This window comes from Mesonia mobilis DSM 19841 (genome assembly GCF_000423405.1).
GTDB classification, from domain to species: Bacteria; Bacteroidota; Bacteroidia; order Flavobacteriales; family Flavobacteriaceae; genus Mesonia; species Mesonia mobilis.
The window spans coordinates 1-57,671 of the sequence record NZ_AUHX01000013.1 but is presented as its reverse complement, the minus strand read 5'-3'; the positions used below and the strand labels follow the sequence as shown (position 1 = coordinate 57,671).

Annotated in this window: 50 protein-coding genes, 5 tRNA genes and 1 rRNA gene (1 of these 56 running past the window's edge); 40 read left to right on the top strand and 16 right to left on the bottom strand. The window is 34.9% G+C overall.

Annotation, left to right across the window (positions count from 1 at the left end; genetic code table 11):
• Together G551_RS0110445 and G551_RS15670 are read left to right on the top strand one after the other, a co-directional pair.
• Positions 1-61, top strand: the 3' portion of a protein-coding gene (locus G551_RS0110445; RefSeq protein WP_027885532.1) for a TonB-dependent receptor. 1,694 nt of this gene lie to the left of the window's left edge; the window shows 61 of its 1,755 coding nt (coding positions 1,695-1,755); its start codon lies off the left edge, out of view; its stop codon occupies positions 59-61.
• A 98-nt stretch (positions 62-159) separates the two neighbouring features.
• A complete protein-coding gene (locus tag G551_RS15670) occupies positions 160-1,827 on the top strand; it encodes an amidohydrolase (RefSeq protein WP_189394869.1) in 1,668 nt (555 codons plus the stop codon).
• A 49-nt stretch (positions 1,828-1,876) separates the two neighbouring features.
• On the opposite strand, the gene G551_RS0110435 is transcribed toward G551_RS15670, so the two are convergent.
• From G551_RS0110435 to G551_RS0110420, 4 genes are all read right to left on the bottom strand, one after another.
• Positions 1,877-2,284, bottom strand: a complete 408-nt coding sequence (locus G551_RS0110435) for a DUF4332 domain-containing protein (RefSeq protein WP_027885531.1) — start codon at positions 2,282-2,284, stop codon at positions 1,877-1,879.
• A gap of 37 nt (positions 2,285-2,321) precedes the next feature.
• Positions 2,322-3,872: a helicase HerA-like domain-containing protein gene (locus tag G551_RS0110430; RefSeq protein ID WP_051191365.1), complete on the bottom strand. Its 1,551-nt coding sequence runs from the start codon at positions 3,870-3,872 to the stop codon at positions 2,322-2,324.
• Positions 3,873-3,884: 12 nt separating this feature from the next.
• Positions 3,885-4,319 (bottom strand): DUF937 domain-containing protein, encoded by a 435-nt coding sequence (locus tag G551_RS0110425; protein ID WP_027885529.1) that lies wholly within the window; start codon positions 4,317-4,319, stop codon positions 3,885-3,887.
• A gap of 145 nt (positions 4,320-4,464) precedes the next feature.
• Positions 4,465-5,175: a class I SAM-dependent methyltransferase gene (locus G551_RS0110420; RefSeq protein ID WP_036243693.1), complete on the bottom strand. Its 711-nt coding sequence runs from the start codon at positions 5,173-5,175 to the stop codon at positions 4,465-4,467.
• A gap of 31 nt (positions 5,176-5,206) precedes the next feature.
• Here G551_RS0110420 and G551_RS0110415 point away from each other — a divergent pair, with 31 nt between their 5' ends.
• Positions 5,207-5,698, top strand: a complete 492-nt coding sequence (locus G551_RS0110415) for a YkgJ family cysteine cluster protein (protein WP_027885527.1) — start codon at positions 5,207-5,209, stop codon at positions 5,696-5,698.
• Between the two features lie 4 nt (positions 5,699-5,702).
• On the opposite strand, the gene G551_RS0110410 is transcribed toward G551_RS0110415, so the two are convergent.
• From G551_RS0110410 to G551_RS0110400, 3 genes are read right to left on the bottom strand one after another with little or no spacing between them, the layout of a single operon-like run.
• Positions 5,703-6,335, bottom strand: a complete 633-nt coding sequence (locus G551_RS0110410) for an outer membrane beta-barrel protein (RefSeq protein WP_027885526.1) — start codon at positions 6,333-6,335, stop codon at positions 5,703-5,705.
• The gene (locus G551_RS0110405; protein WP_027885525.1) at positions 6,319-6,981 is read right to left on the bottom strand and encodes a hypothetical protein; all 663 of its coding nucleotides are present in this window, start codon (positions 6,979-6,981) and stop codon (positions 6,319-6,321) included. Before G551_RS0110405 ends, G551_RS0110410 begins: the two co-directional genes overlap by 17 nt.
• A gap of 59 nt (positions 6,982-7,040) precedes the next feature.
• A complete protein-coding gene (locus G551_RS0110400; protein ID WP_027885524.1) occupies positions 7,041-8,261 on the bottom strand; it encodes an exo-beta-N-acetylmuramidase NamZ family protein in 1,221 nt (406 codons plus the stop codon).
• 5 nt (positions 8,262-8,266) lie between these two features.
• On the opposite strand from G551_RS0110400, the gene G551_RS0110395 reads away from it, so the two are divergent.
• From G551_RS0110395 to G551_RS0110265, 27 genes are all read left to right on the top strand, one after another.
• Entirely contained in the window at positions 8,267-9,505 is a 1,239-nt protein-coding gene (locus G551_RS0110395; RefSeq protein WP_027885523.1) for an ABC transporter permease, read from the top strand.
• Between the two features lie 230 nt (positions 9,506-9,735).
• Entirely contained in the window at positions 9,736-10,716 is a 981-nt protein-coding gene (locus tag G551_RS0110390; RefSeq protein WP_027885522.1) for a PLP-dependent cysteine synthase family protein, read from the top strand.
• 225 nt (positions 10,717-10,941) lie between these two features.
• Positions 10,942-11,637 carry an SGNH/GDSL hydrolase family protein gene (locus tag G551_RS0110385; RefSeq protein ID WP_027885521.1) on the top strand — a complete coding sequence of 232 codons (696 nt, stop codon included), beginning with the start codon at positions 10,942-10,944 and terminating at the stop codon, positions 11,635-11,637.
• Entirely contained in the window at positions 11,634-12,914 is a 1,281-nt protein-coding gene (locus tag G551_RS0110380; protein WP_027885520.1) for a DUF2851 family protein, read from the top strand. The genes G551_RS0110385 and G551_RS0110380 overlap by 4 nt, the downstream gene beginning before the upstream one ends.
• A 15-nt stretch (positions 12,915-12,929) precedes the next feature.
• Entirely contained in the window at positions 12,930-13,160 is a 231-nt protein-coding gene (locus G551_RS0110375) for a PspC family transcriptional regulator (RefSeq protein ID WP_027885519.1), read from the top strand.
• Positions 13,150-14,193 carry a potassium channel family protein gene (locus G551_RS0110370; RefSeq protein ID WP_229797280.1) on the top strand — a complete coding sequence of 348 codons (1,044 nt, stop codon included), beginning with the start codon at positions 13,150-13,152 and terminating at the stop codon, positions 14,191-14,193. Before G551_RS0110375 ends, G551_RS0110370 begins: the two co-directional genes overlap by 11 nt.
• 183 nt (positions 14,194-14,376) lie before the next feature.
• Positions 14,377-16,410, top strand: a complete 2,034-nt coding sequence (locus tag G551_RS0110365; RefSeq protein ID WP_373294423.1) for an amino acid carrier protein — start codon at positions 14,377-14,379, stop codon at positions 16,408-16,410.
• 12 nt (positions 16,411-16,422) lie between these two features.
• The gene (locus G551_RS0110360) at positions 16,423-17,298 is read left to right on the top strand and encodes a ComEA family DNA-binding protein (RefSeq protein WP_027885516.1); all 876 of its coding nucleotides are present in this window, start codon (positions 16,423-16,425) and stop codon (positions 17,296-17,298) included.
• A gap of 84 nt (positions 17,299-17,382) precedes the next feature.
• Positions 17,383-18,549 (top strand): acyl-CoA dehydrogenase family protein, encoded by a 1,167-nt coding sequence (locus G551_RS0110355; protein ID WP_027885515.1) that lies wholly within the window; start codon positions 17,383-17,385, stop codon positions 18,547-18,549.
• A gap of 86 nt (positions 18,550-18,635) precedes the next feature.
• Positions 18,636-18,830, top strand: a complete 195-nt coding sequence (gene rpsU / locus G551_RS0110350) for a 30S ribosomal protein S21 (protein ID WP_027885514.1) — start codon at positions 18,636-18,638, stop codon at positions 18,828-18,830.
• A gap of 73 nt (positions 18,831-18,903) precedes the next feature.
• The gene (locus tag G551_RS0110345) at positions 18,904-19,791 is read left to right on the top strand and encodes a tyrosine-type recombinase/integrase (protein ID WP_027885513.1); all 888 of its coding nucleotides are present in this window, start codon (positions 18,904-18,906) and stop codon (positions 19,789-19,791) included.
• Positions 19,792-19,822: 31 nt separating this feature from the next.
• Complete coding sequence (hpf, locus tag G551_RS0110340) at positions 19,823-20,125, top strand: ribosome hibernation-promoting factor, HPF/YfiA family (protein WP_027885512.1); 303 nt, start codon at positions 19,823-19,825, stop codon at positions 20,123-20,125.
• Positions 20,126-20,236: 111 nt separating this feature from the next.
• Positions 20,237-20,310: transfer RNA gene (locus G551_RS0110335), tRNA-Thr, on the top strand.
• 39 nt (positions 20,311-20,349) lie between these two features.
• Positions 20,350-20,432 (top strand) — tRNA-Tyr (locus tag G551_RS0110330).
• Between the two features lie 40 nt (positions 20,433-20,472).
• A tRNA-Gly gene (locus G551_RS0110325) sits at positions 20,473-20,545 on the top strand.
• 63 nt (positions 20,546-20,608) lie between these two features.
• Positions 20,609-20,680: transfer RNA gene (locus G551_RS0110320), tRNA-Thr, on the top strand.
• Positions 20,681-20,790: 110 nt separating this feature from the next.
• Positions 20,791-21,978: an elongation factor Tu gene (tuf, locus tag G551_RS0110315; protein WP_027885511.1), complete on the top strand. Its 1,188-nt coding sequence runs from the start codon at positions 20,791-20,793 to the stop codon at positions 21,976-21,978.
• A gap of 57 nt (positions 21,979-22,035) precedes the next feature.
• Positions 22,036-22,108 (top strand) — tRNA-Trp (locus tag G551_RS0110310).
• A gap of 71 nt (positions 22,109-22,179) precedes the next feature.
• On the top strand, positions 22,180-22,377 hold the full coding sequence (gene secE, locus G551_RS0110305; RefSeq protein ID WP_027885510.1) for a preprotein translocase subunit SecE: 198 nt from the start codon (positions 22,180-22,182) through the stop codon (positions 22,375-22,377).
• A gap of 12 nt (positions 22,378-22,389) precedes the next feature.
• Positions 22,390-22,941: a transcription termination/antitermination protein NusG gene (gene nusG / locus G551_RS0110300; protein ID WP_027885509.1), complete on the top strand. Its 552-nt coding sequence runs from the start codon at positions 22,390-22,392 to the stop codon at positions 22,939-22,941.
• 82 nt (positions 22,942-23,023) lie between these two features.
• Complete coding sequence (rplK, locus tag G551_RS0110295) at positions 23,024-23,461, top strand: 50S ribosomal protein L11 (protein WP_027885508.1); 438 nt, start codon at positions 23,024-23,026, stop codon at positions 23,459-23,461.
• A gap of 19 nt (positions 23,462-23,480) precedes the next feature.
• On the top strand, positions 23,481-24,179 hold the full coding sequence (rplA, locus tag G551_RS0110290) for a 50S ribosomal protein L1 (RefSeq protein ID WP_027885507.1): 699 nt from the start codon (positions 23,481-23,483) through the stop codon (positions 24,177-24,179).
• 10 nt (positions 24,180-24,189) lie between these two features.
• Positions 24,190-24,711, top strand: a complete 522-nt coding sequence (rplJ, locus tag G551_RS0110285; RefSeq protein WP_027885506.1) for a 50S ribosomal protein L10 — start codon at positions 24,190-24,192, stop codon at positions 24,709-24,711.
• A gap of 55 nt (positions 24,712-24,766) precedes the next feature.
• Positions 24,767-25,141: a 50S ribosomal protein L7/L12 gene (gene rplL, locus G551_RS0110280; protein WP_027885505.1), complete on the top strand. Its 375-nt coding sequence runs from the start codon at positions 24,767-24,769 to the stop codon at positions 25,139-25,141.
• A 169-nt stretch (positions 25,142-25,310) separates the two neighbouring features.
• Positions 25,311-29,123 carry a DNA-directed RNA polymerase subunit beta gene (gene rpoB, locus G551_RS0110275; RefSeq protein ID WP_027885504.1) on the top strand — a complete coding sequence of 1,271 codons (3,813 nt, stop codon included), beginning with the start codon at positions 25,311-25,313 and terminating at the stop codon, positions 29,121-29,123.
• Positions 29,124-29,201: 78 nt separating this feature from the next.
• Positions 29,202-33,503: a DNA-directed RNA polymerase subunit beta' gene (rpoC, locus tag G551_RS0110270; RefSeq protein ID WP_027885503.1), complete on the top strand. Its 4,302-nt coding sequence runs from the start codon at positions 29,202-29,204 to the stop codon at positions 33,501-33,503.
• A 53-nt stretch (positions 33,504-33,556) separates the two neighbouring features.
• Complete coding sequence (locus G551_RS0110265) at positions 33,557-33,877, top strand: DUF3467 domain-containing protein (protein WP_027885502.1); 321 nt, start codon at positions 33,557-33,559, stop codon at positions 33,875-33,877.
• Between the two features lie 74 nt (positions 33,878-33,951).
• On the opposite strand, the gene G551_RS0110260 is transcribed toward G551_RS0110265, so the two are convergent.
• Positions 33,952-35,538, bottom strand: a complete 1,587-nt coding sequence (locus G551_RS0110260) for a peptide chain release factor 3 (RefSeq protein WP_027885501.1) — start codon at positions 35,536-35,538, stop codon at positions 33,952-33,954.
• A gap of 231 nt (positions 35,539-35,769) precedes the next feature.
• Here G551_RS0110260 and G551_RS0110255 point away from each other — a divergent pair, with 231 nt between their 5' ends.
• From G551_RS0110255 to G551_RS0110220, 8 genes are read left to right on the top strand one after another with little or no spacing between them, the layout of a single operon-like run.
• Positions 35,770-44,298, top strand: a complete 8,529-nt coding sequence (locus G551_RS0110255) for a T9SS type B sorting domain-containing protein (RefSeq protein ID WP_027885500.1) — start codon at positions 35,770-35,772, stop codon at positions 44,296-44,298.
• A 14-nt stretch (positions 44,299-44,312) separates the two neighbouring features.
• A complete protein-coding gene (locus G551_RS0110250; RefSeq protein ID WP_308426723.1) occupies positions 44,313-45,248 on the top strand; it encodes a PorP/SprF family type IX secretion system membrane protein in 936 nt (311 codons plus the stop codon).
• A 12-nt stretch (positions 45,249-45,260) separates the two neighbouring features.
• Positions 45,261-47,603: an OmpA family protein gene (locus tag G551_RS0110245; RefSeq protein ID WP_027885498.1), complete on the top strand. Its 2,343-nt coding sequence runs from the start codon at positions 45,261-45,263 to the stop codon at positions 47,601-47,603.
• Between the two features lie 38 nt (positions 47,604-47,641).
• Positions 47,642-48,154 carry an isopentenyl-diphosphate Delta-isomerase gene (idi, locus tag G551_RS0110240; protein WP_027885497.1) on the top strand — a complete coding sequence of 171 codons (513 nt, stop codon included), beginning with the start codon at positions 47,642-47,644 and terminating at the stop codon, positions 48,152-48,154.
• Positions 48,154-48,564, top strand: a complete 411-nt coding sequence (locus tag G551_RS0110235; protein ID WP_027885496.1) for a 6-pyruvoyl trahydropterin synthase family protein — start codon at positions 48,154-48,156, stop codon at positions 48,562-48,564. Before idi ends, G551_RS0110235 begins: the two co-directional genes overlap by 1 nt.
• A gap of 3 nt (positions 48,565-48,567) precedes the next feature.
• The gene (locus tag G551_RS0110230) at positions 48,568-49,029 is read left to right on the top strand and encodes a peroxiredoxin (protein WP_027885495.1); all 462 of its coding nucleotides are present in this window, start codon (positions 48,568-48,570) and stop codon (positions 49,027-49,029) included.
• Positions 49,022-49,999: a type I phosphomannose isomerase catalytic subunit gene (locus G551_RS0110225; protein WP_036243688.1), complete on the top strand. Its 978-nt coding sequence runs from the start codon at positions 49,022-49,024 to the stop codon at positions 49,997-49,999. Before G551_RS0110230 ends, G551_RS0110225 begins: the two co-directional genes overlap by 8 nt.
• A 36-nt stretch (positions 50,000-50,035) precedes the next feature.
• On the top strand, positions 50,036-50,302 hold the full coding sequence (locus G551_RS0110220) for a hypothetical protein (RefSeq protein WP_027885493.1): 267 nt from the start codon (positions 50,036-50,038) through the stop codon (positions 50,300-50,302).
• A 61-nt stretch (positions 50,303-50,363) separates the two neighbouring features.
• Here G551_RS0110220 and G551_RS0110215 read toward each other — a convergent pair whose 3' ends face one another.
• The 4 genes from G551_RS0110215 to G551_RS0110200 are packed head-to-tail and all read right to left on the bottom strand — an operon-like array spanning position 50,364 to position 54,171.
• Entirely contained in the window at positions 50,364-51,098 is a 735-nt protein-coding gene (locus G551_RS0110215) for a DUF4369 domain-containing protein (protein WP_027885492.1), read from the bottom strand.
• 45 nt (positions 51,099-51,143) lie between these two features.
• The gene (locus G551_RS0110210; RefSeq protein ID WP_027885491.1) at positions 51,144-52,409 is read right to left on the bottom strand and encodes a DUF819 family protein; all 1,266 of its coding nucleotides are present in this window, start codon (positions 52,407-52,409) and stop codon (positions 51,144-51,146) included.
• A 14-nt stretch (positions 52,410-52,423) separates the two neighbouring features.
• Entirely contained in the window at positions 52,424-53,233 is an 810-nt protein-coding gene (locus G551_RS0110205) for a Cof-type HAD-IIB family hydrolase (RefSeq protein ID WP_027885490.1), read from the bottom strand.
• 11 nt (positions 53,234-53,244) lie between these two features.
• Positions 53,245-54,171 (bottom strand): alpha/beta hydrolase, encoded by a 927-nt coding sequence (locus G551_RS0110200; protein ID WP_027885489.1) that lies wholly within the window; start codon positions 54,169-54,171, stop codon positions 53,245-53,247.
• 150 nt (positions 54,172-54,321) lie between these two features.
• Between G551_RS0110200 and G551_RS0110195 the strand changes: the two genes are divergently transcribed.
• Entirely contained in the window at positions 54,322-55,107 is a 786-nt protein-coding gene (locus G551_RS0110195; protein ID WP_027885488.1) for a S1/P1 nuclease, read from the top strand.
• A 2-nt stretch (positions 55,108-55,109) separates the two neighbouring features.
• Here G551_RS0110195 and G551_RS0110190 read toward each other — a convergent pair whose 3' ends face one another.
• From G551_RS0110190 to G551_RS0110175, 4 genes are all read right to left on the bottom strand, one after another.
• On the bottom strand, positions 55,110-55,385 hold the full coding sequence (locus G551_RS0110190) for a TIGR03643 family protein (protein ID WP_027885487.1): 276 nt from the start codon (positions 55,383-55,385) through the stop codon (positions 55,110-55,112).
• Entirely contained in the window at positions 55,385-55,735 is a 351-nt protein-coding gene (locus tag G551_RS0110185) for a SpoIIAA family protein (RefSeq protein ID WP_027885486.1), read from the bottom strand. Before G551_RS0110185 ends, G551_RS0110190 begins: the two co-directional genes overlap by 1 nt.
• A 103-nt stretch (positions 55,736-55,838) precedes the next feature.
• A complete protein-coding gene (locus G551_RS0110180; protein ID WP_027885485.1) occupies positions 55,839-56,420 on the bottom strand; it encodes an alpha-ketoglutarate-dependent dioxygenase AlkB family protein in 582 nt (193 codons plus the stop codon).
• 1 nt (position 56,421) lies between these two features.
• The gene (locus tag G551_RS0110175) at positions 56,422-56,781 is read right to left on the bottom strand and encodes a DoxX family protein (RefSeq protein WP_027885484.1); all 360 of its coding nucleotides are present in this window, start codon (positions 56,779-56,781) and stop codon (positions 56,422-56,424) included.
• A gap of 748 nt (positions 56,782-57,529) precedes the next feature.
• Between G551_RS0110175 and G551_RS0110170 the strand changes: the two genes are divergently transcribed.
• Positions 57,530-57,671, top strand: a 16S ribosomal RNA gene (locus tag G551_RS0110170); the annotation flags it as partial.

Here is a 57,671-nt window from a genome sequence, read left to right as displayed (position 1 = left end):
GGGTTATTCTGTACAAAGCGTACAGGTAATGGGCGGCGCTAGTTACCAGTTTGATTGGTAGTAGTTTAATTAAAAAATAGTTAAATAGAATTTATAGATACCAAAAAGCGTTTATCATGTATAAACGCTTTTTACTTTTGTGATAAATTAAAGATGAAAATGAAAAAAATCCTATTCATATTAGCCTGTATACTTTTATGTTCTTGTGAAGAAAAACAAGAAGTAGATCTATTGGTGATGAATGCGAAGATTTATACGGTCAATAAAAATTTTGATATTGCTAAAAGCTTCATTGTAGATGACGGTAAAATCTTAGCGGTTGGGCAAGGAGAACAATTGGTATTGAAATACAAGCCTAAAGAAACTTTAGATGCTGAAGGGAAAACTATAATTCCCGGGTTAATCGATGCACACGCTCATTTTTATAATCTAGGTTTACAATTGCAATCGGCAGATTTAACAGGCACTAAAAGCTTTGATGAGGTTGTTGAAAGAATTGTCGCTTATCAAAAAGAAAATCAAACCGATTTTATTTTAGGTCGCGGTTGGGATCAAAACGATTGGGAGGTAAAAGAATTCCCAAGAAAAGATACTTTAGATCAACTATTCCCTGATACGCCGATTGCGATAACAAGAATCGATGGTCACGCGATGTTAGCCAATCAAAAAGCATTAGATCTTGCTAACATCAAAAAGAATACAAAAGTTAGCGGAGGCGAAATTGAAAAGATTAACGATACACTTACCGGGATATTAATCGATAACCCGATGACGAAGATCTGGCAAGTGATTCCGCAACCGACCAAAAAACAAGAAATAGAAGGTTTATTAGCAGCTGAAAAAGCTACCTTAAAATACGGATTAACCACAATCGATGATGCCGGGTTAAGCAAATCTTCAATTATGCTCATCGATAGTTTGCAAAAAGCAGGAAAATTAAAAACTAAGCTTTATGCAATGGTGAGAAACAATGAAGCCGATGTTGATTACTTTCTAAATGAAGGAATTTTAAAAACCGATCGTTTGCACGTTCGTTCTGTAAAGGCTTATGCCGACGGAGCTTTAGGTTCACGCGGTGCAGCTTTAAAAGAAGAATATTCAGATAAAGAAAATCATTTTGGAGCGATGGTCGTTGGGATTGGTGAGTTTAAAGAATTGGCAGGGAAAATTAGCAATTCAGAATTTCAATTAAATACCCATGCGATCGGCGATTCTGCAAATTATGTAGTTTTAAAAATTTACGATTCGATCTTAAAAAATGGTACCGATAAACGTTGGCGAGTAGAACACGCACAAATTTTAGAAGAAAAAGATTTTAGCTATTTCAAAGGAAATAAAAATATTATTCCGTCAATTCAACCAACACACGCAACAAGCGATATGTATTGGGCAGAAGATCGAATAGGAGATCGAATTCATAATGCTTACGCCTATAAAAAACTTTTAAATCGTGCCGGTTTAGTTGCTTTAGGTACCGATTTTCCGGTAGAAAAAGTGAGTCCGTTTCTAACTTTTTACGCTGCGGTAGTTCGAAAAGATGCTTCGGGATATCCTAAAACTGGTTTTCAAATTGAAAATGCGATGAATAGAGAAAATACTTTACGCGGAATGACGATTTGGGCGGCTTATTCAAATTTTGAAGAACATGAAAAAGGAAGTATCGAAGCCGGTAAAGCTGCCGATTTTGTAATTCTCGATCGCGATATTATGTTTATTCCCGATGAAGAAATCTTAAAAACCAAAGTTGAAGCCACTTATATAAATGGTGAAAAAGTATATAGCCAACAAAATATGCTTAAAAAAAATAAACCTAATAGTTTACATTAAAAAAGGTTGGCAAATTAATGCCAACCTTTTTTATATAGTAATTGTTAACTTAGTAAGTTACCATAGGTTCTGTATCTTTGGCAATATCAACAAATTCTTGCAGTTGTTTTACACTAGGTACTCTTCTAGTTAATTTTTTTTCTTCGTTAACGCTTGTCATTTTTTCGAATAAGTTCTCAGCGTTTCTATTTCTTAATTCTTTTACAGTATCTACTCCAGACGCCTTAAGTAATTCTGCAAACTCACCGCCAATACCTTTAATACGCATCATATCTGCCATATTTACAAAATCTAAAATTTTTCCTTCAGAAATACCAGATGCCTCAGCCACAGATTTACGACCAGATTTAGAAGCTGCTTTTTCTAATAAAGCTTCTGTAGTTGTTATTTCTGCTTTTCCTAATTTTTCTGCAGTTACAGGTCCAATACTTTCAATAGTTTCTATTTTGTAAGCCATAATCGTTTGATTTAATTATTAATAAATTTATTTTAAATTATTTTTTTATTCCTAAAACTCCAAGTAATCCACGAGTTAGTTCTCTAAATATAGTTCTTCCTACTTGTCTTACCATAGTGTTTTTACTCATTTCTTCAAAAAAGCTTTCTTCCTTTTTTGTAGTAGTTTTTTTTCTTTTTTGTCCGGCTTTTTTCATTTCCTGTTGTAGCCGTTCATTTTCGTGATTTTTCTGTTGAGCTTCTTTTATATTTTCTTTTAAAATTTCTGAAGCACTTTCAGAATTTAAATCTTGATTATACTTTGAATAAAGTATTGAGTTATCTAAACATTCTTTAATCTCTTTTTGAGAAAGAACATCCATTCTGCTTAGTGGTGGTCGCATTAAAGTATGTACTAATGGGGTAGGTATTCCTTTCTCATTTAACCCTGTAATAAAAGCTTCACCTAAACCTAACTCAGTTAATAATGAAGAAATATTATAGTAACTACTTTCAGGGAAGTTTTGAGCAAGCTGTTTAATTTGTTTTCTATCTTTAGCAGTAAAAGCTCTTAGCGCATGCTGAATTTTTAAACCTAGTTGACCTAATACATCTTCTGGAATATCTGATGGGTTTTGAGTAATAAAATAAATACCCACTCCTTTAGACCTTATAAGTTTTATGATAACTTCTATTTGGTCTAATAATGCAGTAGAGGCATTTTTAAAAATAAGATGAGCTTCGTCTATAAAAAATACAAGCTTTGGCTTTTCTAGATCTCCTACCTCTGGTAGAGTACTATATATTTCTGTAAGCAAACAGAGCATAAAAGTACTAAATAGCGAAGGTTTATCTTGCATATCCATCAAACGCATGACAGATACTCTACCTTCTTTATTTTTGTTCACGTGTAAAAAATCGTTAACATCAAAAGATGGTTCTCCAAAAAAATGATTTGCTCCTTGTTGTTCTAAAGCAATTATTTTTCTAATTATGGTATTAATAGATGCAGAAGATAAGTAGCCATATTCTTTTTTTACACTTTCTTTACCTTCATTTAAAACATATTTCAAGAAATCTTTAAGGTCTTCTATATTTATAAGAGGTAAATTATGGTCGTCACTATATTTAAACAAAACTGCCAAAATACCACTTTGAGTATTATTTAGGTCTAACATCTTAGAAAGTAGAATAGGACCAAACTCAGAAATAGTAGCTCTCATTTGGGTTCCATTTTTTCCTAAAAGAGATAAAAGCTCAACAGGAAAACCTTGGGGTTGATATTTTAGACCAATTGCGTTATTTCTAAATACGATATGTTTGTTGGATTGGCCGGGTTGAGCGAGACCACTTAAATCTCCTTTAATATCCATTACAACACTAGGCACACCGGCTAGACTTAATTGCTCTGTAAATACTTGTAAACTTTTTGTTTTGCCTGTTCCTGTAGCTCCAGAAATAAGCCCGTGACGATTAATAGTTTTAAGCGGAATTTTAATCTGTAAATTATTAATTGGAGCATTATTGAACATAGCACCGCCTAATACAATAGATTTTCCTTCGAAATCGTATGCCTTAGATATATCTTCTATAAAATGTTGCTGAAGCACGTGGAAGAATAATTAATTGAAAAAACCTCCTAATTTTTTAGCGACATTCGAACCTCCACCACCAAATAGATCTTTTAAAGGTGAAGCATCGTCATCCGGTGTTTCTTCATTTTTTTTGGAAATAAGGTTGATAAGTACTGGTACTACAATATTGGTTACTTTAGAAGCTTTATCTTTAGAAAAGCCTAATTTTTCAATTAATCCGTTTACGATACCTGTTGTGATAGAAGTTTGTAAACTATTTGCTGCTGTAGAATTGCTTTTACCGCTAAAAAGGTTCATTACATTTCCTAATCCGCCTTCTAACATTTCTGTACCAACTTTTTTGCCAGCTACAGATTTTACAACATCCATAACTCCGTCTATATTCGAGCTATCTACTCCAGCTTCAGATTGTAATTTTCCAGCAACTTGATCTTTTAATGAACCTAATAAAGAATCTAACATAATTTTCGAATTGTTTTTAGTAATTATATATCAATAACATCTCTGTTAAAGATAGATAAAAATAAAAACGAAGAAGCTATATTTCTTTAAAAAATAGTTAAGATGCTATTTTATATAGACGAAAAGAAGAATTATATAGTTGTGTTTATTGTAACTTTAGTTTTGCCAAATAATCAAAATGTTCACCTTCGGCAATCAATTCGCAAGTAAAACCATTGCTTTGAGCAGCAAGTTGTAACGAATTAAAATCGATATACAACCAATCGAATGAAGTAGAGGTTTCGCCTTTATAACTTATGGAATAACTTAATTCACCATAATATTGGTTCGGGTTTACCCAAATACCACCATCTTCATCTTCTTCAAAAAGATAACGAAGATCTGATGAGTCGATTAAAATTTTTCCGTCAGGTTTTAATAGCGTTTTGGCGTGTGTAAAAAAATGAGTGAGGTTTTTTAGTTTACCTACAATTCCGCTACCATTCATCAGCATCAAGATGGTATCGAATTTTTGATCTTTTAAGTTGAAAAAATCTTGAACTTCCGCAGTTTTTACTCCGCGTAATTGGCAAACCTCGATCGCTCCTTCAGAAACATCGATGGCTTTTACTTCTTTATTTTTCTGCTGAAGATATAACGAATGACTTCCGGCGCAAGCACCTACATCTAAAATTTTTCCGCTAGCCAACTGAAGTGCCTTTTGCTCTAATGGCGGCATTTCTTCATAACTACGGAAGAGATAATCGGTAGGGATTTCATCATCATCAAAATCTTCAGAATGAACAATAATGTTTTCGGGTTGGTTTTGATGATAGAAATCTAAAACAGCTTGGCCAAAAATATCGGGATTTTTCAAAATATAAATTGCTTATAGTTACCTTTGCACAATGGAAGAAATTTTTAAAAATCTACCAAAGCAGGCCAAAGATAAGCATAACGAAAACAAAAAGTTTTTTGCAAAGCTTAAAAAAAAGCCGCCGAAGCATTTAGATCTCTTAATGCAAGAATTGCACGACGAAGAGTTTGAACGAACCGATTGTTTAGATTGCGCCAATTGCTGCAAAACCACCGGACCCTTATTTACCAATAGAGATATTGAACGAATTGCTAAATTTTTAAAGCTAAAACCACAGCAATTTATCGATCAATATTTACGCGTTGATGAAGAGAACGATTATGTGCTACAGCAAGTGCCGTGTACATTTTTAGGTTACGATAATAAATGTATGATCTATGAGGTTCGGCCAAAGGCTTGCGCAGAATTTCCGCATACCGATCGTAGAAAATTTCAGCAAATCTCAAACCTTACGTTGAAAAATGTTGCTATTTGCCCCGCAGCTTTTAATATTGTTGAGGAAATGAAAAAGCGAATTAAATAACTTTTTACAGCACAAATTTTACACCTAAACCAAATCTTACAAAATGTCCAGATTTGAAATAACTTTCTAACTCTGCAGGCACGTCCATCTTTAAGTAATCATTTTGTAAAGTTACATTTCCGTATAAGGCAAACCATTTTACAAAATTGTAGCTTACTTCTCCATTTACCCAGAAAGTGGTGCCAGAATCTCTAAAGGAGTTCGAATTGATCGATTGTTTATAAGCAACGTGACCAACACCAATGCTTGGTGTGAGTCTTAATTTTTGTCGGCTAAAAAACTGGTATCCTGCAAAACCTCCTATAAAACTATTAAAAGTTTCATCATAATTACCCACTAAAGATTGATCGATTACATCGTGAGAAGAATTAGAAAAACGCGCTCCAAGCAGTATTGGAGTTTCAAAAAGGTTAAAAGAAAGTTCTAAGTTAAAGCCACCGGAACTTTTTAAATTATCACCAGTAAATGTGTCTCCCATAGGCTGAACAAAATCTCCTCCGATTTTAATATTTAAGTAATGGTCATCTTGAGCAAAATCAAATTTGTTTTCTGAAGATTCGTCTCCTTCTTGTCCTGAAACTAAATTCACGTTAATTAAAATGAAGGCTAAAAGCAATTGTTTAGTAAAAAATTTCATACTCAAAATTTTGTTGATTAGGAGTTACTTCAATCGTCGTTGCCGGCTCTTCATCTATTTGATAAGTAATTTGTAAAGGAATATCTCTCATCACTTTCAATTGAAGATCTAAATTTGAGTTGATTTCATTGGTAGTTCTGGATATATAATTTTGTTCATAACATTGAGAAGGATCTTCCTGTAAACCATTATTAAAATCATAAACGCAAGAAGTCGCTAAATAATTAATTTGAACATTAATGTGATCGCTTGTCGTTGAGTTTCTTGTAGTGGTAAGGGTAAAGTTAGAAGTTGGTCGTAAAGTAACTGCTCCTAGATCATAGATCTTTGGTCTGCCAATTTCATCTTCATCTCTAAAAATTTTAGCTGAAGTATAATTATTTTCAGCGTCTACATTAATAGCAATTAAAAAACTTTCGTCGTAAGATTCTGGAGCCACCATTTCGAAACTTCCATCGGAGTTGCTCGTTGTTTTTCCGAGCACATATTCTTCAACGCTAGTTGTAACTTCAATAGCCTGAATAGGATTAGCTTGTGGGTCAACAATTTCACCTTTAATAATTACTCGTTTGTCATTTTCGATATTCGGCTCGCAATCGGCCATTAAAAGTGAAATGAAACTGGCAACTAAAAATAATTTTCCCATAAAGTGATTGGTTTACTTTATAGATGAACCAAATGGGGAATAGTTGCGTTAAGAAACCGTTACCTGTATAAAAGATATTTTTTTCTAGTGTTTTGAAAATCTGTTAAACCAACTTGCCAAGTAGCTTTAATTGCTTGCTCGCTCATACCACTTTCAATTTGTTGCTGAAGTTTTTGCGTTCCTGCCAACTTCGGAAAGAAATTATTGAAAAATTCATCTTTATTTTTTGTGTTCTGGTAAGCTTTGATCAACCAACCTAAATTGATTTCTGAAAGTTTTTCTTCGGAAGTCAAATTCATCCCATAACAAAGTTGGCCTTCATTTTTTGGGTGTTTCGCTCCGTCATTCGGTATTGGCGTGTAACTGTAGTTAAATACTTCAGCATTTAAATCTGGCGAACCAAAAACCTGAAATTGATGAGTAGTTCCTCTTCCGGCATTTACATTGGTTCCTTCAAAAAAGCATAAACTCGGATATAAATTTATCGCTTGGTCGTTGGGTAAATTTGGCGAAGGTTTTATAGGTAGCGAATAGTTTTTTTCGTGATCATAGTTTTTCATCTTGATCACCATTAATTCACATTTCACTTTATTGGCTAACCAATTTTCTCCGTTAATCATTTGCGCATATTCGCCAATCGTCATTCCGTGAACAATAGGCATAGGATGCATTCCTACAAAACTTTGTTGGGAGCGTTCTAATATTGGTCCGTCAACATAACTCCCATTCGGGTTCGGTCGATCTAAAATTAATAGCGGAATATTATTTTCAGCACAAGCTTCCATCACGTAGTGCAAGGTTGAAATGTACGTGTAAAACCGAACGCCCACATCTTGAATATCGAAGATCATCATTTCGATATCTTTTAATTGTTCATCGGTTGGTTTTTTATTGCTTCCGTAGAGCGAAACTAAAGGTAAGCCCGTTTTGGTATCGATACCGTCTTTCACTTTTTCACCGGCATCGGCTTTACCGCGAAAACCATGTTCCGGAGAAAAAACTTTTTCAATCTTCATATTTCGAGAAAGTAACGAATCTACTAAATGCGTATAACCGTCACTTTTTTTGAATATTACTGAAGTTTGATTGCCAACGATCCCTATTTTTTTATCGGCGAGTAACGGCAGATATTTTTCGGTTTGATTAGCGCCAATGACTATTGAATTTTCTGAAGAAGCCTTAACCTCGGCAGTGTTTCGTTTTTTTGTTTGAGCTTCACAAGAAATCAATCCTAAAGCTAGAATAAAAAATGTATTTTTGAGCAATCGGTTAAAAAGCATCTCTTTTGAATTTTGAATATTTTATTTCTAAACGCTTAATAAGCGCAAAAGATTATAAAAGTAGTATTTCGGCACCAATAATTAAAATTGCAGTGACGGCAATTGCTGTGGGCGTAATTATGATGTTGATCGCCGTGGCTACCGGAGTTGGTTTAGAACAGAAGATTAGAGATAAAATTGCGGCGTTTAACGGACATATTATTATTAATAATTTAAATAATAACAACTCTCAAGAAACGCAGAAACCTATCTCGACCGATCAAGATTTTTATCCGGAATTTACGACTGTAGAAGGGATCGATCACATTCAAGGCGTTGCGACTAAATACGGAATTATACGTACCGAAACCGATTTTGAAGGCATTATCGTTAAAGGTGTAAGTACCGATTACCGTTGGGATTATTTGCAGGAATATTTAATTGAAGGGAAATTACCTACTTACGAAAAGCAAGGTTACAGCACGCAAATATTAATTTCAGAATATCTATCGAAGCGATTACAATTTACAATTGGCGATAAAGTGATTGTCTATTTTATGAATGAAGAAAATAGAGATCGCCCGCGTTTGGTAGCTTTTGAAGTTAGTGGGATTTTTAATTCAGGTTTCCAAGAGTTTGACGAAACTTTTTTAATTGCCGATCTTAACCAATTACGCCGACTTAATAAATGGGATGATAACGAAGTAGGAAATTTTGAAGTTTTTGTAGATGATTTTAGACAGATCGATCAAAAAGGCGGAGAAGTTTATGCGAACATCGACTCGTTTCTAGATGCAAAAACCATTCGGCAAGCCTTTCCTTCAATTTTCGAATGGGTTTCGTTATTCGATTTTAATATTGCGCTCATTATTGGGATAATGATCATTGTTTCCGGTATTAATATGATCACCGCTTTGCTGGTTTTAATATTAGAACGTACACAAATGATCGGGATGTTAAAAGCTGTAGGAAGTACCGATTGGAGCATCCGAAAGATATTTCTTTACAACGCTGCTTATTTAATTATCAAAGGTTTGATTTACGGAAATATTATTGGGCTCTGTATTTTAATGCTTCAGAAGTATTTCAAGATCATTCCGCTAAATCCGGAAACTTACTATGTAACCGAAGCTCCGGTGTATTTAAGTTGGGATTATATTTTACTTATTAATCTCGGTACGTTGGCACTTTGTATGGCAATGCTTTTAATACCATCTTATATTATCACCAAAATTACTCCGGCCAAGTCGATTAGGTTTGAGTAAGATTTAGTTTGCAGTTTGCAGTTTACAGTTTGCAGTTTACAGTGTTACCTTGCCTGAATAAGGTTGCCTTTTTTTTTAATAATACATTTTCTTTACTATTTAAGTTGTGGTGATCAATGAGTACATTATTTTTCTAACCACTAACCACTAACTTTTCATATACTTTTTAGGTTCAACTTCTATTTTAGCTTTGATTTTCTATATTTGCAGTTCGAAAAAATTGCAAGAAAATGGATTATAAAAATAATATATTAGAGACTATAGGAAACACGCCTTTAGTCAAGATCAATAAACTTGTGGAAGATATTCCGGCATTAGTTTTAGCAAAATACGAAACTTTTAATCCGGGCAACTCGGTAAAAGATCGTATGGCAGTGAAAATGCTAGAAGCTGCCGAAGAAAAAGGCTTCATAAAACCCGGCGGAACCATTGTTGAAGGAACTTCAGGAAATACAGGAATGGGCTTAGCTTTAGCGGCGATCGTAAAAGGTTATAAAATGGTCTGTACCTTAGCCGATAAGCAAAGTAAAGAGAAGATCGATATTTTAAGAGCAGTAGGTTGTGAGGTAATTGTTTGCCCGACAAACGTTTCTCCGGAGCATCCAGATTCTTATTATTCAACAGCAAAAAGAATAGCAGAAGAACGCCCTAATTCTTGGTATGTAAATCAATACGATAATTTAGCGAATTCACAAGCACACTACGAAAGTACAGGTCCTGAAATTTGGGAACAAACGGAAGGAAAAGTAACTCATTTTGTAGTTGGTGTGGGAACCGGAGGTACTATTTCTGGCGTTGGTAAATACTTAAAAGAACAAAACCCGAACGTGAAAATTTGGGGAGTAGATACGTACGGATCGGTTTTTAAAAAATACCATGAAACCGGTGAGTTTGATGAAAATGAAATCTATCCTTATGTAACCGAAGGAATTGGGGAAGATATTTTGCCAAAAAATGTCAACTTCGATATTATCGATGGCTTTACCAAAGTAACCGATAAAGATGCAGCAGTTTACACCAGAAGACTGGCAGAAGAAGAAGGAATGTTTTTGGGTAACTCTGCCGGAGCGGCGATCAAAGGACTTATTCAGTTGAAAGATGAATTTAAAGAAGATGATGTCGTGGTAGTACTTTTTCACGATCACGGAAGCCGTTACATTGGTAAGATCTATAACGACGAATGGATGAAAGCTAATGGTTTTATCGATTAAAAATTCATTTATATTATTAAGTAAAAGCTCATCAATCACGATGGGCTTTTTTTATGCTGAATTTATTTCAATTCTTGTGCTGAATTCATAATTAGACAACTTGAATTAGATTGAAATAAATAAAATATACTTCAGATCGTTTTTATGATTTCTTTCAAAACCTGAGAAATGAATTGAAAGGAGTCAGCTAAAAAATGCTTACCTTAGAAAGTATAATTCAAGTTTATGCGATCAATTTTAGTTCTATTTTCAATTTTATTAATGTTGAGTTCTTGTGGCTCAACTTCAGAAATACCAACATCAACTTCAGCGCAAAACAATATTTCTTATCTAGCTTTAGGAGATTCTTATACCATAGGTGAAAGTGTTGCAGAGCAAGAACGTTGGCCGGTGCAACTCACACAAAAATTGAGAGATAGCGCTTATTCGGTACAATCGCCAAAAATAATTGCCAGAACCGGTTGGCGAACCGATGAATTGTTAACTGCGATGGATGAACAATTGGGCGAAGAAAAATACGATTTAGTTTCTATACTAATTGGCGTGAACAACCAATACCAAGGTCGAGATTTAGAGCAATTTCAAGAAGAATTAGAATTGATCATTCAGCAAGCGATTCAAAAATCGAAAAACGGAGCAGAAAATGTATTTGTGGTAAGTATTCCAGATTATAGTGTGACTCCATTTGCACAAGGCAGTAATGTAGATGAAATTGCTCACGAAATTATGGTTTACAACGAGCGTTGTATGGTAACGAGTAGCAATTACGGAGTGAAATATTTTTACATTACCGATATTTCTGAAGAAGCTGCAACGAATCCTAATTTAGTTGCCGGCGATGGTTTGCATCCAAGCGGCGAGATGTATCATCTTTGGGTAGAACGCATTTTTCCTGAAGTGAAACAAATGCTGGCCGAATGAAAGAAGATTTTCTGCATTACCTCTGGAAATTTAAAAAATTTCAATTCTTAAAAGCTACGACAACGGCAGGCGAGCATCTGGAAATTTTAAATTCGGGTTGGCATAATACAGAACAATCAGGTCCAGATTTTTTCAATTCAAAAGTTAAGATTGGCGATCAGCTTTGGGCGGGTAATGTAGAAATTCATTTAAAGTCGAGCGATTGGTACGCACATCACCATGAAAAAGATCCTGCATACGATAATGTAATTCTTCACGTGGTTTGGGAACACGATGTAGCGGTTTTTAGAAAAGATAATTCTGAAATTGCTACACTTCAGCTAAAAGATTTTGTAGCAGCACAAACGTTGAAAAATTATAAGAAGTTGATGAGCACTTCACAAAAGTGGATCAATTGTGAAGCAGATTTCGCGAAAATTGATGATTTTCTATTGAAAAACTGGATGGAGCGTTTGTATATCGAACGTTTAGAAGAAAAAGCGAGATTAATTTATACATTACTTGAAGCTTCTGAAAATGATTGGGAAGCTGTGTTGTTTCAGCTTTTGGCTAAAAACTTTGGTTTAAATAGAAATGGCGAAGCTTTTTTAGCGATGGCAAGAACAACTCCTTTTTCAGTGATTAGAAAAATTAATGAAGTTGAAGTATTAGAAGCTCTGTTGTTTGGGCAGGTTAATTTGTTACAAAAAGAAATTGACGATTTATATTTTGTTCAGCTTCAAAAAGAATATCATTATTTGCAGCATAAATTTCAGATTCAACCGAGTTTAGAAGATGTACAGTTTTTTAGACTGCGGCCGCCAAACTTTCCCACCATTCGGTTATCACAATTGGCTCAGCTTTTTATTCAGCAGAAAAACTTATTCAGTAAAATTAAATCAACAGAACGTTTAGAAGATTTTTATGAACTTTTTAAGGTAGAAACTTCAGCTTATTGGAAAACTCATTATTCTTTCGGGAAAGAAAGTAAAACAACAAGCAAAAAACTGAGTGATAAATTTATCGATCTGTTAATTGTAAATACCATCGTTCCATTGAAATTTGCGTACCGAAAATCATTAGGAAAAGTAGAAGTAGAGTCGATTTTTAACTTGTTAAGTTCAATTGTGGCAGAAGATAATTCAACTATAAAAAAGTTTAATCGGTTAAGAAAAAATACGGCAGTAAATGCTTTCGAATCTCAGGCTTTGTTGCAATTAAAACCTAATTACTGCGATCAAAATAAATGTTTACATTGTGAAATTGGTGCAAGTTTATTGCAAAGAAAGCCAGCTTAAACTAACTTTGTAGAGATGAAAAAATTGGTTTCTAACATACGGTATTATTTTGAGCGTAATGGTTTTTACGTAAGTTCTCGATTAGCAGATCGATTGGGGATGCGTGTAAAAAGCGTTCGTTTATTTTTTATCTACGTTTCGTTCGCGACCTTAGGGGTTGGTTTTGCTATTTATCTTACCTTAGCTTTCTGGTTAAAACTAAAAGATCTAATTTACACTAAACGCACTTCTGTCTTTGATTTATAGAAATCCGCTAAAAGAAATCTCACTCAATAAATATGTAGGTTCTAGGCTTACCGTAGCCTTGCTATTGCTTGTTGTTGTATTTTTAGTAGGTATTTTAGGCTATCGGTTATTTTCTGGTTATACTTGGGTAGATGCTATTTATATGACGGTGATCACTATTACCACGATTGGTTTTGGTGAAGTACAGCAACTAAGTCCGCAAGAAAAAATACTCACTTCCATTTATATTATATGTAGTATCTTTTTTGTGGGTTATGCCATATCGGTGATTACAGAATATATTTTAAGTAAAAACAACATAGGAAATTTAAGAGCTAAAAAAGTGAAATCTAAAATTGATGCATTAAAAGATCACGTGATCGTTTGTGGCTTCGGAAGAAATGGCGATCAAGCGGTAAGCAAATTATTAGCTTACAATAAGAACTTTGTAATTATCGATAAAGATGAAAGTGTATTAGAACCGTTATACGATTCTGGGATGCTTTATATTCACGGCAACGCTACAGAAGATGAGGTTTTAAAAGCTGCCGGTATTGAGCGTGCATCAACCCTAATGTGCACGTTGCCCGGCGATGCAGATAACGTTTTTATTGTACTTTCTGCAAAACAACTGAATAACGATCTTAAAATTATAAGCAGAGCAACTAAAGAAAGCACCACCTATAAACTTAAACTAGCTGGAGCCGATAATGTGATTATGCCCGATAAAATTGGTGGCGATCATATGGCAAGTTTAGTAGTTACGCCAGATTTAGTTGAATTTTTAGGACATCTTTCTGTTTCTCGCCAAGAGGGAAGTATTAATATTGAAGAAATAGCCTTCGCTAATATTTGTACCGATGGCAAAGAACATGCGATTAAAGAATTGGACTTACGAAAAAAAACCGGATGTACGGTAATTGGTTACCGCGATCCCGATGGTAACTACAGTGTGAACCCCGATGCCGATATGGTTATCAAAAAAGATTCGAAGTTAATTTTTATTGGTAAACCAGAACAAATAGAAAAGCTAAAAGCGACTTACAAAGTTTAAAATTAGGGGGTTTCTATTAACATTTAGTTTGCATTTTAACTCACAAGCCTTTGAAATAGCTATTTTTTTTAGGATATTGGTGCCTTTATAAATTTTAACATTATAATTCCATTAACAAAACGACGACATTTTATGAGGAAGTATTTGCTTTCAGCATTATTTTTATGTTTTTCAATCAGCTTAATGAGTGCGCAATCCGATGATAATTCGGATTTTGAAGTAGAGGCTGATTTAACTAACCCATCGAGTTTAATTAATAACGGTACAATAGAATTAACAGTAAAAGGAGGAACGCCACCTTATACTTATAAATGGACCGACCAAAGTACTTCACTAAAATCAAACAAAGCAACAGATTTAGTAGAAGGTATTCCTTATGAGGTTGTTATTACCGACTCAAAAGGGAATTCTGTAACGAAATCTTACCGTATCGATGCAGAGTCGATTACCGAACATTTTAATGGATTTTTTCAGCCGGTCGTAGATAATATGTCGGCTGTTTTATTTTGGGATCCATTTGCTGCAATTGGTATTTACGACCCAATTATTTATGCCGATGTAAAGTTAATCGCAACTCCAAGTTGGACTGCACAAACAGATGAGGTTTACACTTTACAAAAATGGTTAAAGCCAGAAGGCTCGAAAGTACAAAAAGGAGACAAGATTGCTATTGTAAAACACGGTTCTGAAGAAGAAACCGTAACGGCTTTAGCAAACGGTGAATTAAAATATTTAGTAAAAGAAGGAAATCAAATTTTCGATCCTAACAGCACCGAGGATTTAATTGAGCAAGGAGCGCATTATTTAGCTGAAATTAAATATGACGATCCGGTTGCTTTAAAACACCCGAACGGAGATCTTCAAAAAAATAGTATTCCTTTTATTGTAATCTGGTTAGTATTAGGAGCAACTTTCTTTACAGTAAGAATGAAGTTTATCAACATTCGTGGTTTTAAACATTCACTAGCTTTAGCAAAAGGGAAATACGACGATCCTAACGCACCGGGTAACATTACACACTTCCAGGCTTTAGCGACAGCAGTTTCTGCGACCGTTGGTTTAGGTAATATTGCCGGTGTAGCAGTAGCCGTTTCTCTTGGTGGAGCAGGAGCTACATTCTGGATGATCATTGCCGGTTTATTAGGGATGTCTTCTAAGTTTGTAGAATGTACACTTGGTGTAAAATATAGAAATATCACTGAAGATGGACGTATTTTTGGTGGACCAATGAACTATTTACGTTACGGTTTAGAAAAACGTAACTTAAAAGGTTTAGGTAAATTTTTAGCAGGATTCTTTGCGATTTTAGGTGTTGGTGCTTCTTTTGGAGGTGGTAACATGTTTCAGGCCAATCAGTCTTTTGAGATTCTATCAGGACAATTCCCAATGTTAGAAGGTAATGGATTTTGGTTTGGAGTTGTAGTTGCTGTTTTAGTAGGTGTTGTAATTATTGGTGGTATTAATAGTATTGCAAAAGTAACCGGTAAAGTAGTACCGGTAATGGCTGCAGTTTATGTTATTGGAGCTTTAATTGTAATTGGAGTCAATATTGAAAATATTGGTCCGGCATTTAATGCTATTATCGATGGCGCCTTTTCTCCAAGCGCTTTAAAAGGTGGAGTTTTAGGAGTGTTAGTGGTAGGTTTTCAAAGAGCAGCTTTCTCTAACGAAGCTGGTGTAGGTTCTGCTGCGATCGCGCACAGTGCCGCAAAAACTAATCATCCGCCATCAGAAGGTTTTGTTGCTTTACTAGAGCCATTTATCGATACAGTTGTCGTTTGTACTTTAACAGCATTAGTGTTAGTATTTACAGGAATGCACGAAGTGCAAGGTATTGGTGGAGCGCAGTTAACTTCAGATGCGTTTGCAAGTGTTATTTCTTGGTTCCCATACGTGTTATCTGCAGCAGTTTTCTTATTTGCTTTTTCAACGATGATCTCTTGGTCTTATTACGGAATGAGAGCTTGGACTTACTTATTCGGAAGAAGTAAAAAATCTGAAATGATCTATAAGTTCTTATTCTTGATCTTCGTAGTTGTTGGAGCATCTATTAGTTTAGGAGCGGTATTGGTATTCTCAGATATGATGATTTTAGCGATGTCCTTCCCTAACATTATCGGACTTTACATTATGTCTGGTGAAGTAAGAGAAGATCTTAGAGAATACTTTAAGAAAGTGAAATCTGGCGATTTATTTGTAAAAGGTAAAACCGCGTAAATCTTCAGAAATATGAAATTTAGAAAATCCCATTTTGTGTTTACACCCAAGCAACAAAATGGGATTTTTCTATTAATATTACTTATCATTATTGCTGGCGGAGGAATGTATTATGTGCATCAGCTTTCTTCAAGTAAAAACATTTCAGCAGCAAAACAAAAAGAATTACTTCAGGTAGAACATTTTCTAGATTCTATTAAAACTGAAAAGCAAAAGCCGAAGAAAGACACCATCTTTCAGTTTAATCCTAATTACATCAACGATTTTAAAGGTTATCGATTAGGAATGAGTTTAGCTGAAATTAAACGCTTAAAAGATTTTCGTGAACAAGGGAAGTGGATCAATTCTGTGGAAGATTTTCAGAAAGTGACCAAAGTTTCCAATTCATTACTGAAGAAAATCTCTCCTTCATTTAAATTTCCGGATTGGGTTTTAAAGCGAAATGCTTCCTCAGAAAAATCAATTCAAACCCAATCATCTTCAACTAAAAAGAAAGATTTAAACACTGCTACCCAAGAAGAATTAATGGAGGTTTATGGAGTAGGAGAGACGATGAGTCAGCGTATTTTGAATTATAAACTAAAGATCGGTGGTTTTGTAGATAATATTCAACTCAAAGATATTTATGGATTGCCTTATGAAACTGAACAGAATATTTTGAAAGAATTTTCTGTACAGAATCCAAAACCAATTGAAAAGATTTCAATTAATGAAGCCTCTGTGATCGAGCTTTCAGAAATTATTTATTTTGACTACGAACTAGCAAGAGAGATTGTAAATTATAGAAAACTACACGAAGGAATTAAAACTTTTGAAGAATTAGCAAAAATAGAATCTTTTCCTGCATACAAAATAGATAGAATTAAATTATATGTTGAAATAAATTAGAAATTCGTAAAATATAGGTTGCTTTTTACATAATTTTACTTTTAATTTGAAGAGATTTTATCAAATTTCAATTTAAACGAAGCAATGAGCACAACATATTTTACAGAAGAACATAATTTATTCAGAAAAAGTTTGAGCGACTTCTTACAAAAAGAAGTGGTTCCGCATATCGATAAATGGGAAAAAACCGGAACGATCGAGCGTTTTATTTGGGAGAAGTTTGGTGAAATGGGCTTCTTCGGTATTAACTATCCAGAGAAATATGGCGGCTTAGATCTTGATATTTTTTACACGGTGATTTTTTTGGAAGAGCTTCAGAAAATAAATTCCGGAGGTTTTGCTGCGGCAATGTGGGCACACGCTTACTTAGCGATGACGCACTTAAATAAAGAAGCAAATCACGAACAAAAAGAAATGTATTTAGCGCCAAGCATTACCGGAGAGAAAATAGGTTGTCTTTGTATTACCGAACCTTTTGGAGGTTCAGATGTGGCAGGAATGCGTTCTACAGCTGTAAAAAACGGAGATCATTATATTTTAAACGGTTCAAAAACATTTATTACCAACGGTATTTATTCAGATTATTTGATCGTTGCGGCAAAAACAAGTCCGGAAGATGGAAATAAAGGAATGAGTATGTTTGTGGTAGATCGTGATACGCCTGGTATTGCTTCAACTAAACTAGATAAATTGGGTTGGCGCGCTTCAGACACGGGAGAAATATCATTCACCGATGTAAAAATACCTGCCGAAAATTTGATGGGAGAAGAAGGAAAAGGTTTTCCTTACATTATGCAACATTTTGCTTTAGAACGTTTAGTGATGGGGGTCAACGCACATGCAAGAGCAGAACACGCGATACAATATACCTTACAATATATGAGCGATCGTACGGCTTTTGGAAAATCGATCGATAGATTTCAGGCGCTACGTCACCGTATTGCAGATATTGCTAGTGAAGCAGAAATGTGTAAGCAATTTAATTATCTAACTGCGCAGCGTTTGGGTAATGGAGAATATGTGGTGAAGGAAGCAACGATGTCTAAATTATTATCGACTAAAATGGCCGATAAAGCTATCGATGAATGTTTACAGTTTTTAGGCGGTTATGGTTATATGGAAGAATATCCGTTGGCGAGAATGTTGCGTGATAGCCGTTTAGGACCTATTGGTGGTGGTACGAGCGAGATCTTGAGAGAGATTTTAGCAAAGATGATCATCGATAAAAAAGAGTACAAACCAGCCACATAAATCTTTGATTAAAAATACTTTGAAAATTTAAAATAAGTATTAATTTTGCCGCTCAAAATTCTCAAATGGAAGGAGGTGAATAAACTATGTTAATCATACCGGTTAAAGACGGAGAAAATATCGAAAGAGCGTTAAAGCGTTTCAAAAGAAAATTCGACAGAACTAAAACAATGCGTCAGCTACGTAGTCGTCAAAATTTTTCAAAGCCTTCTGTACTCAACAGAGATAAGATCCAGAAAGCAAGATATATTCAAAGTTTAAGAGATCAAGAAAATATCTAATCATTTTCAGATCAAATAAATTCAAACTGTTGGTAAGTAAAGTTTCTTAACTTTGTTTATCAACAGTTTTTTTATGCACTTACCTCAGTTTATAGATTACCTGCAATACGAGAAGAAGTATTCTTTGCATACCATTAATGCATATCAAAAAGATATTTCAGATTTTGCTGTTTTTGCTGAAGAAAATTTTGAAGAAACTAATCTAGCTGAAATTTCTTACAGCATTATTAGGTCTTGGATCGTGAAACTAGTAGATGAAGAAGTAAGCAACCGAAGCATTAATCGAAAGATATCTTCACTAAAAACATTCTATAAGTATCTTTTAAAGACGAAGCAAATTGAAGTTTCTCCCTTAGCCAAACATAAATCCTTGAAGGTTTCGAAAAAAGTACAAGTGCCTTTTTCAGCAAAAGAAGTAGAAACGGTTATTGCTAATTTTTCTGCGGAAGGTTTTTCAGACGTACGAGATCAATTAATTATCGAATTATTGTATTCAACAGGAATGCGTCGTGCAGAGCTTATAAATTTGAAATTAGAAAGTATACAAATAGAATCTTCGCAGATAAAGGTCTTAGGAAAGAGAAATAAAGAGCGGATGATCCCATTACTTCCATCGGTGAAAAAAACATTCATCGCTTATTTAAAAGAAAGGGAGCAATTAGAAATAAATTCAGAATCAGATTATTTGCTATTAACCAACAAAGGCAAAAAACTCTACGATACACTTGTCTATAGAATTGTAAATGGTTATTTTAGTAGGGTATCGACAAAAACCAAGAACAGTCCGCACATTATTCGGCATTCATTTGCCACTCATTTATTAAATGAAGGGGCAGACTTAAATTCGGTAAAAGAATTGCTTGGGCATTCAAGTTTAGCTTCAACACAAGTATACACGCATAATAGTATAAAAGAGTTGAGTAAAGTGTATTTGAAGTCGCACCCAAGAAATAAAAAATAAATTATTGTCTAACTAACCAAAACTTTAGGATATGAAAATTAATGTTCAGTCAGTAAATTTTAACGCCGATCAAAAATTAATCACTTTTATAGAAAGTAGATTAAATAAGTTAGAAAAACACTTTGGGAAGATCATCAATGCGAATGTGTACCTAAAAGTTCAAAAAACAAGTGAGCCTGAAAATAAAATCACAGAAATTTTATTAAGTGTTCCTGGTGATGAAATTATCGTTAAAAAGATTACTAAGAAATTCGAAGAAGGTGTAGATGAAGGAGTTAGTGCGATGAAGCGATGTTTGAAAAAGAAGAAAGAAAAACTGAAAACTTATGCTTAGAAAAAAAATATAAAAAAAGTGTAAAAAAATTTTGCAGAAAAGATAAACACCTCTATATTTGCAGTCCGTTAGCGATAACGGGCTTTTTTTAAGTAAAAAGTTGAACATAATGCCGATGTAGCTCAGCTGGCTAGAGCAGCTGATTTGTAATCAGCAGGTCGTGGGTTCGAGTCCCTCCATCGGCTCTGTTCTATGAAATTTTGAAAGGTTTTTTTAAAACCATTGGGGAGATACTCAAGCGGCCAACGAGGACAGACTGTAAATCTGTTGTTTTTTAACTTCGCAGGTTCGAATCCTGCTCTCCCCACAACTGAAATTTAGTTTAAAAATAAATTAATTTTTGGAATGCGGGAGTAGCTCAGTTGGTAGAGCGTCAGCCTTCCAAGCTGAATGTCGCCAGTTCGAACCTGGTCTCCCGCTCTATTTCCTTGAGAATATCAAGGCTAAATAGAGCTTAATCTGTTTATGGCAGGTTGGTTTTAGGCCGACGTAGCTCAGGGGTAGAGCGCTTCCTTGGTAAGGAAGAGGTCACGAGTTCAATTCTCGTCGTTGGCTCTAGGTTGAATTGATTTTCAGCTTTCACTTAACAGCGTAGATGTTGTTAAGTTTTTATGTGTATATAAATTGAACACTAATATATAACTAAGATTAAATAAGTATTAATTATGGCAAAGGAAACTTATGATCGTTCCAAACCGCATTTAAATATAGGTACAATTGGACACGTAGATCACGGAAAAACAACTTTAACTGCAGCGATTACTAAAGTATTGGCAGACGCAGGATATTCAGAAGCTTCTGCTTTTGATCAGATTGATAATGCTCCGGAAGAAAAAGAAAGAGGTATTACAATTAACTCTTCTCACGTAGAATATGCAACTGCTAACCGTCACTACGCTCACGTTGACTGTCCTGGTCACGCCGATTACGTAAAGAACATGGTTACTGGTGCGGCTCAAATGGACGGTGCTATCTTAGTTGTTGCGGCAACAGATGGTCCTATGCCACAAACTCGTGAGCACATCTTATTAGGTCGTCAGGTGGGTATTCCAAGAATCGTTGTATTCTTAAATAAGGTTGACTTAGTTGATGATGAAGAATTACTTGAATTAGTAGAGATGGAAGTTAGAGATTTACTTTCTTTTTATGAGTATGATGGTGATAATGGTCCTGTTGTTTCTGGTTCTGCTTTAGGAGCTTTAGAGGGTGAAGATAAGTGGGTTCAGACTGTTTTAGAATTAATGGAAGCAGTTGATAACTGGATCGAGTTACCAGAGCGTGATGTAGATAAGCCTTTCTTAATGCCTATCGAAGATGTATTCTCTATTACAGGTCGTGGTACTGTTGCAACAGGTCGTATTGAAACTGGTGTAGCTAACACTGGAGATCCTGTAGAGATTATCGGTATGGGAGCTGAGAAATTAACTTCTACTATTACTGGTATCGAGATGTTCCGTCAAATCTTGACAAGAGGTGAAGCTGGAGATAATGCTGGTATCTTATTGAGAGGTATTGAGAAAACTCAAATCTCTAGAGGTATGGTAATTACTAAGCCAGGTTCTGTAACTCCTCACGCTAAATTTAAAGCAGAGGTTTATATCTTGAAAAAAGAAGAAGGTGGTCGTCACACTCCATTCCATAATAACTACCGTCCTCAGTTCTACGTAAGAACTACAGATGTTACAGGTACAATTAGCTTACCTGATGGAGTAGAGATGGTTATGCCAGGTGATAACTTAACAATTACTGTTGAGTTAATCCAAACTATCGCAATGAATGTTGGTCTTCGTTTTGCAATCCGTGAAGGAGGTAGAACAGTAGGTGCTGGTCAGGTAACTGAAATTTTAGACTAATTATAGATATTATAAAGTTAAGGTATTTTGATTTTCGAAATACCTTAACTTATATTTACGGGTTTAGCTCAGTTGGTAGAGCACTGGTCTCCAAAACCAGGTGTCGGGAGTTCGAGCCTCTCAACCCGTGCTTTTAGAATTGACTTTCTAAATTTATTTAAACTTTAATTTTTAATTAAAGTTTTTTAATATATAAACAAAATGGCAGGAATCGTAAACTACATATCAGAGTCTTATAATGAATTAAAGAATCATGTGACTTGGCCTTCTTATGCTGAAGCGCAAAGATTAACTGTAATTGTACTTGTATTTTCAGTAATATTTTCTTTACTGATATGGGGTGTAGATACGGTTTTTAGTTCTTTAATTGAGCAGTATTTTAATTGGGTAAAATCTTAAGGCTACTGATTTATGGCAGAGAATAAAGCGAAAAAGTGGTATGTAGTAAGATCGGTAAGTGGTCAAGAGAATAAAATCAAAGACTATATCGAGAAAGAGATTGCTCACCAAGGATTAGAAGATTATATAGAGCAAATTCTTGTTCCTACTGAAAAAGTTATTCAGGTTAGAAATGGGAAGAAAATAAATAAAGAAAGAGTTTATTTTCCTGGGTATATAATGGTTCAGGCAGCTTTAGAAGGTGAGGTTCCTCATATTATTAAAGGGATTAATGGAGTAATCGGCTTTTTAGGTGAAACCAAAGGAGGAGATCCTGTTCCGTTAAGACAATCTGAAGTAAACAGAATGTTAGGTAAGGTAGATGAGTTATCTGTTAAACAAGATAATGTAGTGATTCCTTACACTGTTGGAGAGACTATTAAGGTTATAGATGGTCCTTTTAATGGTTTTAACGGTACTGTTGAAAAAGTAAATGAAGAAAAGCGTAAGCTTGAAGTAATGGTGAAGATTTTTGGAAGAAAAACACCATTAGAGTTAAGTTATATGCAGGTAGAGAAGATTTAAAATTGTTACACTTATATATAGAATTATTGTTATTAATGCTTCCACTTTTTTAATTAATAATTCAAATTAAATTTTTTTAAAAATGGCAAAAGAAGTAAGTAAGGTTGTAAAATTACAAGTGCGCGGAGGTGCGGCTAACCCGTCTCCACCAGTTGGACCTGCTTTAGGTGCTGCCGGGGTTAATATCATGGAATTCTGTAAGCAGTTCAATGGTAGAACTCAAGATAAACAAGGGAAAGTATTACCTGTTGTAATTACAGTTTACAAAGATAAATCTTTCGATTTTGTTATCAAGACTCCTCCAGCAGCTGTTCAGATTATGGAAGCAGCGAAAACTAAAAAAGGTTCGGGAGAACCTAATCGTAAGAAAGTAGCAAGTATTTCTTGGGATCAGGTTAAAGCGATTGCAGAAGATAAAATGCAAGACCTTAATGCATTTACTGTTGAGTCTGCTATGAAGATGGTTGCTGGTACAGCACGTTCTATGGGAATAACAGTAAAAGGTGATGCACCATTTTAATCTAAAAAGAAACTAAGAAATGGCAAAATTAACAAAAAAGCAAAAAGAAGTTCAGGCAAAGCTTGATAGTTCTAAGTTGTATACTGTAGCCGAAGCTTCTGCTTTAGTAAAAGAAATATCTAACGTAAACTTTGATCCTTCAGTAGATTTAGCAGTTCGTTTAAATGTAGATCCACGTAAAGCTAACCAAATGGTTAGGGGGGTGGTAACATTACCTCACGGTACTGGTAAAGATGTGAAAGTTTTAGCTTTAGTAACTCCAGATAAAGAGCAAGAAGCTAAAGATGCAGGTGCAGATTACGTTGGTTTAGATGAATACCTTGAGAAAATCAAAGGTGGCTGGACAGATGTAGATGTTATTGTGACTATGCCTAGCGTAATGGGTAAATTAGGTCCTTTAGGTAGAATTTTAGGTCCTAGAGGTTTAATGCCTAACCCAAAAACAGGTACTGTTACTATGGATGTTGCAAAAGCAGTATCTGATGTGAAAGCTGGTAAAATTGACTTTAAAGTAGATAAAACCGGTATCGTTCACGCAGCAGTTGGAAAAGCATCTTTCGATGCAGAGAAAATTGCAGGTAACGCAAGAGAATTATTAACTACGCTTGTAAAATTAAAACCTCAGGCCGCTAAAGGTGTGTATATTAAAAGTATCCACATGTCTAGCACGATGAGCCCGAGTGTTGAGATTGATACTAAAAGGTTTACTGAGCAATAATTAAATTATTATGACAAGAGAAGAAAAATCACAAGTAATAAAAGATTTAACTGCCCAGTTAGCTGATACTTCAACAATTTATTTAGCAGATATTTCTGGTTTAGATGCAGGTACAACTTCTAACTTAAGAAGAGCTTGTTTTAAAGCTAACGTGAAATTATCGGTAGTTAAGAATACATTGCTAGCAAAAGCGATGGAAGCAGCTGAAAAAGATTTCGGTGATTTACCATCAACTTTAAAAGGCAATACATCAATTATGATTGCAGAAACTGGTAACGCTCCAGCTAAAGTAATCAAAGAATTTAGAAAAAAGAATGAGAAGCCAATTCTTAAAGGAGCTTTTATTGATGAAGCAATTTATGTTGGAGACGAGTATTTAGAAGCTCTTTCTAATATCAAATCTAAAGAAGAGGTTATCGGAGATATCATCGGATTGTTACAATCACCTACGAAGAACGTTATTTCAGCGCTTAAGTCTAGTGGTGGTAAGATCGCAGGTATCTTAAAAACACTTTCTGAAAAAGAAGGTTAATAAATAGTACGCACTTTTTAATAATTATAAATAAAACATTTTAAAACGATAGAAAATGGCAGATTTAAAAGATTTCGCAGAACAGTTAGTAAACTTAACAGTAAAAGAAGTTAACGAATTAGCTGATATTTTAAAAGAAGAATATGGTATTGAGCCTGCTGCTGCTGCAGTTGCTGTAGCTGGTGGTGCTGCTGGTGGTGATGACGCTGCTGAAGAGCAAACTGAGTTTGATGTAATTCTTAAAGCTCCAGGAGGATCTAAATTAGCTGTAGTTAAATTAGTAAAAGAACTTACAGGATTAGGTCTTAAAGATGCTAAAGAATTAGTAGATGGTGCTCCAAAACCAGTAAAAGAAGGAGTAGCTAAAGACGAAGCTGAAGCTTTAAAAGCACAATTAGAAGAAGCAGGAGCTGAGGTTGAGCTTAAGTAAGCTTAACAAGCAATATTATTTAGGTTTAGACCTCAGGAGTTAATCCTGAAGGTCTAAACCATTTTTGCGTATTATACGTTGGTGCATTTTTTGCACATTATTTTATAAAGTTAATTATGTGCTTTCAACTTTAATTTTTAAAGCTGAAAACCTCAAATTCCGTCCATAGATGTTAGAAAAGCAAACTGAAAGATTGAATTTCTCTTCTGTAAAGAACAGACCTGATTATCCGGATTTTCTTGATATCCAGATTAAATCATTTCAGGATTTCTTTCAATTAGAAACCAAATCAGAAGAAAGGGGAAATGAAGGGTTATACAATACCTTCATGGAAAACTTCCCAATTACGGATACCCGTAACCAATTTGTATTAGAGTTTTTAGATTATTTTGTAGATCCTCCTCGTTATTCAATCCAAGAATGTATCGAGCGCGGGTTAACTTATAGTGTGCCATTAAAGGCAAGATTAAAGCTTTATTGTACCGATCCTGAGCACGAAGATTTTGAGACTATCGTTCAAGATGTGTATTTAGGTACAATTCCTTATATGACACCTAGCGGAACTTTCTGTATAAATGGTGCAGAACGTGTTGTAGTTTCTCAGTTACACCGTTCTCCGGGAGTATTCTTTGGTCAATCTTTCCATGCAAATGGAACAAAATTATATTCAGCCCGTGTAATTCCTTTTAAAGGTTCTTGGATTGAATTTGCTACCGATATCAACAGCGTAATGTACGCGTATATCGATAGAAAGAAAAAATTACCAGTAACAACTCTTTTCCGTGCAATCGGTTTTGAAAGAGATAAAGATATTTTAGAGATCTTCGATCTTGCAGAGGAGGTTAAAGTTTCTAAATCTGGACTTAAAAAAGTATTAGGTCGTAAACTTGCGGCACGTGTTCTTAATACTTGGTATGAAGATTTTGTAGATGAAGATACAGGTGAAGTAGTTTCTATAGAAAGAAACGAGATTGTTTTAGATCGTGATACCGAACTAGAAAAAGAACACATTGAGGAAATTTTAGAGACGGGAACTAAAACTATTCTTCTTCATAAAGAAGATAACTCAACCGGCGATTATGCAATTATTCATAATACGCTACAAAAAGATCCTACCAACTCAGAAAAAGAAGCGGTAGAGCACATCTATAGACAATTACGTAACGCAGAGCCGCCAGACGAAGAAACTGCAAGAGGAATTATCGATAAGTTATTCTTCTCAGATCAACGTTATAATTTAGGTGAAGTTGGTCGTTACCGAATGAATAAAAAATTAGGTCTTAATATCGAAATGGATAAGCAAGTACTTACCAAAGAGGATATTATTACCATCATAAAATACTTAATTGAGTTAATTAATTCAAAAGCAGAGATTGATGATATCGATCACCTTTCTAACCGTCGTGTTAGAACTGTAGGAGAACAGTTATCGCAGCAATTTGGTGTTGGTCTTGCTCGTATGGCACGTACAATTCGTGAGCGTATGAACGTTCGTGATAACGAGGTATTTACTCCGATCGATTTGATTAACGCGAAGACACTTTCTTCTGTGATCAACTCGTTCTTTGGTACCAACCAGTTATCTCAGTTTATGGATCAAACCAACCCATTAGCAGAGATCACGCATAAGCGTCGTCTTTCTGCACTTGGGCCAGGTGGTCTTTCTAGAGAAAGAGCAGGTTTCGAGGTTCGTGACGTTCACTATACTCATTATGGTCGTCTTTGTCCTATTGAAACTCCTGAAGGTCCAAACATTGGTTTGATTTCTTCACTTTCAGTTTATGCAAAAGTAAACGGAATGGGATTCATCGAAACTCCTTATCGTAAAGTTGAAAACGGTAAGATCGATATCGAGAACGATCCGGTTTATTTCTCTGCGGAAGAAGAAGAAGGAAAATTAATTGCACAGGCTAACATTCCATTAAAAGATGATGGAGAAATAGATACCGACAAGGTTATTGCACGTATGGAAGGTGACTTCCCGGTAGTAGATCCTAACGAGGTTCACTTTACTGATGTGGCACCAAACCAGATCTCATCTATTTCAGCATCGTTAATTCCATTCTTGGAGCATGATGATGCGAACCGTGCGTTAATGGGATCGAATATGATGCGCCAAGCCGTACCATTGTTAAGAGTAGATTCTCCAATTGTAGGTACAGGACTTGAGCGTCAAGTAGCTTCAGATTCTCGTGTATTAATTAATGCTGAAAGAGCAGGTACCGTAGAATATGTAGATGCTAGACAAGTTACGATTAAGTACGATCGTACAGAAGAAGAGCGTATGGTTAGTTTCGATTCAGATTCTAAAACTTACGATCTTATTAAATTTAGAAAAACCAACCAAGGTACTTCAGTAAACTTGAAGCCTATTGTAAGAGTAGGAGATAGAGTTGAAAAAGGTCAAGTACTTTGTCAAGGTTACGCAACAGAAGAAGGTGAGTTAGCTTTAGGTAGAAATATGAAAGTTGCCTTTATGCCTTGGAAAGGGTATAACTTCGAGGATGCGATCGTAATTTCAGAAAAAGTTGTAAGAGAAGATATCTTTACTTCTATTCATATCGATGAGTATTCTTTAGAAGTTAGAGATACTAAATTAGGTAACGAAGAATTAACTAACGATATTCCTAACGTTTCAGAAGATGCTACAAGAGATCTTGATGAGCACGGTATGATTCGTATTGGAGCAGAAGTTAAACCTGGTGATATTTTAATTGGTAAGATTACTCCAAAAGGAGAATCAGATCCTACACCAGAAGAAAAATTACTTCGTGCAATATTTGGAGACAAAGCCGGTGATGTGAAAGATGCTTCTTTAAAAGCTTCTCCATCATTAAACGGAGTTGTGATCAACAAAAAACTTTTTGCTAGAGCTATTAAAGATAAGCGCAAGCGTGCTCAAGACAAAGAAGATATTGCAAGATTAGAAGATAAATACAGAGTAAAGTTCGAAGGGCTTCGTAATGAGTTAATCGACAAACTTTTTGCTATTGTTGGAGGTAAAACTGCACAAGGCGTGAAGAACGATTTAGGGGAAGACGTTTTACCAAAAGGTAAGAAGTACACCTTAAAAATGTTAAACTCTGTAGACGATTATACACATTTAACTCAAGGTACTTGGACTACCGACGATCATTTAAATGAATTAGTTGCCGATTTAATTCACAACTACAAAATCAAAGAAAATGATCTTCAAGGTAACCTAAGAAGAGAGAAGTTTACTATCTCTGTAGGAGATGAGCTTCCTTCAGGTATTTTAAAACTTGCAAAAGTTTACATTGCTAAAAAACGTAAACTTAAAGTAGGTGATAAGATGGCAGGTCGTCACGGTAACAAAGGTATTGTGGCAAGAATCGTTCGTCAAGAAGATATGCCGTTCTTAGAAGACGGAACACCGGTAGATATCGTATTAAATCCACTTGGGGTACCATCTCGTATGAACATTGGTCAGATTTATGAAACTGTACTTGGCTGGGCAGGTCAAAAATTAGGTCAGAAGTATGCAACACCAATTTTCGATGGTGCGACTTTAGATCAAATTAACGACTTAACCGATAAAGCAGGAATCCCAAGATTTGGTCATACTTATCTTTACGATGGAGGAACAGGAGATCGCTTCGATCAGCCGGCAACAGTAGGTGTGATCTATATGTTGAAATTAGGACATATGATTGAAGATAAGATGCACGCACGTTCTATTGGTCCTTACTCATTAATTACACAACAGCCATTAGGTGGTAAAGCACAATTTGGTGGTCAGCGTTTTGGTGAGATGGAGGTTTGGGCACTTGAAGCTTATGGAGCATCGAGTACCTTACGTGAAATCTTAACCGTTAAGTCTGATGATGTAATTGGTAGAGCTAAAACTTACGAAGCGATCGTAAAAGGTGAGCCAATGCCAGAACCGGGATTACCAGAATCTTTTAACGTATTAATGCACGAATTAAAAGGTTTAGGTTTAGATATAAAATTAGAAGAGTAATAGCGTTGCCTTCAGTTTTAGGCTGAAGGCAATAGTTATCATTTCAATAGTAGAAATAATTCTTTAGCACCATATATTATGGCAAGAAATAATGATAAGAATACACAAAAGAGATTCAATCAAATCTCTATAGGTTTAGCATCTCCCGAGTCGATCTTGGCTGAATCGAGAGGAGAAGTTTTAAAACCTGAAACAATTAACTACCGTACGCACAAACCAGAGCGTGACGGTTTGTTCTGTGAGCGTATTTTTGGTCCTGTAAAAGACTATGAGTGTGCTTGTGGAAAATATAAAAGAATTAGATATAAAGGTATTGTTTGTGACCGTTGTGGAGTAGAAGTAACCGAGAAGAAAGTTCGTAGAGACAGAGTTGGTCACATTAATTTAGTAGTACCTGTTGCGCATATTTGGTATTTCCGTTCGTTACCTAACAAGATCGGATACCTTTTAGGAATTCCTTCTAAGAAACTCGATATGATCATTTACTACGAACGTTACGTAGTAATTCAAGCGGGTATAGCTAAAGATGAAGAAGGAGAGCCATTAAAGAAAATGGATTTCTTAACCGAAGAAGAATACTTAAATGTATTAGATAGTCTTCCGCAAGAAAATCTTTATTTAGAAGATTCAGACCCTAACAAGTTTATCGCTAAAATGGGAGCTGAATGTTTAATTGAAATTTTACAGCGTCTTGATTTAGATGAATTATCTTATGAGTTAAGACACAAAGCAAATAACGAAACTTCTAAACAACGTAAAACAGAAGCCTTAAAGCGTTTACAAGTTGTTGAAGCTTTTCGTGATGCTAACAAAAACAGAGAGAACAGACCAGAATGGATGATTATGAAGGCTGTTCCTGTAATTCCACCAGAATTACGTCCGTTAGTACCACTAGATGGAGGTCGTTTTGCAACTTCAGATTTAAATGATCTTTATAGAAGAGTTATTATTAGAAATAACCGTCTAAAAAGATTAATGGAGATTAAAGCTCCTGAAGTAATTTTACGTAACGAAAAACGTATGCTTCAAGAGTCGGTAGATTCATTATTTGATAATACCCGTAAATCTTCAGCAGTAAAAACAGACTCAAACCGTCCTTTAAAATCGCTTTCAGATTCATTAAAAGGTAAGCAAGGTCGTTTCCGTCAAAACTTATTAGGTAAGCGTGTAGATTATTCAGCTCGTTCGGTAATTGTTGTAGGACCGGAGATGAAGTTATACGAGTGTGGTTTACCTAAAAATATGGCAGCTGAACTTTACAAGCCTTTCGTAATTAGAAAATTAATTGAAAGAGGTATTGTAAAGACTGTAAAATCTGCAAAGAAAATTATAGACAAAAAAGAGCCAGTAGTTTGGGATATCTTAGAAAATGTTCTTAAAGGACATCCGGTATTACTAAACCGTGCTCCTACGCTTCACCGTTTAGGTATTCAGGCATTTCAACCAAAATTAATTGAAGGTAAAGCTATCCAATTACACCCATTGGTTTGTACGGCATTTAACGCCGATTTCGATGGTGACCAGATGGCGGTTCACTTACCGTTAGGGCCAGAAGCTATTTTAGAAGCACAATTATTAATGTTGGCTTCTCATAATATCTTAAACCCTGCAAACGGTTCACCGGTAACGGTTCCTTCTCAAGATATGGTTCTTGGTCTTTATTATATGACTAAAGAGCGTAAATCTACACCAGAGAAAATTGTTAAAGGTGAAGGTTTAACTTTCTACTCTTTTGAAGAAGTAAATATTGCTTACAACGAGAAGAAGGTTGACTTAAATGCTTCAATTAAAGTAAGAGCAAAAGATTTTAATGAAAATGGTGAATTAGTTTACCAAATCATTGAAACTACTGTAGGTCGTGTACTTTTCAACGAAGAAGTGCCGGAACAAGCAGGATATATTAACGAAGTACTTACCAAGAAATCTTTAAGAGATATTATTGGTAATATTTTAAAAGTAACAAGCGTTCCAGAAACCGGAGAATTCTTAGATAAAATTAAGGGTCTTGGTTATGGTTTTGCATTTAGAGGTGGTCTTTCATTCTCATTAGGAGATATTATTATTCCGCAAGAAAAACACGGAATGATCGATGAGGCTAACGAGCAAGTTGAAGGTATTATGGCTAACTATAATATGGGGCTTATTACCAACAACGAGCGTTATAACCAGGTAATTGATATCTGGACAGCTACTAATGCTAATTTAACTGAATTAGCGATGAAGCGAATTAGAGAAGACCAGCAAGGATTTAACTCGGTATTTATGATGTTAGATTCTGGAGCTCGTGGTTCTAAAGAGCAGATTCGTCAGTTAACCGGTATGCGTGGTCTGATGGCGAAACCTAAGAAATCGAACTCAGGAGGAGGAGAGATTATTGAAAACCCAATTCTTTCTAACTTTAAAGAAGGTCTTTCAATTCTTGAATACTTTATCTCTACTCACGGTGCGCGTAAAGGTCTTGCCGATACCGCATTAAAAACAGCAGATGCAGGTTACTTAACACGTCGTTTAGTAGATGTTTCTCAAGATGTAATTGTAGGTGAAGAAGATTGTGGTACGTTAAGAGGTATCGATATGAAAGCGCTTAAGAAAAACGAAGAGATTGTAGAATCTCTTGGAGAGCGTATTTTAGGTCGTACTGCACTTAATGATATTATCGATCCTATCACTCAAGAAGTAATTGCAAGATCTGGAGATGAAATTACTGATGCTATTGTAGCAAAAGTAGAAGCTTCAGCGTTAGATTCTGTAGAAGTAAGATCTGCATTAACTTGTGAGGCGAAAAAAGGAATTTGTGTGAAATGTTACGGTCGTAACCTAGCTACCGGTAAAACGGTTCAGAAAGGGGAAGCTGTTGGTGTAGTTGCTGCTCAGTCTATTGGTGAGCCGGGAACACAGTTAACCTTACGTACCTTCCACGTGGGTGGTATTGCAGGAAACATTTCAGAAGAAAATAAATTAATAACAAAGTTCAACGGTATTGCAGAGATCGAAGACCTTAAAACGGTTCAAGGTGAAGCGCCAGACGGTAGCGAAGCTGAGATTGTAATATCTAGAACATCAGAACTTAAAGTTGTAGATCCAAATACAGGAATTACCTTAAGTAATAATGTAATCCCTTATGGTTCTCAATTATTCATCAAACCTGGTGATAAGATCGAAAAAGGAACAACTGTTTGCCAGTGGGATCCTTATAACGGTGTGATTATTTCAGAGTTTGCTGGTAAAATCAAGTTCGAAAATATTGAGCAAGGGGTTACTTATCAAGTTGAAACCGATGAACAAACCGGTTTCCAAGAGAAAGTAATTTCTGAATCTAGAAACAAGAAAAAGATTCCTACATTATTAATTTTAGGTAAGAAAGACGAAGTAATTCGTTCGTATAACTTACCAGTAGGAGCTCACTTAATGGTAGATGACGAAGAGAAGATTAAAGTTGGTAAAATTTTAGTGAAAATTCCTCGTAAATCTGCAAAAGCAGGTGATATTACCGGAGGTTTACCTCGTGTAACCGAATTATTCGAAGCACGTAATCCTTCTAACCCGGCTGTAGTAAGTGAGATCGATGGTGTAGTTTCTTTTGGTAAGATTAAACGTGGTAACCGTGAGATTATCGTTGAATCTAAATTAGGTGAAGTTAAAAAGTACTTAGTAAAACTTTCTAACCAGATCTTAGTGCAAGAGAACGATTACGTTAGAGCGGGAATGCCATTATCAGACGGATCGATCACTCCAGAAGATATCTTGAATATTAAAGGGCCAAGCGCTGTACAACAGTATTTGGTAAACGAAGTTCAAGAAGTTTATCGTCTTCAAGGGGTGAAAATTAACGATAAGCACTTTGAGGTAGTTGTACGTCAAATGATGCGTAAAGTTAAAATTCAAGATCCGGGAGATACCATTTTCTTAGAAAATCAGCTTGTTCATAAAGATGATTTCATCGAAGAAAATGACGATATCTTTGGTAAGAAAGTAATTGAAGACGCGGGAGACAGTGTTAACTTAAAACCTGGTCAAATTGTAACGCCTCGTGAGTTAAGAGATGAAAACTCTATTTTACGTAGAGAAGATAAAAATCTTGCGACTGCTAGAGACGTTCAACCGGCGACGGCAACACCAATCTTACAAGGTATTACCAGAGCATCGCTTCAAACGAAGTCGTTTATTTCTGCTGCATCATTCCAGGAAACAACAAAAGTACTGAATGAAGCTGCGGTAAGCGGTAAAGTAGATACTTTAGAAGGTCTTAAAGAGAATGTAATTGTAGGTCATAAAATACCTGCAGGAACAGGACTTAGAGAGTACGATAATATTATCGTAGGTTCTAAAGAAGAGTTTGATGAGATGATGGAAGAGAAACAAGAAGTTAATTATAACTAATCGTAAAAGCCCGATTCAGCAGAGTCGGGCTTTTCTTTTATATACACAAGATTATGAGTGAAGAAAAAGATAAAAAGGCTAACCAAAAACAATTAAATATTGAGTTAGATGAAGCTACCGCACAAGGGACTTACAGTAACTTAGCGATCATTAATCATTCTGCTTCAGAATTTGTGGTAGACTTTGTAAATATTATGCCGGGTGCACCAAAAAGTAAGGTGAAATCTAGAATTATCCTAACTCCACAACACGCTAAACGCCTTTTAAAAGCTTTAGGAGATAATATCAACCGTTTTGAGCAAGCTCACGGCGAAATTAAAGATTACGATAAGCCACCAATTCCATTAAATTTTGGACCTACAGGTCAGGCTTAATTAATTCAACAGTTATAATAAAAAATCCCTGAAGAGTATTCAGGGATTTTTTTATGCTTTAAACTGAATTTATTTTAAAATTCTGAAGTGAAATGAAATTTGATTGAAGGATATTTTTGTTGAGTCATTTGCAAGCTAAACATCGAATCTGCTAAAAATACAAGCTGCCCACGTTTATCTTTTGCTAAGAATTTGTTCTTTACACGTTTAAATTCTTTAAACTCTTCACTTTTTTCATTTTCAGGTTCTACCCAACAAGCTTTATGCACATTTAAAGGTTCGTAAGTACATTTCGCTCCGTATTCGTGCTCTAATCGATATTGAATTACTTCATATTGAAGTGCACCAACGGTACCGATAACTTTTCTATTATTCAATTCTAAACGGAATAACTGCGCAACTCCTTCATCCATTAATTGATCGATCCCTTTTTCTAATTGCTTAGATTTCATCGGGTCTGCATTGTTAATGTATCTAAAATGTTCTGGAGAGAAACTTGGTATTCCTTTATATTGCAGCTCTTCACCTTCCGTAAGTGTATCACCAATTTTAAAATTTCCGGTATCGTGTAGTCCAACAATATCTCCAGGATAAGAAACATCAACGATTTCTTTCTTTTCAGCAAAAAAAGCATTCGGACTGCTAAATCTTAATTTTTTATTGTGTCGTACGTGTAAATAGGGTACATTACGTTCAAATTTACCTGAAACAATCTTAATGAAAGCTAAACGGTCGCGGTGTTTAGGATCCATATTGGCGTGAATCTTAAATACAAAACCAGTAAAACCTTTCTCTTTAGGGTCTACAACTCTAGTGTCACTTTCTTTAGGTCGTGGTGAAGGAGCAATATCTACGAAGCAATCGAGTAATTCACGAACTCCAAAATTATTTAAAGCAGAGCCAAAAAATACAGGTTGTAAATCTCCGTCTTTATAGGCATCCTGATCAAATTCTGGATAAACACCTTGCGCTAATTCTAATTCTTCGCGTAAAGTATTTGCTGCATTATTGCCTATTAAATTGTCTAATTCTGAATCGTTTAAATCTGAAATTTCAACGGTTTCTTCGATATCTTTTCTAGGGTCGCCGGTAAATAAATTAACGTTCTTTTCCCAAATGTTATAAATCCCCTTAAAGTCATATCCCATTCCGATAGGAAAACTAAGTGGGCAAACGGTAAGGTTTAATTTTTGTTCGATTTCATCTAAAAGATCAAATGCGTCTTTACCTTCACGATCCATTTTATTAATAAAAACAATCATCGGGATTTTACGCATTCTACAAACTTCAACAAGTTTTTCTGTTTGTTCCTCGACACCTTTTGCAACATCGATAACCACAATCACACTATCTACAGCAGTAAGAGTTCTAAACGTGTCTTCAGCAAAATCTTTGTGACCTGGTGTATCTAGAATATTAATTTTAATATCTCGGTATTCGAATGCGAGAACAGAGGTAGCTACAGAAATACCTCTTTGACGCTCAATTTCCATAAAATCACTCGTAGCACCTTTCTTAATTTTGTTAGATTTCACCGCACCGGCTTCTTGAATCGCTCCTCCAAAAAGTAGGAGTTTTTCTGTTAAAGTTGTTTTACCGGCATCGGGGTGAGAAACGATACCAAACGTTCTTCTTCTATTTATTTCTTCTATAAAACTCATGGCTGCAAAGATATTCTTTTCTAAAGCCTTAACAAGAATATAGAATTAAAAATTAATTCGATTAAAGGTATTATTATTAGATAAAATGTATATGTTTGTGAAATATGCTGTTAATAATTTTCTTATTTGTCTAAAAAAAAATTAATGAGTTAGAATTATTTGTGTAAATTTAACACTAAAATAGAATTCCCTCTACAAAGCATTAATATGTAGGTTATTAGATAGTTGTTAATGGAAAAAAAATTACAATTTCTCTTTTTATTACTTTTCTTTCTCGGTATTTCGAGTTTTGAGACAATTTCTGCCCAATTAGATACTGAGGTTTATGGTAGGGTTTATAGAGATGTGAACGGTAACGGTACACAGGATCCTGGTGAACCCGGTTTGCCTAATATAGATATGATTATTGTAGATAGTAGTTTGATATCTCAAGCGGTAGCTACAGATGCTAATGGAGATTGGTCTGCAACAGTTAGTATAGGGGTGATTAATATTAATGTAGATAATACTGATTTGCCTCCGGGTTACATACAAACTGAAGGTAATAATCCTACATCGATGTTTGCATTTCCTTTAGCGGTTGGAGGTCTAAATTTTGGGGGTGTTGATGGTTACTATTTTGTAGGTGATGTTTCCGGGCATTTATATTTTGATCTGAATGGAAATGGTTCTCAGGATGCAGGAGAACCCGATATGCCTGACGTAGATGTTGTGGTAACAGACTATTTAGGAGTTCAGCAAATAGTTACTACAGATGTGAGTGGGGATTGGATGGCTACTGTTGCGGCTTTAACTGCAATTGCAGATATCGATGAAACAGATCCCGATTTTCCTGTAGGAGCTGTTCAAACAGAAGGTGTAGATCCTTCATCGGTTACAGTTTTGGGAGGTCAAAATAATTTTACAGATAATGATGGTTTTTACCTGAAAGGATTTTTAACAGGTCATTTATACTTTGATTACAATGGGAACGGTGTGCAAAATGCTGGCGAACCAAATATGCCTAATGTAGATGTTAATATAACCGATAGTCAAGGTCAAGTATATGTCGTAGAAACTGATTTAAACGGTGATTGGATTGTAGAGGTGCCTGCTGGGCCTACCATCGATGAAATTGATATTTCTGATCCCAATTTTCCTGTTAGTGCAATACAATCTGAAGGAACAAACCCGACGACTACTACAGTAGTAAACAATCAAACAGTATTCTCAGAGAATGATGGCTTTTATCAAGAAGGAGAACTAACAGGACATTTGTATTTTGACGTGAATGGTAATGGTATGCAAGATACTGATGAACCAAATATGCCAAATGTAGAGGTGATAATTACAGATTTTATTGGGAGGCAATATTCTGTAATTACTGATGCAAATGGAGATTGGGATATATTTGTACCAGCAGGTGAGACAATTTCTGATGTTGTTGAAACAGATCCCGATTTTCCTACAGGAGCTATTCAAACCGAAGGAACAGATCCGACTACTACTTTAGTGTTGAGTAATCAATCTGTGTTTTCAGAGAATGATGGTTACTATGAGCAAGGGGAACTAACTGGGCATTTATATTTTGATACTAACGGGAATGGTGTTCAGGATCCTGGAGAGGCAAATATGCCTGATGTGAATGTTGACGTTACCGACAGTCAGGGGCAAGTTTATAATTTAATTACAGATGTAAATGGTAATTGGTCTGTTCAAGTACCAATCGGTAATGCAGTTTCTTTAATAGATGGGGCTGATGTTGATTTTCCGATAGGTTCTATTCAAACCCAAGGTACCAACCCAACTACCACTACGGTAGTAAATAATCAAACACTACAAGAAGAGCCAGATGGTTTCTTCGAACAAGGTTCGCTAACCGGTCACTTATATTTTGACGTGAATGGTAACGGTACACAAGATGCCGGAGAGCCCGATATGCTTAATGTAGAGGTGCTTGTTACAGATGTTATAGGCGGAACTCATATAGTAGAAACAGATGCAGATGGTAATTGGCAGATAGATGATATTCCAATTGGTGATGCTTCAGTTTTAGTAAATGTGAATGATCCAGATTTCCCTACAGGAGCGACTCAAACCGAAGGAACTAACCCAAGCTCATCGGTAGTTTTAATCGATCAAACAGTTTTTACAGAAAATGATGGTTGGTATGAAGTTGGAATTTTATTGGGGCACTTGTATTATGATGTAAATAATAATGGAGTACAAGATACAGGAGAACCTGGTTTGCCGAATGTAGATGTAGTAATCACAAATGCTCTGGGCAATATTTTTACGGTAACCACCAACGCAAATGGAGATTGGCAGGCAAATGTTCCTTCCGGTCCTACTACTTCAAATATCGATGAATCAGATCCTGATTTTATTTTTAATTTCAGTAACCAAACACAGGGGACCAACCCAACAACCACTATTGTTCAAACAGGAGTTTCTGTAAACGAAGAACCAGACGGTTTTTATGATGAAGGTGAATTGACTGGTCACGTATATTATGATACCAACGGAAACGGTGTTCAAGATGTCGGAGAACCAAATATACCCAATATAACCGTAACGGTAACAGATTTAATAGGTAATACTTATAGTTTAGAAACGGACATCAATGGAGATTGGTCTGTGATTTTACCTGTTGGAGAAGCAATTTCTGAAATTGATGAAACTGATCCTGACTTTCCTGACAATGTTATTCAAACAGAAGGTACCAACCCAACCGTATCCATTATAGATTCAGACACGGTTATTGCAGAAAATGATGGTTACCATAATCCTAATCTTATTATTGAAACCTTAACCGGTCATGTGTATTATGATGTGAATGGTAATGGAACGCAAGATGTAGGAGAGCCAGACTTGCCTAATATCTCTGTTCAGATAACGACAAGTAACGGAGGTATTATAGTGGTAGAAACTAATGAAAATGGAGATTGGGTTGTGCAGGTACCAACAGGTAACACGGTTTCTTTAATTGATGTAAATGATCCAGATTTTATTCCCGGAAATACACAAACAGAAGGTACCAACCCGACCACAACAAATGTCGTTGAGAATGGCGATAATACAGAAATAGATGGATTTTTTGAGCCTAATGTAGAAACCACAACATTATCGGGTCATTTATACTTTGATTATAATAATAACGGAGATCAAGATCTAGGTGACGCTAATTTACCTAATGTAGATGTTGAAATCACAAATGTTTTTGGACAAACATCCATACTAGAAACCGATACTTTTGGGAATTGGGAAGTAACAGTTCCTGTAGGAAGTACAATATCAAACATAGATGAGTCAGATATTAACTTTCCAACGGGTTCAATACAAACTGAAGGTACAGATCCAACAGAAACAATTCTTACTGCAGGAAGTTTATTTGCTGAAACCGATGATGGTTTTTATTTACCAGATCTTACAAACGTAGAAATTAGCGGTCATGTTTATTACGATACTAACGGTGATGGTGTTCAGCAAGATTTAGAGCCTGATTTAAGCAATATTTCTGTAGAAGTGATCGATATTTATGGAGGGATTCAGTTTTTGGAAACAGATGCAGATGGTAATTGGTCTACTCAAGTACCAGAAGGAAATACAGAAATATATGTAGACGAAAATGATCCAGATTTTCCAGTGGGCTCTATACAAACCGAAGGTACAAACCCAACAAACTTTAATGTTATTTTTGGAGGTGATAACACTCAAATTGACGGTTTTTATAATACAACATTAGATGTGAGTACAATATCTGGTCATTTGTATTATGATGTGGATGGTAATGGAATTCAGGATGTAGGAGAGCCTAATTTACCAAATGTAGAAGTCTTTGTAACAACTTCGTTAGGAAACCAAGTCACGTTAATTACAGATGAAAATGGAAATTGGGAATTAGATATTCCGGTAGGAACAACGATCACAAACATTAATGAAGCAGATCTAGATTTTCCTACAGGAGCTATCCAAACAGAAGGAACTAACCCAACGACTTTGACAGTAATTGTTGGAGAAACTTCAACAGAAATTGACGGTTTTTATTTAGAAAGCATAGTTACATCTGTATTGTCCGGTCATGTGTATTATGATTATAATGGTAATGGTAACCAAGAAATAGATGAAGCAAATATTTCTTCTCTAAACGTATTTATAACTAATGCTTTTGGTTTAGTGTCAACAGTTGAAACCGATGCTAACGGAGACTGGTCAATCTTAGTTCCTGTAGGGAATACAGAGTCTAAGTTAGACGAATTAGATGTAGATTACCCAACAGGTTTTATACAAACTCAAGGTACAGACCCAACTTTAACTACGGTTGTTTCAGGAGGCAATGTAGAAGAAAGTGATGGTTTTTACAACCCAGATTTAGTTTTTGTAGATGCTACGGGACATGTTTACTATGATACTAATGGTGATGGTGTTCAAGATTCTGGAGAGCCTAATTTATCAAATATAGATATCATTATTACAGATTCATTTGGAGCAACCACAACAGTAGAAACCGATGATGAAGGAAACTGGTCGATCTCGGTTCCTGAAGGAGCAACAGAAGTGACAGTAGATGTTACAGATCCAGATTTTCCTGCAGGATCTATCCAAACAGAAGGTACAAATCCTACAGTTATAAATGTTTTAGAAGCAAATGATAATTCTCAAATTGACGGTTTTCATAATCCAGATGTTGAATTAGCAGAACTATCAGGACATTTATATTATGATACCAATGGTAATTCAACACAAAATGTGGGAGAGCCAGATCTTCCTAACGTAGAAATTTTTATAACTACCTCTTTAGGTAATGAAATCTCAGTTTTTACAGACGAGGATGGTAATTGGTCTATCTTATTACCAACAGGTGTGACTATTTCAGAAGTTAATGTTAATGATCTAGATTTTCCTACAGGAGCTATACAAACACAAGGTGATAATCCAACCACAACTATGGTAATCGCCGGTGTTACTAACGAAGAAGTAGATGGTTTCTATTTGGAAAGTGTAGAAACCGCGGTACTTTCTGGTCATGTGTATTACGATTATAATGGTGATGGAAACCAAGAAGCTAATGAAGCTAATATACCTGAGTTAGATGTATTTATTACTAATGCATATGGTCTACTTTCAACTATAGAAACCGATGTGAATGGTGATTGGTCTATTTTGGTTCCGCTAGGTAATACAGAATCTAAGTTAGATGAATCTGATCCAGATTATCCAACAGGCTTTGTGCAAACCGAAGGAACAGATCCAACTATTACCGAGGTGACATCAGGTGGAAATACCGAAATTTCAGACGGATTTTTCGATCCAGATTTAGAATTAGGTACAATCGATGGGCACGTTTATTATGATACCAACGGAAATGGTCAACAAGATTTAGGTGAACCCGATATGCCAAATATCGATGTTCTAATTACTGATGCGTTAGGAGGTCAATTCACATTAGTTACCGATAATCAAGGAAATTGGAATATAGACTTGCCAACAGGTTCTACAGAGATTTTAGTAGATGAAACAGATATAGATTTCCCTACAGGAGCGATTCAGACCGAAGGAACAAATCCTACTTCTATTGTAATTGTAGCAGCAACTACTATTTCTCAAGTTGATGGGTTCTATATAGAAAATACTTCTTCAGAAGAATTGTCAGGTCATTTATATTATGATGTGAACAGTAATGGTACTCAGGATTTTGGAGAACCTCATTTGCCTAATGTTAGTGTTCAGATAACAAATTCAATAGGGCTTATTTCTACTATTGAAACCGATATAAATGGTGATTGGTTTATCTTGGTTCCTGAAGGAAATACAACATCTTTAATCGATGAAAACGATCCAGATTTTCCAACAGGAGCTGTTCAAACAGAAGGAACAAACCCAACCGTATCAAATATAGTAACAGGAAGCCCGATAGAAGAAACAGACGGTTATGTTTTACCAACATTATCTACAGAGACATTAGCAGGACATTTATATTTTGATTTTAACGGTAATGGAATACAGGATATAAATGAATCTGATATGGCTAATATAGATGTAATAATAACAACTTCATTAGGTTTGCAAATAGTGGTTGAAACCGATGCAAATGGTAATTGGTCTATATTAACAACAGAAGGAAATACTATAAGTGATATTGATGAGACCGATCCAGACTTTCCAAATGGTTTAATTCAAACTCAAGGAACAGATCCTACGACAACAAATGTAGTGAGTGGTTCTGCTATTAATGAAGTGCCAGATGGTTTCTTTAATCCAGATTTTAGTACAGCAACCTTATCGGGCCATCTTTACTACGATACCAATGGTAATGGTTCTCAAGATGTAGGTGAGCCAAATATTCCTAACGTAAATGTAACTATAACCGATTTCTTTGGAGGTGTTCAAGTAATTGAAACCGATGTAAATGGAGACTGGTCTATTGTGGTTCCCGAAGGTAATACGACATCTTTAATAGATGAAAATGATACAGATTTTCCAATTGGAGCTGTTCAAACCGAAGGAACTAACCCTACCATTACAAATGTAACTACAGGAAGCACAAATGAAGAGGTCGATGGTTATGCTATGCCATCTTTTGAGACAGCAACTTTATCAGGACATCTATATTACGATGTTAACGGTAATGGCACACAAGATTTTGGAGAGCCACCGTTACCTAATGTAAATGTAGAAGTAGTAAACTCTTTAGGTTTATTAGTTATTCTAGAAACCGATGCAAATGGAGATTGGTCTATTGTAGTTACCGAAGGAAATACAACATCTTTAATCGATGAGAATGATTTAGATTTTCTAACGGGAGCAATGCAAACAGAAGGAACCAACCCTACAAGCCATAATTTTAATGGTAATGATGTTGCTGAAGAGATCGATGGTTATACCCTGAATAATATTAATACAGCAGTTGCTTCTGGTCATGTTTATTATGATTCAAATGGAAATGGTATACAAGAGGCAGGAGAACCAGATTTACCAAATATTGATGTAGAAATTGTAAACAGTTTTAATATCTCATTAGTGGTTGAAACCGATGCAAATGGTAATTGGTCACTTCTAGTTCCTGAAGGAAATTTAACTACAACAGTAGATGAAAATGATCCAGATTTTCCCAATGGAGCCGTTCAAACGGAAGGAACAAACCCAACGACTTACACTGTGGTTGTAGGTGCCGATAATAGTGAAATAGACGGGTTTAATAACCCAGATTTAGATTCTGGTGAACTTGCAGGACATTTATATTACGATACAAATGGTAACGGAACTCAAGATACAGGAGAACCTAACCTACCAAACGTTACAGTTACAATTACAGATGCTTTTGGAGCAATTTATACGTTAGAAACCGATGTGAATGGCGATTGGGTAATTAGTGTTCCTGAAGGAAATACAACTTCAGAAATTGATGTGCTTGATGTAGATTTTCCTATAGGAGCTGTTCAAACGGAAGGAACCAATCCTACTATAACAAATGTTTTAGCAAACTCTAACAATCAAGAAATAGATGGTTTCACGAATACAAGTTTAGGTGTCGCAAATATTGAAGGCCATCTTTATTACGATATAAATGGAAATGGAACTCAAGATACAGGTGAACCAAATTTACCAAATATAGATGTAGAGATTATAAATTCTGTAGGAGTTAGCCAAATCGTTGTAACCGATAGTAACGGTAATTGGTCGCTTACAGTTCCTGAAGGAACAACCACATCAATAATCGATGAAAATGATCCAGAATTTTTACCTAACCCATTGCAAACAGAAGGTGATAACCCAACAAACGCTGTTATTGCTGCAGGTGGTTTAATTTCAGAGATTGATGGTTATACAGTTCCTGTTAGTAGTTTAGGTACGTTAACCGGGCATATATATATCGATTCAAATGGAAACGGAACTCAGGATACAGGTGAACCAGATCTAGCAAACATCGATGTATTAATTACAGATTTCTTAGGCGGTGAACAAATTGTTAGTTCAAATGCAACAGGAGATTGGACGATAAATGTTTTACCAGGAGAAGTAGTATCAGATATCGATAATTTAGATCCAGATTTCCCTAATCAATTTATACAATCTGAAGGAACAGATCCAACAACCACTCAGGTAACTGTAGGAGATACCTTCAATGAAATAGACGGTTATTTTGTTCCGGAGTTTTCTACAAATACGCTTAATGGTCATATTTATTTCGATACTAATGCTAACGGAACTCAAGATGTAGGAGAAATTGATATTGCTAATATAGAAGTAGAAGTAAGTGATGAGCTAGGATTAGTCCAAACGGTAGTTTCAGATGCAAATGGTAATTGGTCGGCAGGAGTTCCTGTAGGAGAAGCTGAAAGTTTTGTGCTAATTCAAAATTCACCTCTATTTAGCAGTGTCTTACAGTCAGAAGGTACAAATCCAACACTTACTACAGTTTCTACAGGACAAGATTATTTTGAAGTAGATGGTTTTTATATAGATGAGATCGAGCCTAACGAGTTAGAAGTTTTTAATGCAATTAGTCCTAATGGTGATGGTCAGAATGATTACTTAAGAATAGAAGGAATTCAAAACTTTCCAGATAACAAACTATTGATTTTTAACCGTTGGGGAACCAAAGTTTATGAAGTTTCTGGTTATGGGCAAAATGAAAAATATTTTAGAGGTTATAGTGAAGGTAGAGTAACAATAAAACAAGACGCAAAACTTCCATCAGGAACTTATTTTTATATTTTAGAAGTACGATCTAATTCGGGTGAAGTTTTAAATAGAGAAGGTTACTTGTATATCAATTAAGTAAGGCATTATAAATGATGAATAAAATTTTAAATATTCTTATACTGATATTTTTGTGCTTTTTAAGTAACCAAACGGTCACTGCACAACAAGATGCTCAGTATACTCAGTATATGTATAATACGCTTAGCGTGAATCCTGCTTATGCGGGGTCGCGTGATATGTTAAGTGCAGTATTATTACATCGATCACAGTGGGTAGGAGTAGATGGAGCGCCAACTACACAAACTTTAAGTGGGCATACACCTTTAAATGAAAAAGTAGGAGTAGGTCTTAACATTATGAATGATCGTATAGGTCCTGCAAGAGAAACAGTTGTAGATGGAAATTTTAGTTATAGTATAGAAGTTTTTGATGAAGCAAAATTAAACTTTGGTTTAAAAGCGGGAGCCCATTTACTAGATGTCGATTACAGCCGTTTAAATATTTATGATGAAACGGATGCAAATTTTCAACCTAATAATGTCGATCAAAAAATATCACCTCAAGTTGGATTAGGGGTAATGTTATACTCAGATAAATTTTACGTAGGTTTAAGTGCTCCTAATCTTTTAGAAACAGAACATTTTGATGAGTCTCCAAATGGTTCATCTGTTGCTAAAGAAAGAATAGGTTATTATTTAATTTCGGGTTATGTATTTGAGATATCTAGTGATGTTAAGTTTAAACCAGCAATTTTATCTAAATTAGTGACCGGATCGCCTTTACAGGTAGATGTATCTGCTAATTTTTTACTTTACGATACATTTACTATTGGAGCTGCTTATAGATGGAGCTCTGCGGTAAGTGCTATGGCAGGCTTTCAAATTACAGATTCATTACTTTTAGGAGTAGCATATGATGCAGATACAACAGAATTTAGTGAATATAGCGGCGGAAGTTTTGAAGCCTTTTTAAGATTCGACCTTTTTAAAAGTTATAATAAAATGGTTACCCCAAGATTCTTTTAATTTTATTAGTCTATGAAATACCCTTACACACTTAACCTAAAATTTACACTTTTATTATTTATCGTTTTTCAACTTGGTTTTGCACAAGAGGATAAGTTAGAAGAGGCAGATAAGATGTTTGATCGATACGCGTTTATCGATGCTAGAGAAGTTTATCTTGAAGTGGCTGAAGCTGGTTACAAGTCTGAAAACCTTTTTAAAAAACTAGGTGACTCTTATTATTTTAATGGAGATCTACCTAAATCAAAAAAGTGGTATAAAGAGCTTTATGAATTAAAAGAAGGTAATCTAGATGCAGATTATCTTTTTAGATATGCGATGGCTCTAAAAAGTAACCAAAATTACGATGAATCTGACGCGATGATGTTAGAATTTGAGAAAAAAAAAGGAGTAGATTCAGATTCGAGGGTTACTAAGTTAAAAGGAGAAAGAAATTATTTAGAATTAATAGAATTGCAATCTGGAAGATTTTCATTAGAGAAAACAAATATTAATTCAGAATTATCAGAATTTTCACCTACTATTTATCTCGATCAAATGGTTTTTGCATCTAATCGTGAAACGGGATCTTCAGTAAAAAGAGTACACGAATGGAATAAGCAGCCTTATTTAGATCTTTATAGTGTTAAACTAGATGAGGAGCAAACTATAAAAGGTAGCCCAACTAGTTTACCTAAAATAATCAATTCTAAGTTTCATGAGTCTTCAGCTACTTTTACAAAAGATGGTTTAACGATTTATTTTACAAGAAACAATTATAATAATAAAGAATACGGAGAAAGTGAAGAGGGAATTAACTTTTTAAAGATTTATAGATCAACCAGAGAAAGTTTAAATTCAGAATGGTCAGAGCCTAAAGAACTTTCATTTTCAAGTGATAATTATTCAATTGCTCATCCTGCATTAAATCCAAAAGAAACAAAACTTTATTTTTCATCTGATATGCCTGGAACGTTAGGTCTTTCAGATATTTTTGTAGTCGATATTCTTGAAGATGGTAGCTTTGGTATTCCGCAAAATTTAGGAGATAATATCAATACCGAGGGCCGAGAAAACTTTCCTTTTATAAGTCAGAATAATGAACTTTACTTCTCTTCCAATGGTCACATTGGTTTAGGCGGTTTAGATATTTTTGTTTCAGTAATTAAAGATGACGGAGAGTATGGTGAAGTTTTTAATTTAGGAAGACCCATAAATAGCTCTAAAGACGATTTTAGTTTCATTATTAATAATGAACTTAAAAAAGGTTACTTTGCTTCTAATCGTGATGGAGGAAAAGGTGAAGATGATATTTATGCAAGTAATCAAATTGAAGATTTAATTACTTCTTGTCAACAATATATTGACGGTAAAATTACAGCAGCAACCTCTAATGAATCGTTAGAAGGTGTTACTGTTGAATTATTTGATGAAAATTTTGAAAAAATTGATTCAACCTTAACGAACGCAGAAGGTATTTATGAGTTTACTTTAGAATGTGATAAAAAGTATATTGTTCGTATATCTAAAGATGATTTTGAGCCAACTGAAGAGATGCTTGAAGCAGGTTCAGAATTTGAGAAAAATGTTCCCTTAGCAGTTACCATTGAAGAAGGAGATAACTTAGGTATCGAAAAAGCCGGGATGGGAGACGATTTGAGTGATTTACTTCAATTAGACCCAATTTATTTCGACCTTGACAAATTCAATATAAGAAACGATGCTGCTGTCGAATTACAAAAAGTCTTAGCGGTTTTAAAGAAATATCCTTCGATGAAAATCGATATTAGATCTCATTCAGATAGTCGAGGTAAAGATCAATACAACTTATACCTTTCAGATAAACGAGCAAAATCTACCGCACAATATTTAATAGATAACGGGATTAGCGTAAGTCGTGTTTCCGGTAAAGGTTATGGGGAAACTCAACTTATGAACGATTGTGCTAATGGAGTAGATTGTACAGAAGAAGAACATGCGCTTAATCGTCGATCTGAGTTTATTATTTTAAATGAAAACCAAACACCAGAAGAAGTTAGAAGCGCAATCGCTAAACAAAATGGTTTTGAAGAAGTAAGAACCCAAGAAGCAGAAAGAGTAGTACAAAATACGGGTAGTTACGATTTTAACTCTGAAAATGCTCTGGAAGTTTATACCGTACAAATTGCTGCAACTAAGCTTAGTCGAAACATTATCTCTTTCGATAAGTTAGATAATGTATTTCATCATAAATATGTAAATGATGGTTATACTCGCTATTATTCGGGGCAATTTCAGACCAAAGCAGAGGCTAATCGTTATAAAAAAGAAGTATTGTCTAAAGGTTTTAAAGGTTCATTTGTAATCAAATTAAAAGGCGATAAAAGAATTTATTAAGTAAGAAATTAACGTTTGATTTTGTAGTTTTGAAAACTATGAAAGAAAAAGTAATTCTTGTTAACGAAAAGGATGAGCAAATTGGCTTAATGGAGAAAATTGAAGCCCACGAAAAAGCTCTTCTTCATCGCGCATTTTCAGTATTTGTTTATAATGAAAAAAATGAGGTAATGTTGCAACAACGTGCCTTATCTAAATACCATTCTCCGGGATTGTGGACCAACACTTGCTGCAGCCACCAAAGAGAAGGCGAAAGCAATATCGATGCCGGTAAACGCCGACTAATGGAAGAAATGGGCTTTACAACAGAGCTGGAAGAAACCATTTCATTTATTTATAAAGCGCCCTTCGATAATGGTTTGAGCGAGCACGAATTCGATTATATTCTTATAGGGAAGTACGATGGAGAACCAAATATCAATCCAGATGAAGTTGCTGCTTGGAAATGGATGAGTCTTGAAGCGATCAAAAAAGATCTTCAAGAAAATCCGGCTAATTATACCGCTTGGTTTAAAATTATTTTCGATAAGCATTATAATACCATAAAATAATGAGTCAAGTAACCGTTCATAGAAAGGCTCATTTTAACGCTGCACATCGTTTATTTAAAAAAGAATGGAGTGACCAAAAAAATGAAGAGATTTTTGGTAAATGCAGCAATCCAAATTACCACGGTCACAATTACGAATTAATTGTTGCTGTTACAGGAGCGGTAGATCCAGAAACCGGTTTTGTGATCGATATGAAGTTTCTAAAAGATTTAATTTATGAGAAAATTGAAAAATCTTTCGATCATAAAAATTTAAATCTTGAAGTAGAAGAATTTAAAGAGCTCAATCCAACGGCAGAAAATATATCTATTGTAATTTGGAATAAGCTTAGAAAAAAAATACCTTCAAACTTATCATTAAAGGTAACACTTTATGAAACTCCACGTAATTTTGTAACTTATGGAGAATAGCTTATGAAACTAAATGTTGGCGATCAAATACCTTCTTTTTCATTAACCGACCATCAAGGTAATATTTTTAAATCCAATCAGGTTGTCGGTAAAAAAGTATTAGTCATTTACTTTTATCCTAAAAATTTTACTCCGGGTTGTACCAAAGAAGCTTGTAGTTTTCGAGATAGTTACGAGCAATTCCAGAAATTGGGTGCCGAGTTAATTGGCATTAGTTCAGATTCTGTGGAGTCTCATCAAAAATTCAGCGATAAATACAATCTTCCTTATACTTTTCTTTCAGATCCAACAGAAGATATTCGTAAAAAATTTGGCGTAAAAGGTCATCTGCTAGGTTTAATTCCCGGAAGAGAAACATTTGTAGTTGATAAAAATGGAATAATTCAGTGTAAATTTAACAGCTTAAGTTCAGCGCAACATATGCAAAAAGCGTTAGAGACAGTAAAATCGATTACGAATGAATGATGTGCAACTGCATCCGCTAAAATTTCAACCTATTTTAAAAGACAAAATTTGGGGCGGTAGTAAATTAAAAACCTATCTACATAAAGAAACTACATCAAATCAAGTAGGAGAGAGTTGGGAAATAAGCGATGTGGAAGGTGATTGTTCTATTGTTGCTAACGGAAGTTTAAAAGGTACTTCTCTAAAAGAACTCATTGACACATATAAAGAAAACTTAGTAGGTGAGAAGATCTATCAAGCTTTCGGCAATAAGTTTCCGTTGCTCATTAAATTTATCGATGCCAAAGAAAACCTTTCGGTACAATTACATCCTGATGATAAATTAGCAAAAGAGCGCCACAATTCTTTCGGCAAAACAGAAATGTGGTACATTATGCAAGCCGATCAAGACTGCGGAATTATCGTAGGTTTTAAAAACGGAATCGAAATTGACGATTATAACCAAGCGCTTCAACAAAATAATATTGAAGAAATTCTGAATTTTGAAGTCGTAAAACCCGGGGATACTTTTTTTATTAAACCCGGATTAATTCACGCGATTGGTAAAGGTGTTGTGCTAGCAGAAATACAACAAACCTCAGATATTACGTATCGCGTTTACGATTACCAGCGAAAAGATAGTGAAGGTAATGAGCGCGAATTACATACAGAAGAAGCAAAAGCAGCCATCGATTTTGATGCAAATAACGAATATAAAGTTTCATATACTTCTGCAGAGAACAAAAAAACCGCTTTAGTAGAAAATGAATATTTTAAAACTAAAGAGATCAAACTCACACAGTCGTTAACATTAGACTATTCTGCTACCGATAGTTTTGTGATTTATATGAATGTTGAAGGAACCACAACTGTAGAGGTTGAAGGTTTTACAGAAACATTAGAATTAGGTGAAACCTTACTCATACCGGCTTGTTTTAATGAAGTGAAAATAACTTCAAAAAATGCAACATTATTAGAGGTCACTATATGATTTTAGATTACTTTTGCGCCATCAAATTAGTAAATTATGGCAAGCGTAAGAACTTTAAAGCGTGATCTTAATTATGTAATGGGCGATATTATTGAAGCCGCATACATTCATCAGATTGTAAATCCTGAAGAAGATCATTCAAAATCAGATCAAATTGTAGAAGATGCAATTACTTCTTTTAATGGTTTTATTGTAAAAATAAACAATAAAGAAGTTGAAAATAGAGGAGCTCATCTAAAACAAGTTAGCAAAGAATTAGAAACTGAAGCTAAAGATTTAGTAAAACGAGTGAACGAACTTTAATCAAAAAAAAGCGGAATTTAATAATTCCGCTTTTTTTTATGCTTTTTACTGAAAGGAAGTTTTAGTCTCTCTTCTCAACTTTCTCTTCTAATTTATCTAACTTTTCTCTCTCTTTTATAAACGATTTTAACTCTTTACCGTATTTAGATTTTCTTACTTCTTTACCTAAAGAATTATAAACAGTATCTAAATATTTGGTGTTTGCGTCAAAAGCTTCAGTAAGCATAATGTATGGCGCAACCTCATAATCTTTATTGTTGATCGCAAAGTTTACGGTGTATAAATACTTTCTGCGTAAACTGTTTTCGTACTTTTTGTTAACCGCTAGAATTTTTTCTTCATCATTTTCCTGTTGCGCTTCAAAATTTTCTTTTATTAAATCGAGGTTTTGATTGTTGAAGCGTTTCATAATATCACGATATTCTTTCAGTTTTACGTGATTTTTAGAGCCATTTACTTCAGCATCAAAAGTGAAATTTTTCAGCGTGGTGTTAATGGTCATTTCACCCTTTTCAGCAAAAAACTCTACAATATCATCATTTTTATCGCCATCAACTTTATCTAAATAAAGAAATAAGATTTGTGGTTCATCGATATTGTCTTGTAGAATAAATTCAGGATCTCCATCAACATTTAGAGAATCTACATTTACGATCGTAGTATCTTCAATTTTTTGGAGATAAAGTGTTCCTTTTTTGAGTCCGTCAACTTTTCCCGATAAGGTAAAGTTAGTTTCTTTGCTAGAACAAGCAACGATAAATGCGGTAATTAAACCTAATAAAAATAGCTTTTTCATATCTTAAAAATAGGGCTACAAATATCTTATTTTTTTCTACAATTACTAATTTCCGGAAGCGATTTGCATTAAAATTGCGCAACCATAAGCAGACCAGGTTCCTACCACATAACCCATTACGGCTAAGAGCACGCCAACGGTAGCTAATGAAGGATGAAACGCCGAAGCAACAACAGGCGCAGATGCCGCGCCGCCTACGTTCGCTTGGCTACCCACGGCTAAAAAGAAAAACGGTGCTTTAATAATCTTAGCTACGACAATTAATAAAATTGCGTGAATGGCCATCCAAACTAAACCGATTAAAATAAGATTGGGATTATCGAAGATCATCGTTAAATCCATCTTCATCCCGATGGTGGCTACGAGAATATAAATAAAAATGCTTCCTAATTTACTTGCTCCTGCACCTTCGTATTGTTTTGCTTTGGTAAATGAAAGTAATATACCTATTAAAGTAGCGATTGTGATCATCCAAAAGAAGGTTGAAGTAAATGATGCCAAGGCAGAACTCTTGTCATTAAAAACTTCAAAATTAGAAGTTAAAAATGAAGAAATATTATCGGCTCCAAAATGTGCAATACCAACAGCTCCTAAAGCTAAAGCCAACATAATCATATAATCGGTAAGACTGGGATTTTTGGTAATACTTTTGGTATAATTTTCAACTTTATCTTTTAAGGCTGTAATTGCTGAAGCATCGGCGTTAAACCATTTATCGATAGCTTTATTTCTTCCAATCCCTAATAAGATAATGGCCATCCATAAGTTTGCAACAACAATATCGACAAAAACCATCCCGCCATATTTTTCTGGGTTAAATTTAAAAATTTCGAGCATCGCTGCTTGGTTAGCTCCGCCGCCAATCCAACTACCGGCAAGTGTTGCTAATCCACGCCAAGTTGCATCGGGACCAATGCCGCCAACAGTTTCTGGTGAAAATGTAGAAATGATTAAAATCGCTAAAGGTCCGCCGATCACAATACCAATAGTTCCCGTAAAAAACATAATCAATGCTTTTGGTCCGAGATTAAAAATAGCTTTTAGATCGATGCTCAACGTCATTAATACCAATGATGCCGGTAAAAGATATCTGCTGGCAACAAAGTAAAGTTGAGAATTTTCAGAATCGATAACGTGTGTAGAGTTTAAAATCGCCGGTAATAAATAGCACATCAATAATGCCGGAACAAATTTGTAAAACTTTGCCCAAAATCCTGTTTTTATCGATGAGGTATAAAAAACTGCTCCTAAGAGCAGCATTAACATTCCTAAAACTATGGCGTCGTTTTCTATAAAAGGTACTTTTTCCATAAAGTTTTATCGGTTTATTTTAAAAATAATTCTTCTAAAGTTTTTGCCACACCATCATCGATACTTGCGTCGGTAATTTTATTAGCAACTTTTTTGGTTTCTTCTCTGGCATTTGCAACGGCAACACCCATACCAACACCATTAATCATTTCAACATCATTGTAATTATCGCCAAAAGCAACGGTTTCTTCAATAGAAAGGTTGAAATGATTTTTTAGAAGATATTCTATTGCAGTAAGTTTCGAGATCTGTTTATTGGCAACTTCAATATAAGTTTCTTTAGAACGATAAACATGTAATTTATCGCCATAGTTTTCATTTAAAAACTGAAACATTTCTTCAATTCTATCTTCTTCACCCATACACATAATTTTATGTGCGCCAAGTTCTCGTTTGCCCCAATCGTTCATTACAGTATCAATATGTGTGATCGATGGCGTAACTTTTGTATTGCGCTCTTCGCGTTTTGCCCAATAATCGTAATCTGGTACGTGCCATTCTTCACCATTATAAAGGCTTAAATGCACATTCGTGTTTTGGTTGAATTTTGCCAACTCTTCAATTGTTTGTACCGGGATCGCGGTAGAACTTACCGGTTGCTCGTCGATAAGCACAAAACCACCATTGTAACAAATAATAGGTTGATTTTCGATACCTAATTGTTTTTGAAGATGACGCATAGCTTGTGGCATACGTGCTGAAATTAGAACTACCGGAATTTCATCTTTAATTTCTTGAATGGTTTTTATCGTTCTTTCAGATAATTCTCTGTCTTTGTTCAATAAAGTTCCGTCGATATCTGAAAATACAATTTTATAGCTCATAATTTTGGGGCTTAGTTTAATATGAAATTTGAAATTTGCTCTACCATTTCGTTAGAAATTGGTCGTTGAGGTTCATTATAAGATTTTTGGTTCGCAATATCGTCGTTTTTATCTATAATTCGATAAATATGATTCATGTTTTCTATAATTACGAGTTCTGCATCGGGTTTTGCATCTTTTAATTTTTTAGCTTCATTGGTGTTTACTTGTAGATCATTATCACCGTTGATAATTAGAACAGGCATTTCTAATTTTTTTATTTCTTGTTGCGGATCGTATTTCATCCAAGAAAACATAAAGGGTTGAATTGATTTTTTAAACAAAGAAGCCAGACCTTGGTTGTAGTCTTTTACCTTTCCGTTTGCTCTTAATTCATTAAATGCAGTTCTGGCGCTTTCTTCTAATCCCGGCATTTGTCTGCCAATTTGCTCCACAATTAAACTATCTATAGTTTGCCCGGCGCCGGCGATACTTATAAAACCATCAGCTTTTTCTTGTGCGGCAATCATCCCGACCAAAGAACCTTGACTGTGACCTATAATATATATGCTAGAATAGTTAGGTAATTCAGTAAAACGTTTGATCACAGCTTTTGCATCGTCGATAAAATCATCAAAGCGCATATCTTTTTCATCTATATTTAGCTGTTGTGCTTTTAAGGTTCGTTTATCGTATCTAAATGTTGCAATTCCTTTTTTTGCTAAAGCTTCCGCTAATTTTTTTGCAGAATTATTTTTGGTCATCATTTCGTTTCCATTTCGGTCGATCGGGCCAGAACCGTTGATGATGATCGCTAACGGAACGGTTTCTTGTCTGGGTGCCAAAAGTGTTCCTTCAACATATTGATTAATTCTTAAATCGTTGGCAATAAAATTGTCTTGCGCTTGAATGCTGAAGAAATTCAGCAATAAAACAATAGTAAATAATAAGACTCTCATAGGTTTATTTTTTTGCTACGTAAAAATATAATAAAATAATCTTCTTTCTAGGAGTATAACTTTTATCCTACTTATTAATTGTTTAGTAATCTTAAAAATGAAGAAATATTAAATCTTCTTTTGTAGTTTAGCGGCTCTAAAGTTTACAAAATGAAATTGAGATATTTTCTGCTAGTTGTTTTAATAGGTATAAACACAATAACATTTGCCGGTGAAAAAGGTGATTGGGGTAAGAACGGACATCGAACCACCGCAAAAATCGCAGAAGGTTATTTAAAAAAGAAAACGCTAAAGAAGATCACAGAATTATTAGACGGAGAGTCTTTAGCATTTGTTTCTACTTTTGGAGACGATATTAAAAGTGATCCTGCTTACCGAAAATACAGCAAGTGGCATTATGTAAATATTCCTAGCGGTAAAACCTATGCTGAAGTTAAAGACGAGTTAGATGAAAACTTAATTTGGGCGATCGAAGAATGTGTGGCAAAACTCAAAGCTGAAGAAACCTCTAGAGCAGATAAGCAATTTTACTTAAAAATGTTGGTGCATTTAGTAGGTGATTTGCATCAGCCATTACACGTTGGGCACGAAGATGATAAAGGGGGTAACGATATTGATGTAAAATGGTTTAACAAAAGTTCTAATTTACACCGAGTTTGGGATAGTGAGATGATCGAGTTTTTCGATATGAGTTATTCAGACTTGGCGATGAATCAAGAAAAACTTACAAAATCTGAATTAAAAGCTATTCAAAGTGGTTCGGTAATCGACTGGGCAAAAGATTCTCAAAATCTAGTTGAAAAAGTTTACGCCGGTACAGAAGATGGCGATAAACTTTACTATAGATATATGTACGATTGGTTTACACAAACGAGAACACAACTTCAAAAAGGTGGTATTCGATTAGCAAAAGTTTTGAATGATATTTTTGCGTAAACTTATCGTTTAGAGATCGAGTTGTGGGAGATGTGTTTTTGTCTTGAAGATTTAAAAGTTTTTACATCATCTGGTCGTAAATTTTGATGTTTCGTCTTTCTGCCTTGTACTCGTTTACGCCACATTCTAAAGCTAGAAGGTTTCATATGTTTTTGCATAAACTTAATTACATCTTTTTCGGTTAAACCAAACTGAAATTCAATCGCTTCAAATGGGGTTCGGTCTTCCCAAGCCATTTCTATAATTCTGTCTACTTCTCGATCTGTAAATTTTTCCATTAGTCCTCGATCCAATTTTGTGCTCTTTCTTTTTGTTGTTGTGTAAAATATTTTATTTCAGCATTGCTAAATGGTTTCATAAGTTGTGTTAACCAATCTTGCCATTCTTTACCGCCAACCATCGCGATCTTATCAAGCTGATTATTGTAATCTATATTTATTTTTAGATTTTTCCAAGCAGCAATTGCTTTGGCTCCCTCGACATCTTTCATTTCAAAATACCAATTAATATGGTCGTTAAAATCGGTCTTTCTCTCTAAAAACGGAATCAACTGTCTATAATCCTCCTTATCCAACTTCTTTTCGGCAATGGTATAAATTGTATTTCCCTTAGATTCTAGTGATATCATTCAACTTTTTATTACAAAACTAAGTGCAAATTGATTTAAAATCTCTTAAACAACATTTAAAACTTAAGGTTCAAAGCGTTAACAATTCTTAAAGCTGAAAAAATTAAATAATTCTGAAAGTTAGATTAATTCTTTTTTCAACGTGTTTCTGAGTTTTCGGAAGTTGATGCTTCCAAAAATGTTGTGTTTCATCTTTCATTATAAGTAAACTACCGTGTTCTAATAGTAATTTATGCTGAAGTTGCGCATCTTTTTTGTGTCTAAACTTAAAAAATCGATTGGCGCCTAAACTTACAGAAGCAATAATCGGGTTTTTGCCTAACTCTTTTTCATCATCGGCGTGCCAGCCATTGCTATCTTTTCCGTCGCGGTATAAATTGGCAAGGCAAGAGGTGAAGTTAACACCTGCAATTTTTTCAACATCTTCTTTAATTTTTTTTAAAGTTGAAAAAAACGGATTTGGTTCCATCTTTAAAGAAGAATAAGAATAAGTGTTCGTGTTATTCGCATAAAATGAGGTGAGTCTAGGTTGCCAATGTAATTTACCAAACACTCTAATTTGCTCTTCCTTCCAATTAATAGCATCAAGCAACTCGTTGAATAATTCATCTGCTTTTTCTGCGGAATAAAAGTTTGGGTAATATAATAAGGTAGAGTCGGGGAGGTTGAGATCGATTGCTTTCATATTAATAAGACAAGTAATAATAAGCCCAATACATTAATACAAATTGAAGCGGAACTCGAAGAACTAATAACCATTTTGGTAATCCTGCTCCAGCTTTTGTAGAACTCAACATATAAAAATGAACTAGCAAGAAAACAATTAACATCGCAATGATCCCGTATAATGAAATGTTTTTAGTAGCAGAAAAGCAAACACCGATCCCAAGAGCGATCTCGAAAATACCACTTAAATACACCAAAAATTTATGCGCCGGTAAATATCGAGGCATAATTCTAAGATATATTTTAGGTTTTAGAAAGTGATTTATACCGGCCAATACATATAGAAAAGCCATCACATATAAGTGCCAAGGATAGTTCATATGTTTTTATTTAAAGGTATAAATAATAATTGAAGAAGAAATCTCAAAATAATTTATCATTCTAACTAACTGCTCGTTTGGTATTTAGATTGAGTTATTAAAATAACTTTAAATAAAGTTGAAGAAAAGTTTGTTTAGGAAGGAAAAACAGACGTATATTTGCAGCCGCTTTCAGAGGGAGCGATGTTTATTGTAAAGTTAGATTGGAGTTGAGTTTATGGCGGTTTTGGGGAGTATAGATTACTTAAAAGAAGCTGAAAAAATAAATTAAAAAAAACTTCATTTTTTACTTGCTAGTAAATAAAAAGGTTTTACATTTGCATCCGCTTTCAGAAAGAAGCTAAGTTCATTGAAAAGGGTTGAAATTTTTGAGTTTTAGAGGTAGAATTTGTATCTTGTAAGGCTGAAAAATAAAAAAAATAAAAAAAAACTTAATTTTTATTTGTTGAATTAAAAATAAGTTTTACATTTGCACCCGCAAACGCAGAAAGCGTTAAAGTTCTCAAAAAATTATGACAAGAAAAGCCGGGATGGCGCGATAGAGTTGAAGGTTCGATTCCTTTATTTTCGACAACACGGAAGCTTTAAAAAGAGTGGAAGTAGAAGAGTTCATTGAAGTATTGATTGACAGTAAAAACGAATTAAGGCTAAATAGCTAATTTTTAAATTTTGAGTCTTACTTTATTAGTTTAGAGTAAACGATAATTCCGAGTTGGAAATTAAGTATTGTAAATATATTTAAAAAACAACGATGAAGAGTTTGATCCTGGCTCAGGATGAACGCTAGCGGCAGGCCTAACACATGCAAGTCGAACGGTAACAGCAGAGCTTGCTCTGGCTGACGAGTGGCGCACGGGTGCGTAACGCGTATACAATCTACCTATTACTGG

Coding starts and splice junctions, on each gene's coding strand:
- G551_RS15670 (WP_189394869.1), top strand. CDS start 160: ATGAAAAAAATCCTATTCATATTAGCCTGTATACTTTTATGTTCTTGT.
- G551_RS0110435 (WP_027885531.1), bottom strand. CDS start 2,284: ATGGCTTACAAAATAGAAACTATTGAAAGTATTGGACCTGTAACTGCA.
- G551_RS0110425 (WP_027885529.1), bottom strand. CDS start 4,319: ATGTTAGATTCTTTATTAGGTTCATTAAAAGATCAAGTTGCTGGAAAA.
- G551_RS0110415 (WP_027885527.1), top strand. CDS start 5,207: ATGGAAGAAATTTTTAAAAATCTACCAAAGCAGGCCAAAGATAAGCAT.
- G551_RS0110410 (WP_027885526.1), bottom strand. CDS start 6,335: ATGAAATTTTTTACTAAACAATTGCTTTTAGCCTTCATTTTAATTAAC.
- G551_RS0110405 (WP_027885525.1), bottom strand. CDS start 6,981: ATGGGAAAATTATTTTTAGTTGCCAGTTTCATTTCACTTTTAATGGCC.
- G551_RS0110400 (WP_027885524.1), bottom strand. CDS start 8,261: ATGCTTTTTAACCGATTGCTCAAAAATACATTTTTTATTCTAGCTTTA.
- G551_RS0110390 (WP_027885522.1), top strand. CDS start 9,736: ATGGATTATAAAAATAATATATTAGAGACTATAGGAAACACGCCTTTA.
- G551_RS0110385 (WP_027885521.1), top strand. CDS start 10,942: ATGCGATCAATTTTAGTTCTATTTTCAATTTTATTAATGTTGAGTTCT.
- G551_RS0110380 (WP_027885520.1), top strand. CDS start 11,634: ATGAAAGAAGATTTTCTGCATTACCTCTGGAAATTTAAAAAATTTCAA.
- G551_RS0110375 (WP_027885519.1), top strand. CDS start 12,930: ATGAAAAAATTGGTTTCTAACATACGGTATTATTTTGAGCGTAATGGT.
- G551_RS0110365 (WP_373294423.1), top strand. CDS start 14,377: ATGAGTGCGCAATCCGATGATAATTCGGATTTTGAAGTAGAGGCTGAT.
- G551_RS0110360 (WP_027885516.1), top strand. CDS start 16,423: ATGAAATTTAGAAAATCCCATTTTGTGTTTACACCCAAGCAACAAAAT.
- G551_RS0110355 (WP_027885515.1), top strand. CDS start 17,383: ATGAGCACAACATATTTTACAGAAGAACATAATTTATTCAGAAAAAGT.
- rpsU (WP_027885514.1), top strand. CDS start 18,636: ATGTTAATCATACCGGTTAAAGACGGAGAAAATATCGAAAGAGCGTTA.
- G551_RS0110345 (WP_027885513.1), top strand. CDS start 18,904: ATGCACTTACCTCAGTTTATAGATTACCTGCAATACGAGAAGAAGTAT.
- hpf (WP_027885512.1), top strand. CDS start 19,823: ATGAAAATTAATGTTCAGTCAGTAAATTTTAACGCCGATCAAAAATTA.
- tuf (WP_027885511.1), top strand. CDS start 20,791: ATGGCAAAGGAAACTTATGATCGTTCCAAACCGCATTTAAATATAGGT.
- secE (WP_027885510.1), top strand. CDS start 22,180: ATGGCAGGAATCGTAAACTACATATCAGAGTCTTATAATGAATTAAAG.
- nusG (WP_027885509.1), top strand. CDS start 22,390: ATGGCAGAGAATAAAGCGAAAAAGTGGTATGTAGTAAGATCGGTAAGT.
- rplK (WP_027885508.1), top strand. CDS start 23,024: ATGGCAAAAGAAGTAAGTAAGGTTGTAAAATTACAAGTGCGCGGAGGT.
- rplA (WP_027885507.1), top strand. CDS start 23,481: ATGGCAAAATTAACAAAAAAGCAAAAAGAAGTTCAGGCAAAGCTTGAT.
- rplJ (WP_027885506.1), top strand. CDS start 24,190: ATGACAAGAGAAGAAAAATCACAAGTAATAAAAGATTTAACTGCCCAG.
- rplL (WP_027885505.1), top strand. CDS start 24,767: ATGGCAGATTTAAAAGATTTCGCAGAACAGTTAGTAAACTTAACAGTA.
- rpoB (WP_027885504.1), top strand. CDS start 25,311: ATGTTAGAAAAGCAAACTGAAAGATTGAATTTCTCTTCTGTAAAGAAC.
- rpoC (WP_027885503.1), top strand. CDS start 29,202: ATGGCAAGAAATAATGATAAGAATACACAAAAGAGATTCAATCAAATC.
- G551_RS0110265 (WP_027885502.1), top strand. CDS start 33,557: ATGAGTGAAGAAAAAGATAAAAAGGCTAACCAAAAACAATTAAATATT.
- G551_RS0110260 (WP_027885501.1), bottom strand. CDS start 35,538: ATGAGTTTTATAGAAGAAATAAATAGAAGAAGAACGTTTGGTATCGTT.
- G551_RS0110255 (WP_027885500.1), top strand. CDS start 35,770: ATGGAAAAAAAATTACAATTTCTCTTTTTATTACTTTTCTTTCTCGGT.
- G551_RS0110250 (WP_308426723.1), top strand. CDS start 44,313: ATGATGAATAAAATTTTAAATATTCTTATACTGATATTTTTGTGCTTT.
- G551_RS0110245 (WP_027885498.1), top strand. CDS start 45,261: ATGAAATACCCTTACACACTTAACCTAAAATTTACACTTTTATTATTT.
- idi (WP_027885497.1), top strand. CDS start 47,642: ATGAAAGAAAAAGTAATTCTTGTTAACGAAAAGGATGAGCAAATTGGC.
- G551_RS0110235 (WP_027885496.1), top strand. CDS start 48,154: ATGAGTCAAGTAACCGTTCATAGAAAGGCTCATTTTAACGCTGCACAT.
- G551_RS0110230 (WP_027885495.1), top strand. CDS start 48,568: ATGAAACTAAATGTTGGCGATCAAATACCTTCTTTTTCATTAACCGAC.
- G551_RS0110225 (WP_036243688.1), top strand. CDS start 49,022: ATGAATGATGTGCAACTGCATCCGCTAAAATTTCAACCTATTTTAAAA.
- G551_RS0110220 (WP_027885493.1), top strand. CDS start 50,036: ATGGCAAGCGTAAGAACTTTAAAGCGTGATCTTAATTATGTAATGGGC.
- G551_RS0110215 (WP_027885492.1), bottom strand. CDS start 51,098: ATGAAAAAGCTATTTTTATTAGGTTTAATTACCGCATTTATCGTTGCT.
- G551_RS0110210 (WP_027885491.1), bottom strand. CDS start 52,409: ATGGAAAAAGTACCTTTTATAGAAAACGACGCCATAGTTTTAGGAATG.
- G551_RS0110205 (WP_027885490.1), bottom strand. CDS start 53,233: ATGAGCTATAAAATTGTATTTTCAGATATCGACGGAACTTTATTGAAC.
- G551_RS0110200 (WP_027885489.1), bottom strand. CDS start 54,171: ATGAGAGTCTTATTATTTACTATTGTTTTATTGCTGAATTTCTTCAGC.
- G551_RS0110195 (WP_027885488.1), top strand. CDS start 54,322: ATGAAATTGAGATATTTTCTGCTAGTTGTTTTAATAGGTATAAACACA.
- G551_RS0110190 (WP_027885487.1), bottom strand. CDS start 55,385: ATGGAAAAATTTACAGATCGAGAAGTAGACAGAATTATAGAAATGGCT.
- G551_RS0110185 (WP_027885486.1), bottom strand. CDS start 55,735: ATGATATCACTAGAATCTAAGGGAAATACAATTTATACCATTGCCGAA.
- G551_RS0110180 (WP_027885485.1), bottom strand. CDS start 56,420: ATGAAAGCAATCGATCTCAACCTCCCCGACTCTACCTTATTATATTAC.
- G551_RS0110175 (WP_027885484.1), bottom strand. CDS start 56,781: ATGAACTATCCTTGGCACTTATATGTGATGGCTTTTCTATATGTATTG.